Source organism: Clostridia bacterium (assembly GCA_024685775.1).
Classification (GTDB): domain Bacteria; phylum Bacillota; class Clostridia; order Christensenellales; family CAG-1252; genus CAG-1252.
In genome coordinates this window covers 115,343-169,226 of sequence record JAIKVL010000004.1, presented here as the reverse complement: position 1 = coordinate 169,226, position 53,884 = coordinate 115,343, and the positions used below count along the sequence as shown (strand labels likewise).

The following is a 53,884-nucleotide window of genomic DNA, read 5'->3' as shown; positions in this document are numbered from 1 at the left end:
TTGGTCCAAACTCGGGACTTCGGGCGATCACAGGGCTCATTTTTCGGGCGCAAGCGCCGTTACGCTCAGCTGGTTGGAAACCAAGCTCGGAAGTGATATCCTCGTTAAAGAAGGCACGCCCGTCATCGAAGTTTTGAACGGAAAGTTTGATGGGCAAGGGCACACGATCACCTACGCCGCAGGCGCAAAGATTTCCCACAGCTATATGGAGACGGGAACGAACGGCAAAGATTTCTCCGATTATTACGACGAGAAACCGAAGGATCGAAAGACTCCTTATTACGAGCATTATTACACGGGTCTGTTTGGGATAAATAACGGCGTGATTTCCAACGTCAAGATCGACTTCGGCGGTTCTATCGTGGACGAGAGAGGCGTTATATATGAAGAAACAAGCGGCGTTAAGGAATGGGATGATGATGTTGCGAGTAAGACCTTTACCTATCAGGAATTTTTCGATAATCAAGAAGCAACCAAACTCGCGCCTTCCTCTTTGGAAGCGGACAAAGCGTACGCGTACTACTTTACAGGTACGGGTTACGACGCGTCGAGGGGAAAGAGAAACCCCGGCTACGTCGACGTAAAAAGGTGCGTCGCGACGTTCTTCGTCGCGGAGTACGATTGCGGGATCCTCGTCGGTAAGAACATCGGTTCCGTCTCGAATATCCAGCTCAACGTCTCCAAATCCGGCTTCGTCAATATCGCCGCCGCCAACGTCAAATTCGGCGGGATCGTCGGCTATAACGCGGGCTCGATCTCGAACGTCAGCGCGGATATTTACGGCAAGGTTAAGATCAAAGCCAAGTATGCGGCGGATGTCGGCGGGATCGTCGGCGAAAACCATTCGTCAAATACCTTGACGAACGTTTGCGCGTACGTCGGCGGCGAATTCAACCTCGAACACATTTCCACCTGTCATAAAGCCGTCTATTACTCCTTTGAGAAGGTCTACGTCTCTCAGAACATTTATCTTGTCGATATGAAAAACGTGGTTTGCGCCAAATTCGGTTTTCCGAATCTCAAAGACGCCGTTATCGCGGAAGGACTTATGGCGAAAAAGACGGAAATGATCTTCGGAGCGTCCGTCCCCGACGATTCCGGGAAGATGACCGAGAAATACGACGGCGCGGACGTGATCTATTATACCTACGGTTGCCAGTCGGTCGGCGCGATCATCGGATATAACGCGGTCCCGGCGACCCTTTTGAACTGCGTCGGTTCAATGGCGGAAAAAGGCGAGTTTAACACCGACACGCTGAATTGCGATTCCGTTTGGAAGCAAAATATCGGCGCGATGGTCGGCAGAGGCGGCTCGGGAACTCTTGCGGACGGAAGCAGCACGGTTACCCCCATCACCTTCCAAAACGCTTGGGCGGTCATGCCGTACGTCGAGTATACGTACGGCACGATGGGAAGCGAAGGCAGACCTATCGTCGGCGATAAATCTTCCGACAGCGCAAACACGAGCGCAAGCCGCGCTTACGTCGAACAGACGATCGCGATCGGCAGGGCGATAAACGATAACGTTTCCTTTACCTTGCTTGCGAAAGAGGGCGTGACCTTCTCGGGCTGGTACAAAGTCGATTCCGCGGGCGCGGAAACGATGCAACTCGCGGGCTTGGACGGCAATTTCTTTACGCCGGAAAACCAAAACGTCAGCGGTCAGCTTTACATCGTTCGCGTCGTCCCGCTTCAACTTTTCCTCGCCGCGGACGTTATGAAGATCGCTTCTTCCTCGATCCAAGGAAGAGATTATAAAAACATTACCTTTACCCTCGGCACGAATATTACGCTCCCGAGCAACTACGTCCCGATCGGCAACCTCGAATATCCCTTCCAAGGCGCGTTCGACGGAAACGGTCTCAGCATTTCTTTGAACGGCGTCGACGGATCCAGCTCTTACGCGGGTCTGTTCGGCTGTCTGGGCGATCAGGCGTCCGTCAAGAACGTCCGCGTCAAGGTCACGTCTCAAACGGGAAGCACCAAAGTCAAGTACGCCGGCGCGGTCGCCGCGATCAATAACGGAACGATCGGGCAGGATTCCGCGTCCGTAAAGGTCTATGCGGAACTCTCGGCGACCTTAACGGGCGAGGTGATCGGCGGTATCGTCGGCGAGAATCGCAACCTCGTTCAAAACGTCGAAACGATCGTCACCGGAGAGGGCGGCTTGAACCCCGTTTCTTCCGACGCGAACAAAGAGGTCGTCGCGGGAGGAATCGCCGGCAAGAACGATCAGAGCGAAGCCTCCGTCCCGATCCTCAAAAACGCGATCGCGGACTTTAAGATCACCGCGTCCCATATGGGACTTTACTCCAATAACTCGAAGTACGTCCTCGGCGGCGTGGTCGGGATCAACGGCGCGGGCTCGGCGGTCTACTCCGTCGTCTCTTGCGTCACAAACGCGGGAACCACTTTGAACGGAAACAGCGGCAGCAAAGCTTCCCTCAATAAATTCCGCGCGTTTATCATCGGCAGAAACGAATCCACCTACGTCGACACGCTGTGGTGCTTGTTCCGCTCGCTGAATCCGAGCAAGGAAAACCTCTACGATCCCGCGTTCGGCACTCCGATCGAGATCTATCGCGAAAACGGCGAAGCCAATCCCGACACCGCGAAATCCGTCCTCGTCAACGGGACGAACTATTTGAGCGCGAACTCGATGACCCAATACGGAAAGGGAGAGATCAAAGTCTCGATCGTCAAGTACGTCGTCGGAAACGACGCGAAGGGCGGTCAGATCCGCTTCAATTCGACGAAGTACTCGACCTCGCCCGCGATGAACGCGAACGATCCCGATTTCTACGATTACGTTTCGAATTTCGAGACCGGTACCCTCGTCACCGTCCCGGAAGGAAACACGGGGACGGTCTACGCGGCTCCGATCGGATTTACGGGCAGGGATTTTTACGCTTGCTTCCAAAAGAGCGTTCTTCAAAATCAAGACGATTACAAGTACATCGCGGATAAGGTCGCGAACGATTTCAGATTGTACGTCCGTTATCAGGTCGCGAATTCTTTCGTTATCGACGCCGCCACGGCGAATAAGGCGCTCGGCGCAAGCGAGGAAAAGCCTTTCCGCGGAAGCTTGAACGGAAACGGTTGCACGATTACGCTGGATTCCGCAAGCAGTATGCACGCGCTGGTCGGCGTCCTCGGAAACAACGACGGGAATTACTATTCGCAGATCAAGAATTTGAAGATCGTCGTTCAAGCGGGAACGTACCTTACCGAATCCGGTTCGAATAAGGAACGCGGTTTCTTGACCAACGTCAACTACGGTACAATCTCGGGCGTTACGATGGACGTTCGCGGTTATCTCGCGAATAAGAACGGAACGGCGGGCGCGATCGCCGGCAAAAACGGCGGCGTCATCTCTTCCGCAAATATCACCTTCGAGTACGCAAACTACATCGGCAAGGACGGCTACGGCGCGATCCTCGGCAAGAACGTCGGCGGTGCGGTCGGTTTGAACGAAGGCGTCGTCGGAAGCGAATCTTCCAACTCCGTCATCGTTACGATCAAAGCGGGCGGCGATCTCGGCGGCGTGATTTTCGGCACGACGGCGGGTGGCATCGTCGGAACGAACGCGAATTCCGGCGTCATGATCTTCCCGATCGTGACGGTGGACGGAATGCTCGCCGGCAGTACGGTCGGCGGACTCGCGGGTAAGAACCTCGGAACGATCCGAAGCGGTTTCGTCTCGATCAACAAAAAAGCGAATTATTTCGGAAAGACCGCGTTCGGCGGTATCGCGGGCGAGAACGAAGGCGCGATCGGCGACGTAACAAGCGATCACGAATCCCTCGTAAAATCGTATATCTACGCTTCGCCGACCGTCGGTTCGAGCGTCGAAGTTTTGATTTCCGCCTTTACGACGGGGACGAGGACGACGAAGATTTTCGGCGGCGCGGTCGGCTCCAATAAAGAGAGCGGGCAGATCTTCTCCGTCCTGACCGAGATCCACGCTCCCGCGATCGCTTCGGATTCCGCGGCGGTCCTCGTTGGCGAAAACCAAGGTTCTCTCTCGTACTGCACGGCGGAAAGCGCGAACGGATGCTTCGTCACCGCTTCGAAAGCAGGCGCGGTGACCGCGGTCAACGCGGGCGAGATCGCTTCCACCCTCGTTACGATCCGCGGAGATATCGGCAGCGCGGCAAACGGGGAGAACGGCGTCGTCAAGGCGCAATACGCGGGCGGCTTTGCCGCAGTCATGACCGGTACCGTCCGGCATTCCGCTTTGACTTGTTACGGAATTTTCCGCGGAACGACGACGGGACTTGCCGCCGCGCAAGCGCACGTCGGCGCGGGATCGAACGCGTGGGTCCAGATCAGTAACTCGACCGACACGCCGACTTGCCCGACTCCGGACAGCGGCTTCAACGCGATCCGCGTTATGGAAGAGACTCTTCTCCAAGTCACGCTCGATTTCGAAAAAAATATGTTTACTTTCCGTTCTTTGATCAAAGGCGCGAAAGGCTGGTATAAAAACGTCTCGGATTGGGACGACGAAGGAAAGGGCAGAATCACCGAAAAGAGCGAAGGACTTTTGAATCAATCGACCTATTCGCCCGCCAACAACGTCGTAAATCAAAACATCCATCTGAGCTACGTCGATCTGCATATCACGAACGCGACTTCGCTCGTCGGGCTCGCGAACCTGATCAACGGACATAACTACTATAAGGGCGTTTTGTTTATCGTCGAAAACGATATCCAACTGAACAACCTGACCGTTTTGACTCCGATCGGAAACGGAGATCATCCGTTCGACGCGATCTTCGACGGCGGCTATCATAAGATCACCTTCGCTTCGGGCAGCGCGATCAGCGGTATGGAATATACCGGTCTCTTCGGCTACACGACGAAGAACGCCGTGATCCGCAACTTCATCCTCGATATTTCCGAGGACGTCACGATCGGCGGCGTCAACACCTTCGAGATCGGCGCGCTCGTCGGAAGAAACGGCGCGGAGATCCGCAACGTCTTCGTTAATCTGAGTTCGAGCTTGATCTTCAACTCCGCGAAGAGATATGCGGGCTCTTTCATCGGTTATTACGACGCGGCGCAGGAAGAAAACGACGCGATCAATTCTTGGATCAGCGTCCTGAACGGGCGCACGCCCCTCATCGGAAACGGCTCCGGCGCGGATAACTTCGGCGTAAACGAGATCGCCGTCCTCGGCTCCGGCTTGACGCAGGTCTCCTTCTTGCAAGACTACGAATTCGGAACGACCTCTCCCATTCGCGTAAAGTATTCCGTCCCCGACGGGAAGACGGGCAACAGCGCGTTCAAGAAGAGATGCGAGGAGTTCTTCAAGGAATTCGGCGGTTGGTATTCCGACATTCGTTCCGCGGAACTCGTGAATTCGCTCCCCGGCTACGAATCGATGTACGGCGCTTTGACCTATAACGCTTCCGATTCGGACAGAGACGTCTCGATCACTCCCGCCTTAAACGTTTCGAACGTTAAAATCGTGCTTTCCTTTATCAATCTTTCGATTCGAGACGAAGACGATTTCGTCCGTTTCGCGAAAAACATCAATACCTACGGCGACCAAGGCGCGAAATTCACCCTTCTCAATAATATTTCGGTCAATTTCGATTCCTGCGAATCGGCAGGAACGGCGGATCGCCCCTTCACGGGTCTCTTCGACGGAAACGGCTACACGCTGAGCGTTACGGGTCGCATGATCAAGCGCGATTATGCGGGCGTCTTCGGTTATATCGGAAACGGCGGTCTCGTCCGAAACCTCCATATCGTCGCGGCGGGAGAAAACGTCAAAGTCGGCGATACCACGACGCTCTACGCGGGTATGGCGGTCGGTTATCTCGCCGGCGAACTCAGAAACGTCGTCGTCTCTCTCCGCGCGGATACGATCGTCTATACGACCCAAGGCTTACCCTCGACGGGCGGCATCGCGGGCAGAGCGGAAGCGGGGTATACTCTCGTAAACGCTTGGCTCGTTCTCGCCGAGAATGCGACCGTTAAGAACCCCGTCGGACTTGCCGACTATTATCTTGCGAATCGCGCGACCAAAGGCGAAGGTAGGTCGATGCAGCAGGTCGGCGTCGGTTCGATGCGGATCGAGATCCAATCGGACGGTTCCAAGATCACCTTCGATTCGACCGAAGTGGACGAAGACGGTCGCGACGGTTTCTACGGCTATATCGACAACACGAACGTGACGGATGAAGTCGTTACCCCGATCCACGACGGAGCGGCGAGCGCGTCTTTGTACGTTTGGACGGTTCGCCCGAGCGACACGGTCAGCCCCGATATGCTCGCGGTCTTTATCAATAAGTACATTTCGAGCGTCGAAGACCTCGAACGCACTTCGATGAACGTCCGTTACGGTAGAAACTATCGCGGCATTACTTATGAACTTACGAAAGACATTACTTTGAACGAGATCGGGTTCAATCCGATCGGCGGCGAAGTCATCACGGGCGCGGGAACTTCTTACGTCAACTACGTCGAGCGCGATTTCATCGGCGGATTCGACGGCAAAGGTCACACGATCACGATGCCCGAAGGTCTCGTCATCGACGCGCGTTACGCCGGTCTTTTCGGCAGGGTCGGCGCGCAGGCGAGGATCAAGAATCTGACCGTAAACGCGAAATGTAAGATCGGTTACGATACCGGCGAAAACACGACCCGCACGATCTACGCGGGCGTCCTCGCGGCGTACGCTCTCGGCGGCGAATACAAGAATAACGTCGTCATTCTCGATAAGAAAGCCTCGCTTTACGGTTCGGTCGGCGTCGGCAGGACGTTCGGTTATTTGCCGAGAAACGCGGGCAACGTCGCGACCAACTGCTGGGCGATCTCCTATAACAGCAAGATGAATTACGACTTGAACGCCGAGGAATTGACGTTCAACGCGGGCTTCGTCTCCGCTTCGAATTTCACGGATAGCGGCAGTAACCAAGGCGGCGTCAATAACATTATGGTCGTCGCGGCGGGGCAGGTCGGAGTCATTCGTCAGCCCAACGACGCTACGAGGTATCACTTTACTTACAGCGGAACGTCTTATTGGTACGATCTCAATTCCTTTACGAACGATAAAGCCGCGTCCATCGGGGCGACGGGCGGATCTTACGAACCGAACGCGAATCTGAAACGCGTCGGTTATAACGTCAGCTTCCTGAACAGCGAGATCAATTCTCTCGCGGATCTCAAACAATACGCGGAGAATATCAACGAAGGCTATAATTTCTACAAACTGACCTTTACGCTGAAATCCGACGTCACGATCGGCGAGAACGACGAGTTCTTCTCGATCGGCACGGTGGAAAACGGCGTTAACGGGACCTTCGACGGAAAAGGACATTCGATCATTCTCGCGCCCGAAGCCGTGATCGGCGGGACGCACGCGGGTATCTTCGGCTACGTCGCGGAAGAAGGCACGATCAAAAATCTCCGAATCCTTCTTAAAGGGACGCTCGGTCACGACGAATATACCGCCGCGCAAGTCGAAATGGGCGCAATCAACGCTTCTTACGCAGGCGCGATCGCATATAATAACGGGCAGATCGAGAACGTCGTCGTCATATCGAACGGCGCGAACATTCGCACTCTGAAAGGCGTCAGCGGTCTCGTCGTCGGTTACGATAACACGAACCTCGTAAAGAACGTTTGGGGCTTGGTGGACGCTTCCGATCTGATCCTTTCCGTCGGCAGCGCGACGACGGGCGACACTTCGGTCAACACGATGAAGATCGTCGGTATCGGAACGGTGGACGCGTCCTTTAAGGACGTCGCGCATAACGATTATCGCGTAAAATTCACCTCGACTTCCGATATCCCCGTTTCGGGTTGGTTCAAGTCCTTCGAGAAGAGTTGGCAGATCTCCGAGGCGATGCTTGCGGGCGGCAGCCTGACGAGCGGCGCGCACGGTTATCTCGTCGCTCCGATCGACTTATCCGCCGCGGGCTACGAAGTCGCGGTCATTAAGACGACGATCGAGAGCGCGGAAGAGCTCATCGCCGTCGCGGAGGACGTCAATATCGGCGGTTATTCCTTCGACACCTTGACCTTTACTCTCGGCGCGAATATCGAGATCCCCTCGATCATGACCGGAAACTATCTCCCGATCGGAACGGAGGCGCATCCCTTTAAGGGAACCTTCTCCGGAAAACTGGATAATTCCTACTATTCGATCACGTTGCGCGAAGGGTACTCGGTCGGCGGCGTCTTCGGATATAACAAAGGCGATATCCGCGATCTCCGCGTCACGGTAAACGGGACGATCGGCGAGATTACGAGTTCTTCCGATCACGTCTACGGGACGGTCGCCGCGGTGAATGACGGATTGATCGAACGCTGCTACGTCGAGATCGCTCAAAGCGGTAAAGTCCTCGGGTACTCCGCGGGCGGTATCGCGGGCAGAAACGACGGCGAGATCAAAGACTGCCTCGTCATCGTAAAAGGTGAGATCCGCGCGGAAAGCCGCGAGGGTAACGCGATCAATGCGGGCGGCATCGCGGGAATCAACTACGGAGTGATCGAAGGTACGGGCGATTACTCGGGCTGGAAATCGCTCGGCATTTTGCCCAAAGCGACGCGCTACGTTAAGGACGGAGGAAGTTTCGTCCTTCACGAGTACGATCTCGAAGCGAACGTTTTCCTCTTTGGAAAGATCTCCGCGCTTTCGAAGAAATCGGGCGGCATCGCGAATGCGGGCGGCGCGATCGGAAACAACTATTCCGGAAGTGCGTCTTATTTGATCGTCTACGTTCAAAACGACGCGCAGGTCGAAACCAACGCGCTCACCGAAGGCGGAGCGCGCTCGGGTGCTTTCGTCGGATACACGAGAGCTTCGATCAACCATAACGTCGCGTTCCTATTCGGCGAAAGCCTGTCTTCCTCCTACGCGGGCGGTATGGCGGGTTATCTCGACGGTATTACCGTTATAAACGGCTGGCTCGTTACTTATAATCGCTCCGTACAAACCGCAGGCTACGGTGCAAAGACCATCAACAGTTTGAACGTCAAAGGAAACGGAACGGTCAAAGCCTCGATCGACACGACGGCGGAAAGCGTTATGTTTACGAATATGACGGACGATAACGGTTCTCAGCTCGACGGCTGGTATCTCGGCTCCGGGGTTCAAGTCGACGCGCAGACGGGTAACGTCGGCGAAGGGAAAAACACCTTCCTTCCGAAGGCGGCCATCCAAAACAAGAGCGTAATGGTCGTCTTTGTAAACACCGAGATCCGCTCGGCTGCGGATCTTGCGGATATGGCGGCTTCCGTCAGCAGCGGGCTGTCGGGTGAAGATATAGTCTTTACTTTGATGAACGACGTTACCGTCGAGGCGGGCGATCTCAAAGAAACGATCGGAACGATGGATTACTCGTTCAACAACGTCTTCGACGGAAAGAATTTCACCCTGACGATGAAGGGCGGTTCGATCCCCGGCGCGGAGTACGTCGGCTTGTTCGGTTTCACCGGGGTCGGAAGCTTGATCAAAAACCTCAATTACGTCCTTGACGAGGGAACGTTCGGTTCCGAAAGCGCGATCTATTCGGGCGCGCTCGTTTCCAACGCGCAGGGCGATATCAAGGATTGCACGTTTACGCTTTCCGAAAACGCGAAGTTGATCGGTAACACGGTCGGCGGACTCGTCGGTTATAATTTCGGGACGATCTCGGACGTTTCGATTTCGCTCGGCGGCGAGATCCTCGCGAAGGGAAGCGACAATACCTGCGTCGCGGGCGGCGTCGTCGGAATCAATAACGGGTACTTCCGAGACAGCGATCTTTCGATCCTGTCCTCGGCGAAGATCTCCTCTTCGGGAGCGGCGAGCGGCTATTCGGGCGGTATCGCGGGCGAAAACTATAAAGGCGTTCGCGTAATCTCGGTTTCTTTCGAAGGCGCGATCACGGTTGAAGCCTCTCTCAGCGCGTTCTCCGCGGTCGGCGTCGGCTTGAACCTCGGCTATCTCGATAACGCATATATCGAAGTTACGAACGGGACGATCACGGGCGGCATCGGCGGCGGCTTCGTCGGGAATAACGTCAACGCCGTTTCGAACAGCTTGATCAAGATCGTCGATTGCGTGCTCGGCGGAACGGACAGCGCGATCGGTTCCAACCTCGTTCGCGAGGCGGAAAAAGTCAATAACGTTTGGGTCTATACCGATCGACTCTCTTCGGTCTCTTCCTGCGACCTCGTGAACTCGATGACCTATGAAGAAGGATTGGTTTTGTCTTGTCCCTCGAAAGAGGATGTCCTCGCGGGTAAGATCGCTTTCGCGACCGAAGTCGCGGTAACGGACGCGTTCCTGACCTTTGCGGAGATCAAGAACGGCGCTTGCGCGGCGGGAACGGGCGCGCACCTCAAAAACGTAAATTATTCGGGTTCCGAACTTTCGTACACGACCTTTGATATGAACGGCAGCGAGGTGGTTTCGAGGCGCGTCGCGGGCGTCAAAGCGATGCTTTCTTCGAGAAAGACGATCGGCAGCGGCGCGGAACTCGCGGCGTTCTCCCAAGCGGTGAACGGCGGCGCGTATACCTTCGCTTCCGCGAACTTTACCCTCGTTTCCGATTTCGATCTCCCCGCGGACGCTTTCCTTCCGGGCGGTTCCTTTGACGCGATCGGCAGCGGCGCGGCGCTTTCTTCCTCCGTCACGATCGAGGGCGGACATCACGTCGTCACGGTCGGCGGAACGACCTTGACGGGCGGTCTCTTCGGTCAGACTTCCGCTACGATCCGTAACATCGGATTGCGCCTCGACAAAGAAGAGACGAACGCTTATCTCGCAGCGAATAACGGCGGTAGGATTGAAAACGCGGTCGTCTATCTCGAAAACGGCGCGGTCGTTTCGGGCGGTCTGTTTATGAAGGAAGGCTCGGGCGAGGCGATCAACCTCTGGGTCGTGACGCGCGTCGATTACGCTTTGGCGCAAGGCGCGGCAGCGTATTCGGTCGTCCGCATCAACGGCGTCGGTTCGATCGAGCAGGGCGGCGAAGGCGATATGATGCTTACCGCAGCCTCGGAAGGCGATATGATCTTCATCGGCTGGACGAAAGAAGGTGCGATCCTTTCCGCAAATCCCGAAATGAACACAGTCTCCGCGGCGGCGGGGCTTTATACCGCGGAATTCATTTCCACGGTCATCGACACGACGTATAAGTTCACCGTCCTTTCCGACGTCATCCTGCTCGGTTACGACGGCGCGGACGAGACGTTTACGCTCGGCGCGGACGTAGCCGTTCCCGCTCCGCTCGCAGGCTTTAAGTCGCGCGCCTTCAAAGGCGTTTTGGACGGCGCGGGTCATTCTCTGACTTTCCTTGCGGGCTTCGACGGAAGCGCGCTCGGACTCTTTGCGGGAACGATCAAAAATGCGCGCGTCAATCTCGCGGCGCTTTCCGCGGGCGTGTCGATCTTCGACGGTGATCAAACCGTCACGCTTGAAAAAGTCGTGTTCGTCGAAAATCGCGACGTGCTTTCCGTCGGCGCTCCCGTCCAAGCGACGAACGTCTATTTCGAAACTTCGAGCGCGTCGCTGTACGAAGCGTTCAAGTCGACTTCCGCATACAGCGATCGCTACTCGGTGATCTTCGGAAACGGACTCAGCGACGTGAAGTATGAATTCGGCGAAAGGATCGTCGCCACGGCGGCAAGCACGGACGAACAAGTCTTCGCGGGTTGGTACGGCGAGCAGGGCGAAGTCTCGGGGCAGGTCATTTCCGAGAAGCGCGTCTCGCTTGCTTCCTCCGCGGGCAACGCGTATATGTTGAACTTCGTCAATCGCGTCTTGTCTTCCGCGGACGATCTCAGCCGTCTTGCTACGGCGGTCGCGGGCGAATTCGAATTCCTCGACGAGACCTTCTTCGTCAAAGACGGAGGATTTACCGTCGATACCGAGATCCGGACGATCGGCAGCGCGGAGCGTCCGTTCAAAGGAAGCATCGTCGGCGGAGCGGACAGCGTCATCCTTTACGAGATCCAAGCGAATCCCTTTATCCACACTTTGTACGGCGAGCTGAAAGATCTCGTGTTCGAATTCGAAAGCGGCGTCAGCGTTAAAGGCGACGCTTGCCTCGTTAAGATCAACCGCGGTTTGATGAGCGCGGTCATCGTCCTTTCGCCTTTGAATACGGACGCCTTCTCGGGCGGCGCGGCGCTTTGCTTGGCGAACGGCGGCGCGATGAAGAACTGCTGGTTCGTGACCGGCGGCGCGGAAAAAGCGGTCGAGGAAGGAAGCCTTGTCGGCGTCAACGAATTGCGCGTGGATTCCGACACCGTTATCGGCGCGACCTATCAAAAGACCAATATCGGGACGAAAGTCAGCTTCGAGCTCACGCCGCTCGTCGGATCGTTCGTCTGCTTGTATGACTTCGACGGGAAAGTCGTCTTCCCCGGCGCGTATAACTATGCGACCGGATTCTACACCGCTCCCGAAAGCGCGTCCGGCGCGAAGATCTCCGTCAAGAGCATTTCTCAAATCTCTTCCGAGGACGAACTAGTCTATCTCGGTTATCTGACCGCGGAAGGCGGGCTTGCTCCCGGCAGCGTGATCACGCTTGCGTCCGATCTCGAAGTCAAGAGAAATCTCCCGTCCGTCTATTTCGACGGGATCATCCTCGACCTCGGCGGGCATTCTCTCTCGATGAAAGCCATGGGCGAAGGCTCTCTCTTTACTTCGAGATCCCAAGGCGGGGTCTTCCGCAACGGCGTCGTCTATCTCCGAAAAGGATACGTCGATCTCTCTACGGCGGGCGCGACGATGAATAACGTCGTCCTTTGCTTGTCGGACAGCGGAATGACCATCCCGTCCTATCGTTCGAGCGGCGCGATCGTTATGACCTTCGATAAGACCTACGGTAGCTCGCTTACCGCGTCGAGCGGATCGTACTCCTTCGTCTATTACGAGAAAGGAGCGGTGTTGACTCCCTCCTTTGACGGTTTGACTCCCGTCTTTACGGGATCGGATAACGAGGCGTTCTATTTCGCGTCGATCGTGACGATTTCCGAAAAGGCGAAAGAAGCGGTCTATGCGCCCGCGGTCGTCCGAAGCGAAAGCGACTTCAATAAACTCTCGCGCGCGACCGAAGTTTCTCCGACCAAGCTCGCCGATCGCTCCGTCGCCATCGCGGAATCTTTCGCCGTTAACGGCGCGACCATCCTGCCTCTCCTCGGTTTCAAAGGCGCGCTTTCCGGCTCGAACACGATCACCGTCACGGGCGGGACCTTTAACGCGGGCTTCATTACCCTCGGCGAAGGCGGAACCGCGGAAAAGATCGCGGTCGCGTTCAAGAGCGCGACGCTTTCCGGTAACGCGCTCCGCGGCGACGGATTCACCCTTTGCACGGTCGTGACGTATCAAACGAACGCTTCCGCGGTCCACGAAGAAACGATCGCTTCTTATATGAACGTTTACGGCGACGGAACGATCGAAGTGACGTTCGGCGATTCGATCGTCTACGCGGCTTCCGCGCAAGGCAACTACGCGCTTCGCGCTTGGAAAGATAAGAACGGGACGATCGTCAATAAGGACGAATCGGGCAGGGCGAAGAATGAATATTCGCTCGCGGCGCCCGTCTCCGCCGTCTTCGCGCTTCGCTATCTCGTGTCGGTGAATTACACGGGCGTCAGCGAGGAGATCCTCAAAAACGGCGCGGCGAATATGCCGGTCTTCTCGGGTCTCGGCGTCTATTTCGCGGACGAACTCGAAGGAAGCGGTTCGAAGATCACCGTCAAAGTCAGCAATATCGGAACGGGGTATATGTTCTGGGGCTTGACCTCTACGAGCGCGCACGAAACCGCGACGAGGAATTCTTCCGACGCTTGGAAGTACGAGATCACTTGGACGACGGGGCATTACAACATCGTCTTGAACGCCGAACTGACCTACGTTCCGATGGAGTGGATCTCGGCGACGTACAGCGGCGCGAATATCACCGCCTCGACCTCGGCTTTGAATTCGGTCACGACCCGCGCGCAAAACGCAGGCTATACCGTCGTCTCCAACTATTCCGCGCTGGGCGCCACGCCTCCGCTCGTCAACGATAAGCCTTTCCACGCCGGTTCGTATCTCGTCAGCTATAAGGTCTACGCCGGCTCGAAAGTCCTTTGCAACGCGACCTCCGGCTTGGAGATCACGCCCGCGATCCTGACCTTCAAGAGCTTGGTGATCAAAGATAAAGTCTACGACGGCAAGGTCGACGCGGAATTGCTCCCCGGCAGCATGCAGATCCAAGGCTTCAAGGGCGGCGACGCGGCGTACGTCTCCGTGGACGGCGTCAAATTCGCGTTTAAGGACGCGAACGCGGAGCAAGGAAAGGTCGTCGTCGTGAGCGGAAAAGCGAAACTCGTGTCGACCGATCCGAACGGCGATCATAAGTACGTCTATCTCGATTACGCATTCGACGGGAACGAGATCACCTCTACGCAGGACGGTTTGATTCGCGCGAACATTCGCCGCGCGACGCTCGAACTCGAAGTCGCTTCGATCGAAACCGATTATCTCTCGCAATTCTCTTCGCCCGTCGCGTTCGTTCCGACGGTCAAGAGCGGGCTTCTTGCGCAAGACCGCGCGAACTACGAAGCGGTCGCGTCCAAGATCCTGACCCGCGAGAATGCGGACGTCTTCGATGCGGGCGCCTATCGCATCATCGTCGGCGACAGCCTCGCTTTGAAGAACTATAACGTCGTTATGACGGGGCAGGAAGCGTACTACATCGTGCGCCCGACCGAGGTCAAGATCATCTTCGATCCGGACGAAATCGAATACGGCGACACGGATTACAAGCCGAAATACCACGTCTGCTCGGGAAGCGAGTGCGGCGGCGGTTGCTCGCATACGGGAATGAAAGAAGGCGACGAGCTCTATTTCGACGCGATCACTTATAACGAGGGCAAGATCCTTCTCCCGTCGGAGACCGTTCGCTACGATCTCGCTTGCCTGTTCTCCGATCGGAACAAGAATTATTCGGTCGCGAGTTTGGACGGATACGCCCTCGTGGACGGCGTCAGAAAAGCCGTTCTCAAAGCGGACGGAGTCTTGAAGGTCACGCCGAAGAAGATGACCGTTTCCGCCGAAGAGGAAAGAAACGTCAAGTTTATCGGAAAGAGAACGGAAACCATCTACGCGTCTTTGACGCAAGGGCAATCCTTCGTCGAAAAGACGCATACGCTCGTCGTTTCGAGAGAACCGGGCGAACGCGTCGGCAAATATCCGCTCGTCTATAAAGTTATGGACGACAAGACGGACGTGACCGCTCGCTACGATCTGACCTCGGCGAAAGAGGGCGGCAACTTCTACGAGATCAAGAAGGTCGCGATCCGCTTGAAACCGAATAAGACTTCGGTAATCTACGGAACGCCGATCTCGACGATCAAATACACGCCGATCGTCGGCGACGGAAGCATTTCGCTTGCCGATCTCTATTTCGCGATGTTCGGAAGCGAGAAGAGAAACGCGACGCTTGCGGATCTCGGCGTAAACGCGCTCGTCGGTTACGATGAAAGCACGATTTTGAACGTCGGCGAATACGACGCCGTGTTCAGCGCGGACTTCACCACGCAAGACGCTGCGGACAGCATTTCGGGCATCACGATGCAGAGCGGACAACGCATGATCATCGTTACGAAGAAATATCTAACGATCCGCATCTCCGACTTTACCAAGACCTATAACGCGGTTAGCGATTTCAGAGAAGCGCTCGTCACCTATAAGCACGAAGGTCTGCTTGAAAAGGATAAGGATAAAGTCAAGGTCGTCGCCGAGAAGTACTCGGTGCAAAACGCGGTCAGCGTCGGAAGCTATAAGATCAACGGCACTTTCTCGTTGAAGGCGACCAAAGCCGAAAACGCGCCGATCACGGAAAACTACTTCATCTCCGTGATCCCCGGGGATTTTACGATCAATCCGGCGGCGGTCACCGTCAAAGCGGAAGTCGGCTATTTCGATAGCCAAGGCGCGTTTACGCCCGCGGTCGTCGAGCGTACGGATCTCGAAGCGCAAAACACGATCTATTACGGCGATAACAAAGCCGCCTTGAAATTCTCGATCGAAAAAGGCGCGAACTTCCTGAAAATCCCCGTGGGCAGCACGGATAAAGAAGCGTCGGATTACATCGCTTCCGAGTTGAAGATCGCTTATTATAAGCTTTCCAGACTCGTTCCTTCCGCAGGTAAAAAGACGGCGGACGAACTCGGCTTGATCGCCGCGAATAATAACGTTAAAGCGACGTTTAACGCGAACGTTTCTGTCGCTCCCGTCTCGATCGTCATCAAACTCGTTCCCACGTCCAAGACGATCGGCGACCGCGATCCCAATATCGCGTACGTCCTCTCCGCGGAAGACCCCTACGACGATTACGCGGCGATCCCGAATTATTTCGAGATCGCGGACGGAACTTTCGAGATCTACGTTACTGGCGACAGAACGGAGGGCGAAAGCCTCGGCAGTTACGAGTATTCGAATATCAAGATCGATATCGTGAACGCCTACTCGGGCGAATCCCTGTTCGATAAATCCACGGCGACGGGTGCGGCGTTCGTCGGCAACGTAACCAAAGAAGGTCTTTCCGACGCGAAACTTGTCATTAACCAAAAATCCTTCTTGAAGACGACGACGGGTAAGATCCTCGTCTACGGCGGCTCGGTCCTCGTGATGGCGATCATCACGATCGTGATCCTCGTCGCTCTCCATAAGGCGAGTAAGAGAAGAGTGTTTAAGCCCAAGAAACCGAAGAAGCCGAAGAAGGAAAAAGCGCCGAAGAAAGATAAGTCTTCGAAAAAGACCGATACCGAAGGCGGAGATGCGCCTGCGGAAACGCACGAAGCCGGATCTCCCGCGGACGAAACGGAAAAGCTCGTAATCGCAAGGATGGGAATCGAACCCGTTGCGGAGGGAGAAAACCCCGCGGAAGGCTCGAAGACCGAAGGAGAAGGGACGAGCGGAGAAAGTGAAGGCGAAACCGAAGCGGAATCTGCGGAGGTTCCCGCCGATGCGGATACGGCGCCCCAAGGCGGCGAGTCGATCTCAGAAGAAGACGCCTTGGATAATCCTGCGGAAGAGGGATCTTCGGATGAACTCTCCGTAGAGGAAAAAGAAGATACGAAAGAGGAAACGCTCTCGGATAAGGAAAAGAAAAAACGCGCGAAAGAAGATAAGAAGAAATCGAAATCGGCGAATAAAACCGCGAAAAGCTTCGCTGCGACGGGTGAAAACTCGTCGGACGCGCTTTCCGAAAGCGGAGCGGATGACCTTTTGGTCGACGACGCATCCGAGATCGACGGCGAATAAAAGCGTTCATTTAACGAAACGAAAGGGCGGGTGACTTGTCATCCGCCCGAAAACATAAACAAGGAGACAAACGAGACTTATGAAAATCAAAACGAGCGACATCGCAATAGCGGCAATCTTCCTATCTTTAATCTTAATTTTCGTTCTGGTACCGATGCCCAATCCGATCGGGCTCAGTATGGCGTTCATCCCGTTGATCGCGGTGATCCTCGCGGCGGACGTAAAAGGTCTCGGAATGGGGATCTTCGCGGGAACCGCTTTCGGCTTCGCGTCTTTCGCGAACGCGTTTTTGCATCCGAGCCTTCTTGCTCCGATGTTTTATAACCCGCTCGTTTCCATTATTCCGAGGATTATTATCCCGATCACGACTTACTTTACGTTTAAGCTTTTCAAAAAACTGTTTCATAAGAGAAGCGAGGACGCGAGCACCTATATCGCCTGCGCGGCGTCTTCCGTCGTCGGCGTTTGCACCAACACGGGGCTGGTCCTCGCGATGATGGCGGCTTTCAACTTCGGAAAGACGTTCGGATCCATGACGATCAACGCGGCGTTCTTCGGCGGACTCCTCGGCGTCAACTTCCTTTTTGAGATCGCGATCTGCACGTTCGCCGCTCCGATCATAACGACGGGGCTGCGCTTGGCGCTTCGTATCGACAAGAGAGGAAAACGCGAACTTTCTCCTGCCGCTGAAACCGCGCTTCCGAAAGAGGAAATCCCCTCGTCGGAAGAAGAAAACGGCGCTTCCGATCAAGCGGAATAAAAATATTTTACGAAGAATTTTAATTATTTTTTGCAAAGGCTTGCAATTTCAAATTGCGAGTGATATGCTTTAATAGCCTAACTGTCGGCAGTGGGTATCTTTTTTGCGTGGAAATGCTCCGCAAATCAGGTAAGAACGCGCGAAAAATGCGTGGTTTGGGCAAATAATCGGGAGGGAAAAGTTTTGAAAGATCGCTATTTGGAAATCGAAAAAATATTTTTGTCGAAATACGCAACGCCTTCCGACGCAACGAGGGGAAGAGAGATCCCCGTGCCGCCTTGCCCGCTCAGGACGGAGTTTCAGCGCGACCGCGACCGCATCATTCATTCCAAGGCGTTTCGCCGCCTGAAACATAAGACGCAGGTTTTTATTTCTCCCGAAGGCGATCATTACAGGACGCGTTTGACGCATACCCTCGAAGTTTGCCAGATCGCGCGAACGATCTCGACGGGGCTTTGCCTGAACGCGGATCTGACCGAAGCCATCGCGCTCGGTCATGACGTCGGTCACACGCCCTTCGGTCACGCCGGCGAAGAAGTCTTTTCCCGCATTCTCGGAAGACCGTTTCGACATAACGAGCAAAGTCGCCGCGTCGTCGAAAAGCTCGAAAACGACGGAAAGGGCTTGAACCTGACTTGGGAAGTCCGCGACGGGATCGAAAATCATAAGCTTTCTTTGCATCCCGCGACGCTCGAAGGCAAAGTCGTCAGCTATTCGGATCGGATCGCTTATATCAATCACGATATCGACGACGCGCTCGCCGCCGGCGTCATAACCGAAGATCGCATTCCGAAAGAGTGCGTCGAAGTCCTCGGTTCGACCAAAAGCGCGAGGGTAAATACCCTCGTCCTCGATATGGTGAATTTTTCCTACGATAAGCCCGAAGTCGGTTTGTCGCCCGACGTGCAAACCGCGTTGAATCGGCTGTATGCTTTTATGAATGAGAACGTGTACGCCTATCACGCCGCGAAGGGCGAAGAGAAGAAAGCGAAGAAGCTGCTTGAAACGCTTTACTATTATTTTTACGAGAATTTCGACCAAGTCCCCGAACCGTACTGCTCCATGGCGGAGACGGACGGCAAGGAGACTTGCGTCTGCGACTACCTCGCGGGTATGACCGATCGTTACGCCGTCGCGACCTACGAACGCCTGTTTATTCCGAACGATTGGAGAAGCTGATGGAGATTCGCGGGTTTGACGGAAATTTCATCGAGGAGCTGAAAAACCGCTCCGACATCGTGGACGTCGTTTCCTCTTACGTTCCTTCCTTGACGAAAAAAGGGTCGAACTACTGGGGAAACTGTCCTTTTCATCACGAAAAAACGCCGTCGTTCTCCGTGAATCGCGAGCAGGGCTTTTTTAAGTGTTTCGGTTGCGGTAAAGGAGGCGACGTCATAACCTTCGTTATGGAAGAGGAGAGTATGACCTTTTCCGAAGCGATAAAGTTCCTCGCCGATCGGGCGCATCTCGAAGTCCCGAAGCGCGTTTCCGCTCAGGACGAAGGCTTCAAGCAGATGAAGGAAAGGCTGTTCGCGCTGACGAGGGACGCCGCGCGCGTTTATCACGCGAACCTGAAAAAGCCGTCCGCATCCGCCGCCGTGGAGTATATCCGAAAGCGAGGGATCTCGGAATCCTCCGTTCGCAAGTTCGGGCTCGGCTATTCCGACGGCTACACGAATATCATCGACGAGCTGAAAGCGCTCGGTTATTCGAGGCAGGAAATGCTGAAAGCGGGCGTCTTGCAGGAAAGAGACGGAAAAATCTTCGACGCGATGGCGAATCGCCTCGTCTTCCCGATCATCGACGCGTTCGGTCACGTGATCGCGTTCGGCGGAAGAGTCCTCGGAAAGACTGATTTCGCGAAATATAAAAATACCGACAATACCGTTCTTTTCGTCAAGAATCGGAATCTGTACGGTTTGAATCTGGTCAAAAAACTTCGCCAAAGGGAGAAAGTCACCGACCTTATTATGGTGGAAGGATATATGGATACGCTCGCGCTCGTGCAGGCGGGCGTGGAGAACGTCGTCGCGAGTATGGGGACGTCGCTGACCGAAGAGCAGGCGAAACTCGCAAGGCGTTACGTCGAGGATATTTATATCTGTTACGACGGTGATTCGGCCGGGCAGAACGCGACGCTTCGCGGTTTGGAGATCTTGAAGAATCACGGATTGAAAGTCCGCGTCATCTCTCTTCCGAACGGGGAAGACCCGGACGAAGTCATCAAACGGGCGGGCGTCGAAGAATTTTTGAAATATAAAAACGCCGCGAAAGAGCTGACGGAGTACAAGCTCGAAAGGCTCAAAGAACGTCACGATCTTTCGACCCCTTACGGGAGAGCTTCCTACGCGAAAGAAGCGGCGTCGATCCTTTCCGAACTGACGAGCGAAATGGAAAGAGACGTCTACGCGTCGTTCGTCGCGAGCAGCACGGGGATCAATAAAAACGTCGTTACGTCGGAGATCAAAACGATCGAGAAAAGCTCCGCCGCGCCCGCGCCGTCGCAAGCCGCGACTCCCGCGCTCGAAGCGAACGTCCAAGCTGCGCGCTTCGTCCTGCGTCAATGCGTGATGGGTCTTGAAAAATGGGAGAATTACCGCGAATTGATGCCGACCGAAGCGCTCGGAAAAGCCGCGGATTATCTGACGGAATGTCAGATGAAGAACGTCCCCGCCGACGTCGGAACGTTGTATCACGTCACGACCGAGGACGAGGCGGATAAGATCATAAACCTTGAAGTCAAACGGTACGAAGGAAACGAAAAAGCCGCTTTTATCGACTGCGTTACGCTCTTAAAGAAAGAGTTTTCGAGAAGCAGGATAGCGGAGCTGAACGAGAAGTATCGATTAAGTACCAACGACGAAGAAAGGGCAACATACATAAAGGCAATCGCCGCAGAAGAGGAAAAGTACAGGAGGGCTTATGGAAGCAAATAATGAAAAAGAACTGATGCTGAAAGCGCAAATCGACAAGATCATCGAGAACTTCAAATCGAAAGGCAGCGTCCCGGAAGATGAGATCGTCGTGCGTTTGCAGAAGATCGATATCAGCTCGGACGACATCGAAAGAGTCTATAACGAGATCGAAAAGGCGGGGATCAAGATCACGTCCACGGACGCGGAAGAAGCGATCAAACCCGACGCGATCAATAAGATGCTTTCGGACGTTTCGGTGGACGATGCGGTCAAACTGTATCTGAGAGATATCGGAAGCTACGCCCTTCTTTCCGTGGACGAGGAAAAAGATCTCGCCAAAGCGATGGCGGACGGGGACGAAAGAGCGAAAAAGCGCCTTGCCGAAGCCAACCTTCGCCTTGTCGTTTCCATCGCGAAACGTTACACTTCGAGGGGAATGGCGTTCCTCGATTTGATCCAAGAGGGAAACCAAGGCTTGTTGAAAGCGGTCGAGAAATTCGATTATACCAAAGGATTCAAATTCAGCACCTACGCGACTTGGTGGATCCGTCAGGCGATCACCCGCGCGATCGCGGATCAGGCGAGGACGATCCGCCTGCCCGTCCATATGGTCGAGACCATCAACAAGACGGCGCGCGTTACGCGTAACCTTACCCAGCAGCTCGGGCGCGATCCGACGGTCGAAGAGATCGCGGATGAAATGGGCTTGACGGTCGAAAGGATCCGCGAGATCCAACGCACCGCGCAGGACCCCGTTTCGCTTGAAACGCCGATCGGCGAAGAGGAGGACAGCCACCTCGGCGACTTCATCGAGGACACGACCGCCGCGCAACCCGCCGACAAAGCGGAGCAAAGCATGGTCAAAGAAGAATTGATGCGCGTCCTTTCCACCTTGACGCCGCGCGAAGAAAAAGTCATTCGCATGCGCTACGGTTTGGACGATAACCGCGCGCGTACTTTGGAAGAAGTCGGACAAGCTTTCGGCGTCACGAGAGAGCGTATCCGTCAGATCGAGGCGAAAGCCCTTCGTAAACTACGTCAACCCAAGCGCAAAGATAAATTGCGCGGTTGCGTGGACAGGTGAGGATCAAACTCGACAAACGCCTTTCGCGCTGCCTGTCGCTCATCGAGGGGGAAAGCCTTTGCGACGTCGGGACCGATCACGGGAAACTGCCCGTCGCCGCGCTTCTCGAAGGCAAGGTCAAACGGGCGATCGCAATCGACATCAGCGAAAAGAGCCTGATGAAAGCGAAAGTCCTCGCGGAAGAAACGGGCGTTACGCTCTCTTGCCGCGCGGGCGACGGCTTAAAGCCGCTCGGAAGCGAAAGGGTGGACGTTTGCGTGATCGCGGGCATGGGCGGACGGGAGATCGTCAAGATCTTATCCGAAACGCCGTCCGCCGCGAAACGCTATCTTTTGGTCCCGCATACGGACGCGCCCCTCGTTCGCGCGTTTTTGAAAGAAAAGAATATCGGGATCGTCTCGGACGAGATCGTTAAGGATTCGGGCAAGTTTTATCCCGTGATCCAAGCGGATCCCTCGCTTCCTTGGAACGAAACGCACAACCTGTATTTTCGGGCGGGCGGTCCGGACGCGGAAGAGTATCGAAGCCTGCGCCTGAAAAAGATCGAAAGCATCCTTTCGTTCAAAGACGACGCCGCTCTCGAAGAAGAAAAGGAGATATTGCAATGCCGACCGTAAACAGTCTTCTCGAACTTTTCAAAGAAGCCTACCCGTTCGAGGGCGCGCTTTCTTTCGATAACGTCGGATTGATCTGCGGAAGAAAGGATAAAGAAGTTCATAAAGTCCTCGTCACGCTGGACGTTACGTCTTCCGTGATCCAAGAGGCGAAAGAACTCGGCGCGGAGCTCATCGTGTCGCATCATCCCGTCGTCTTCCGCGAACTGAAAAGAATCACGGACGAAAGTTATACGGGGCTTTTGCTGCTTTCTTTGATCGAAAACGGGATCGCTTCGATCGCGCTCCACACGAATTTCGATTGCGCGGAAGAGGGAAACAACGCCTTGCTTGCGCGCGCGCTCGGCGCGAAAGAATTTACCGTCATCGAAGACGGTTTCGCAACCGAATTCGATCTCGACGGAGAAATGGACGCCGAAGAATTCGCGGCGCGCGTCAAAGCGGCGCTCGGCGAGACGGCGATCCGCAAAATCGGGAGCGGAAAGGTGAAGAAGGTCATCGCGTCCTGCGGGGCGGGAATCTCGGAAAGCCTGATCTTCCGAGCGAGAGAAAACGGCGCCGTGATCGTTACGGCGGACGTAAAACACAACTACGCCGAAATGGCGAAAGACCTCGGCGTTCGACTCGTCGAGCCGACGCATTACGCGAGCGAATGGGCGTTCGCTTGCGAAATCAAGAAATTTTTGGCTGAAAAAGCGGCGCGCGTCGCTTGCTTCGTAAGCCGTCATAACACGAATCCTTACGGTTGATCCGTAAGGAAAAGGAGAGGCAAAATGGAACTATCCGTCATACTGGAATATCAAGAACTCGACAAGCGTTTGATGAAGCTCGAAAACGAGCTGATGCAAAGCGAAGCGGCGAAAACGTACGCGGCGAATAAGCACACGGTCAAGACCGCGCAAGAGCAAGTCGTAAAGCAAAACCGCGACGCGGGCGAGTTCATTAAGCAGATGGAAGCGTTAATCGCGGAGTACGACGCGCTCGAAAAAGAGCTCAAAGAATCCGAGAGCGCGATTCCCGAAGTAACGGACGTAAACGGCGCGGATTTCTTCATCCGCAATATGCAAAAACTCATCAATCAACTCAAAAACCTTTCGAACGAGATCGGAAAGATGAGCGCGCGCATCGTCGAACTCAATCAGAGCCACAGCGCCTCGATGGCGGCGGGCAAGGAAGCCGCGAAAAAACTCAATCAATCCAAGGCGAGTTTCGAAGAGGAAAGGGCGAAGATCCTTCCCGAAGCGCAAAAGGTGCAGGCGGAGCTCGCGGAAGCGGAAAAGAAATGTTCTCCGAAATTCCTCGAAGTCTATAATCGTCTGCGCAAGCAAAAGAAAATCCCCGTCGTCGTTCCTTTGATGGATGACGGAAGGAGTTGCGGCGGTTGCTTTATGGAGCTTGCGGGCGACGCGATCTCCCGATTGAATACCGAAGTCTTTATCGAGTGCCCCGACTGCGGCAGAATTCTTTACAGGAAATAAGGGGGACGGTATGGAAAAAGTTTCTTGGGGTGACATCGTCGCGTTTGCTTTGTATTTCGCGCTCGTTATCTTTATCGGCGTCTATTTCTTTATCAAGACGAGAAAGGATTCGGGCGAAAAAGGATTCTTCCTCGGCGGAAGGAAAATGAACGGTCTCGTTTCCGCGCTCAGCGCGGGCGCGTCCGATATGAGCGCGTGGGTCCTGATGGGGCTTCCCGGCTCGATCTATTTATACGGGCTCGGGCAGGTTTGGATCTCGATCGGTCTTTTGGTCGGAACCGTCCTCGCTTGGATCTTCGTCGCGCCGAGACTCAGGCGTTATTCGATCCTCGCGGACGACAGCATCACGATCCCGCAATATTTGACCAACCGCTTTAAGTCGAAGAATCACGCGTTGCAGATCGTCAGTGCGATCATCTTTATGATCGTCTACTGCGTGTACGGCGCGTCTTCGATCAGCGCTTGCGGCACGCTGTTTAAGACCCTTTTCGGGCTGGACGAGCGCATCGCGATGGTGATCGCGACTTTGATCATCGTCCTCTACCTTTTCCTCGGCGGGTTCAACGCCGTCTGCTGGACGGACTTCTTCCAAGGAATGATCATGCTCGTCGCGCTTATGCTGACGCCGATCGTCGCGGTTTGCGTCCTGAAAGTCGAAGCGGGCGTCGGAACCGCGCTCCCGCAAAACTTCTACAATATGCTTGCGACGGGTAAGTTCGATTGGACGAGCGTCGCCACGATCCTGACAGGACTCGGCTGGGGGCTCGGCTATTTCGGAATGCCGCATATCATTATTCGCTATATTTCCATTAAGTCCGAAGGTGAGATGAAGCGTTCGCGCGTCATCGGTTGCATTTGGACGGCTTTGATTTTGATTATGGCGTCCGTCGTCGCGCTCGTCGCGAGGAAATACCTCGGCGATTCCCTCGTCGGAAATCAGCAGCGCGTCTTTATCACGCTTGCGAGAAAGGTCTTCCCGATCTTCCTCGGCAGCTTGATCATCACCGCGATCCTCGCCGCTTCGATGAGCACGGCGGATTCCCAGCTCCTCGCTTCTTCTTCCGCGTTCGCTTCGGATATTTATAAGAGCAAGATCCGCAAAAACGCGAGCGATAAAGAGATCGTCTGGGTCGGAAGAATCGTCGTCGTCGCGATCTCGCTTTTGGCCTTCGCGATCGCGATGCTCGGCTCGGGCGCGAAACCCATCGTTCCCGCGTTCTCCACGATCATGGGGCTCGTTTCCGCGGCTTGGGCGGCGTTCGGCGCGTCGTTCGGGCCCGTCATCTTGCTGTCGCTCTATAACAGGCGCGTAAACTATAAGGGCGCGACCGCGGGTATCATCGCGGGCTTCGTCTCCGATATTCTTTGGATGATCTTCTTCAATATGGAATATTACGGAATGAAGAGCGTGATCTATAACGTCGAACTGTACGAGATCATTCCGGGCTTCATCATCGGTCTTTTGACGACCATCCTCGTCAGCGCGTTTACCGAAAGCCCGTCCGAAGAAGTGCGCGCGCTGTTTGATCGAGTCGCGAACGCGAAGCGCGTCGAAGTTACGGACGGACAAGTCGTTATCTACACGAAAACCGACGAAACGATCGAATGCGGAAAAGCGGTCGAACCGAAGACGGAAGCGATTCCCGAAGCAGCCGAGACTGCGGAAGAAAAAGAATGATCGGTTGAAAACCAAACGAAAAAAAGCAGGATTCGAAAATCCTGCTTTTTTTATGCTTTTTGATAAAAGCGAATTATCGGTTGATCTCGTTTATGAGGTAGGGGAGCGCCTTTTCGAATTTTACGCCGTACCAATGCTCCTTTCTTTCGGGAAGCGTTTCTTTGATCGCTCGTAAGGTGAAGTCGACGGCGATCTCCGCCGCTTTCTCAATGGGGAATCCGCGGATGTATGCGCCGGTAAAGGTCGAAGCGAAGATATCGCCCGTGCCGTGGAAATTGCCTTCGATCCGTTCGCCGAAAGAATAGGAGAATTTCTTTTTCTTTCTGTTGTAGACCGCCACGCCGAGAAGTTTCGGGTCGAAGGAAACGCCCGTCAGGACGACGTCGCCGCCGCTGATCTCGGAAAGCGAGCGCAAAATAACTTCGGTAAGAAACTCGCTGAATCCGCCCTCCGCGATATAAGGCTTTCCGAGAAGGATCGCGGCTTCGCTGAGATTCGGGAGGATCACGTCCGCGCCTTTGATGAATTTCTTCATTTCGCGCGCGAAGTCTTCGTCGAATCCGGAATAAAACTTTCCGTTATCCGCCATAACGGGATCGACGATGAATTTTGCGTCCGGTTTTCTTCTGTCCTTAACGATGTCTTTGATGTAAGCAAGTTGCTTTTTACTTCCGATATACCCGGTGTAAAATGCGTCGAACGCGACGTTCTCTTTTGCCCAATGCTCTTTGATGGCGGGAAGGTCTTCGGTCAAATCGCGAAAGGTGTAACCCGAAAAACCGCCCGTGTGCGTCGATAAGACGGCGGAAGGCAGGATCGCCGTTTCCAGCCCCATTGCGGAAAGAATGGGAAGAGCAACGGTCAGCGAACACTGACCGAAGCAGGAAACGTCTTGAATCGTTAAAACTACTTTATCTGCCATAAATCTCGGAAAACTCAGGAAACGATTGTGACCGTCGGCGCGGGAAACGCTTTGATCTCTTGCGCGGAGATCGTCTTGGTCTCACTCGACAGATAGTAGCCGCCTCCGATCGCTTTGATCGTGAACGCCGAGGTCTCGTTATAAGCAAAGGATATAAAGTCGCCTTTGAGGTAGACCGCGTCGTCGCCGTACGTTACGAAATAATCCGTGACGCCTTCGATCTTCTCCCAAACGAACGTGACGGTCTCGTCATCCTTCGTCCCGCTGATTTCGGGCGCGGAAAGGGTAACGTAGGTAACGTGGCTCGTCATGACTTTGTTGCTCTCGGTAAAGAATTTATCGTTGCTCTTCGCGATCCCTTCGATAATATGGACGCCGCCTTGCGCGACCTTTTCCGTGATGTCGATTTTCAAATCGGTCATCGGCGTGACGTACTTCGCGCCGTCGATATAATACTCGTACTGTTCGGCGTACTTCACCGCGCCGATCGTCAGATAGACGACGCCTTCTTCTTCCGAAACGCTTAAAGTCGGGGAAGAAAGCTTGGTCGAGAAATTAAAGGAATAAGACGCCGCGTCGCTGTCCGTAAAGCGGGGATCGTTCGCCGCGGTCGCGACGACGGAAAGCGTTTGCTTGCCCGGAACGAGCCCTTCGAGCTTGAATTTGACGGGGCCGCCGTTCGTTTGGACGACGGGACCTTCCTTTCCGTTGATCGAGACGTTAAACGCCTTCGCGTCGATGACTTCGGAAATATAGCAGTAGAAATCGTCCCCTTCTTGCAGGACGGAGATGTTTTCGGGTTTCGCGAGCTTTTTGACGAAATAATATTCGCCCGCGTTCTTTACGCTTGAAACGTTCGAACCCTCGTAAACGTAGCAAACCGCGGCGTCCTTGATTTCATAGGCTTCCGCGCCTTTGAAGACGGAGACCGTCTTGCCGCCCACGATCGAAGTTTTTGCCGAACCGTAAACCGAAAGAGTCGTGTCTGCGGAAAGGATCAAGTCGCCTTCGGAGGAGCCGCACAGGGTCATTTCCTGCGACGAAACGTCGAATTGCCCCCAAAGGAGAGAACCCGCGCAGACGAATTCGTTCGCCGCGATCGTCGCGTTATCTGCGTAAAGATCGGAATAAAGGCGGAGCGTCTTGGATCCGACCGCTTGGAAAGCGGTGGCTTTGATCATGCCGCCTTTTCCGTATTTGCCGTTTTTCTTCGTCCCGATCGAGACGTCTTTTCCGACGGAAACGGAAAGGGTGCCATTTACGGTCAAGGTGCGTTTGCCGAGATCGAAATCGACGGGGCGATCCAAAAGGAGATCGCCTTCGATCGTCACGTCCTTTTTGAAGGCGAGGGTCGTGATCTGCTTTTTGGATAAAGCTTCGCTGAGGTCTTTCGAAGAGCGGATCATCGCGATATGATAAGTCGCGATAAAGTGACCCGCCGTCAAACCGCCCGCTACGACGATAAGCGCGATGATCGCGATGAATATCCCGAGATGCTTTTTGAAGAACGCGCCGAAGCCGCCTTTCTTTTTCGGTTTTTGATCTTCGGGAGCGTCCGCGTTTTCTTCCGCTTTCACTTCTTCATTTTCTTCTTTTTCGGGTTCTTCCGCGCTTTCCTCCGCGGGCTCGTCCGAACTTTCGCTTTCTTCCGCGACCTTTTCGCTGATGATCTCTTCGCCGTCCGTAACGAGGTCGGGCGTCAAAGCGTTCGAGGGCTCTTCTGCGGGAGCGAGCAGGCGGTCGATGAGTTTGAATGCGTATTCCTCGTAGATCCCCGTGCTTTTCGCGGTCTCTTCGTCGTAGGTCGTGACGCCGCTGTCCGTTTCCGCGTCGCTCTTATAGAGCAAATAGGGGATCGGTTCGGGCGAGTGCGTGCGCGTCGCGAGCGGAGTCGGGTGATCGGGGCAGACGAGCGCGCGGAAGGGTTCGCCGCTTTCTTTTAAATACGAGACGACGGGTCCGACGATGTCCGCGTCGATCTTTTCGATGGATTTGATCTTATCTTCGAGGTTGCCTTGGTGCCCGGATTCGTCGGGCGCTTCGACGTGAATATAGACGTAATCCACGCCGCTCTTGAACGCTTCGATCGCGGCTTTGCCTTTCGCGGCGAAATCGGTGTCGATATTTCCCGTCGCGCCTTCGACTTCGATGACTTTCATATTCGCGCCTTTGCCGATCCCTTTCAAGAGGTCGACCGCGCTGATGACCGCGCCCGAAACGCCGTTCTTTTCTTTGAAGTCGGGAAGGGCGGGCTTGGTTCCTTCGCCCCAAAGCCAAATCGAGTTCGCGGGATTCTTTCCCTGCTCGATGCGGGCGAGATTGATCGGGTGATCTTTCAAAATCTCATACGATTTTTTTTGAAGATCGAGGAAGAGTTCGCCGAGTTTGCCGGTGGGGAGATACTCCGCGACGGGCTTTCCCGTGATGTCGTGCGGCGGGGTCAATTCTTCCGCGGGCTCCGCGTGATGCACGATCAGACAATGACGATAGCTGAGACCCGCATAAAACGCGAGCGCGTCCGTTCCGAGCTCGGATTCGACGGATGCGATCAATTCGCGCGCTTCTTCGGTCGAGATTTCGCCGGCGCTGTAATCGATCATCGTCTTATCCTCGTAGGCTTCTTCTTCCGAAGACAAGGTAACGAGGTTGCAGCGGATCGCGAGATCGTCCTTTTCCATATAGATCCCCATGCTCAGAGCTTCCAAAGGAGAGCGCCCGGAGTAGCAGGTCCTCGGGTCGTAACCCAAAACGGAAAGGTTCGCCGTGTCGCTTCCGGGTTTCATTCCGTCCGGCACGGTTTTCGCCGTTCCGAGCTCGCTTTTTGCGGCGAGCGAATCGATATTCGGCTTATCCGCGACCATAAGGGGCGTTTTTCCGCCGAGCGCTTCGACGGGAGTATCCGCCATTCCATCACCTAAAAATACTACGTATTTCATAATTCACCTCGTGCTTATTATAATTCCGCGATAATTAGCTGTCAAGCCGACGCCGCCGAATGGAAAATTTTTTCGCTTTTTTTATGAAGGCGACCCGACGATCTCTCGATTATTTTCGTCGTTTCGGGAGAGAAAGCCCGCGGATTCCGTATTGACTCTTTCGCCGAAAAAGAGTATAATATACTTTATGAAAACGAAGATCTTTTTTGCTTGTTTTTTGCTTTTCCTTTGCTCGTTTGCGCTCTTCGCCTGCGGCGGCGCGAAACCCGTCGGGATCGCGATTTCCTCCGAACCGACTTCTTTGACCGTGTCGCAGGGATCGACCGTCAATTTGGCGGGCGGCGAGATCGCTGTCTCTTATGACGATGGCTCGACGAAGATCGTCCCGATGAAAGATCTTGAAATTCGCGGTTTGAATTCCGCGGAACTCGGAGAGCAAACGCTCGTCCTCGTCTATAAGGAAAAAGGGAAGTCTTTTTCCGCGACGATGAACGTAACCGTCGTCCGCGCTGCGGTGATCGGCTTAACGCTCGACTTTTCCGAGGTAAAACTCGATTATTTCGACGGGGATACCTTCGATCCGACGGGGTTGAAAGTCAAGGCGTCTTACGAAAACGGAACGCAATCCGACGTGACTGCATATGAGATCATCCCGTCCAAACTCAATACTACCGTAACGCGCGTCGGGATCCGTTATCGCGGTGTGACCGCGTATTTGGAAGTTACCGTCCGAAGCAAGCAAGCGCAACGCTTGCAGATCACTTCGCTTCCCCGAAAGATAAGTTATTTCGTGGGCGATACCTTCGAGAGCGACGGGCTGGACGGAAAGGTCGTCTATAACGACGGGACGGAAACTCCGCTTTCCGAATTGACTCCGCAATTTTTCCATGCGAACGGGGATTCTTACGTTGCTCCGCTCGACGGAACGGATAAAATCGTAACGGTCAAAGTCGAGACCGATTTCGGGACGGTGGAAAATACGATCGAACTCAGAATAACGGAAGTCATTCCGGTGGATCTGCAAGCGGACGTGAAAAAATCCCTCGTCTTTTTCGAGGGGGAGCCTTTCGCAATGTACCCGGATGAACAATCCGTCCTCTTTACGATAACCTATAATAACGGGCAGGTCCTTTCGATCTACGGAAACGATTCGGATTTCGATTTTTCGAAGGATCCTCTTTCGGTCGGGACGAAAAAAGTCCGCGTCACCTGTCACGGCACGCAGACGCCTTATGCGGAGATCCCCGTAACGGTCAATAAGGTCGTGGCGACGAACGCTTGGATATTCTCCGATCCCGTAAAGAAAACTTATTATTCGGGAGACACGATCGACCTCAGCGGTTTGGTGCTCGGCGTCGAATACAATAACGGCGAGTCGGGCTACGTCTCCTACGGCGAAACGCTCGGAATTTCGGTCGAACCGAGCGTGATCTCGGGTGATCCCGGCGAAGTAACCGTCACGATCTCTTACAAAGAGCAGACGCTCGATCTCGTCTTAATGATCGAAGAACGCCCCGTCCTTACCGTCGTCAATCTTTTCATCCAAAACGAGGATTCCGTCAAGAAAGAGTATTCGGTCGGGGAGACCTTCGATTTCTCGAACGCCGTCTTCTCTTTCCGTTTGAGCGACGGATCCGATCTCGTCGTCGCGTATGCGGACGCGACTTCCGTCGATTTCGTCGTCATCCTCGAAGACGAGGATAATACCACGACGACGGAATCCGCCGTCGCGGTCGCGGGTATGGTCGCCGTCTCGTTCCACGTCGTCGCTTCGGATTCTTCTTCGAACGAGTACGAGGGGGATATCTATTTGCCGATCACTCTTGCTTGATCGCTTGACGGGTAAGGGAAATCGCCGTATAATAGCATCGTCATAGGGAGTAGCAAGCGCGTTTCGCGCGGCAAAGCCGACAGCACTGCCGTTCATCGGCTCGGTTCGTCTTAAATTGCAAGACTTTGGCGGAATTATCCACCAAAGTCTTTTTCTTTAAGTATCGAATCCCGTTGGTTTCGGACGTAAAGGAGAGAGTATGGAAATTTTTATTGCGGTTTTATTGGTTGTCGTGGGGATCGCTCTTATCGTTAAGGGCGGCGACTTTTTCGTCGATTCCGCGTCTTGGATGGCGGAAGTTTCGGGTCTGCCTCCGGTCCTCATCGGAGCGACCGTCGTCTCCGTAGCGACGACCCTTCCCGAGCTCATCGTCTCGATCATCGCCACGACGCGCGGCAGCGTCGAGATCGCGGTCGGAAACGCGGTCGGAAGCGTGGTCGCGAATCTCGGTTTGATTATGGCGATCTCCTTGATCTGTATGCCCGGAAAGGTCAATCGTAAAGAATATCTCTTTAAGTCCGTCGTCTTGCTCGTCGCGGTCGCGGATCTTCTTTTGATCTGCTTGGGCGGTCCGATCGTCGGAAGTACGCATACCTTGAACGTTTGGTCGGCGATCGTCGTCTTCGAATTGTTTTTCGTCTTCGTCGTGGAAAACGTCCTCGAAGCGTTGAAAGCGATGAAAAATCCGCTCACGCCGGAAAGTACGGGCGCGACCGTAAAAATGAACGCGGATTCGGACGGCGCTGCCGTCGCGCTCGACGCGGAGCAAGATGGCGCAGTCGAGGTCAAAAAGGATAAAAAGACCGTTTTGATCAATATATTGAAATTTATCGGCGGCGCGGGCGGCGTCGTCGGCGGCGCGGAACTCCTCGTCATTTACGGGCAAAAGCTCGCGCTTCTCGCGGGCGTTCCCGAGGGCGTTATCGCGGTAACTTTGGTCGCGATCGGGACTTCGCTTCCCGAACTCGTTACGACGATCTCCGCCGTCATCAAAAAGAAAGCTTCCATATCGGTCGGAAACATTATCGGCGCGAATATCCTCGATATGACGATGATCCTTCCGATTTGCGCGATGGTTTCGGGCGGAAGCCTGATCGTCCCGCGCGAGGCGTTGATCCTCGATATGCCGTTCTGCTTGGGGCTTTCCGCGGTCGGGATTCTTCCGATGCTGATCACGAAAAAATTCTATCGCTGGCAGGGAATCGCGCTTCTCGTGATTTACGGAGCGTATATCGCGCTTCGCATTATTTTGACGTGATCGAGCGGACGCGTTTCGTCGCGTTTGGCGCGCGCGTCGATTGTTTATAAAATCGTTCGAATAAAATAAAAAAGGAGGAAGTATGAAAAAACCGTTACCGAAACTGCTTTCTCTTTTTTTGACCTTTTTGAAGATCGGCGCGTTTACCTTCGGCGGCGGCTACGCGATGATCTCCCTTCTCGAAAACGAATTCGTCTCGAAAAAACAATGGATCGACAAGGAAGAATTCTTGGACATCCTTGCGGTTTCCGAATCCACGCCGGGTCCGATTGCCGTCAATACGGCGACCTTTATCGGGTATAAGGTCGGCGGCGCGCTCGGTTCATTCCTCGCGACGCTTGCGGTCTGTTTGCCGTCTTTTACGATCATCTTTTTGATCTCGCTGTTTTTCGATCGTTTTCTTCAAATCAAATGGGTCGGCTACGCTTTTCGCGGAATCCAAGTCGCCGTCGTCTATCTGATTGCGTCTGCGGGCATAAAGATCCTTCGAGGACTTAAAAAGAACGTCTTCAACGTCGTCGTCGCGGTTGCGGTGTTCGCGTGCTTTATTCTTTTATCGCTTTTCGCCGTGCGGTTTTCTTCGATCTTTTATATACTGATCGCGGGCGCGCTCGGCTTGACTTTGTACTTCATCGGAGTGATTCGGAATAGGGGGAAAGAGAAATGATCTATTTGAGACTCTTTTTGACTTTCCTCGAAATCGGCGCCGTTTCCTTCGGCGGGGGCTACGGGATGATCTCCGTAATCCGCGACGCGGTTTTGTCGCGCGGGTTTTTGACCGAAGAACAACTGATGAATTTCATCGCGGTCGCGGAATCGACGCCGGGACCGATCGCAGTCAATCTCGCGACCTTTATCGGCGCGTCCCAAGGCGGGCTTCTCGGCGCGTTCCTCGCGACGCTCGGCGTCGTCCTTCCCGCGTTTTTGATCATCTTGATTGTCGCTTCGGTTTTGCGAAATTTGATGAAATATCAGGGCGTGCAAGGGTTTCTGTCGGGCGTTCGTCCCGCGGTCGCATCCCTGATCCTCGCGACGGCGATCACGATGGGGCTCAAAACGATTTTCGGCATCACGACCGTTTCGGGAGGATTTTCCTTTAACTATAAAGGGCTCATTATTCTCGCGATTTTGATCGGTTGTTCCGCGACGAGTAAATTCGCGTTTAAGAAGAAAATCTCCCCGATTCTTTTGATCTTGATCTCGGCGGGATTCGGCGTCTTGCTCTACGGCGTCTTTTGAAAACACCTCCGATCGCTTATAAAAAAGTCTCGAATCGTTCGAGACTTTTTCAGTAAACGAAATCGGATGAGGCTCGATCACACGGGAAAACGCCCGAAAGATCCGATATTTTTTGTTTCGTTTTATTTTGTTATTATAAACAAGTGGAATATTGCATAAATGCAATATGATTTCCGGCGGCTTTTCGTGAATTTGCGTTTCCGCTTGGTCCGTCAGTACGCGCGATTTTCCGAAAGTTCGTGTTTCTTCGTGTCGTCCAAGAAGGCGTAGCAAAGAGCGGCGAACGCCGCGCCGAGGAGCGGACCGACAATATAGATCCAAACTTCACGAAGCGCTTCTCCGCCCGCGAAAAAGGCGGGGATCAAGCTACGCGCGGGGTTGACCGAAGTCCCCGTCAAACCGATCCCGAGCAGATGGACGAGGGTCAAGGCGAGTCCGATCACGAATCCGATCACGCCCTTATTCTCCGTCTTGCTCGTGACGCCGAGGACGGAGAGCGTAAATGCGAAGGTCAAGACCGTCTCCGCGACGAGCGCGACGACGACCGCGCCGCCCGCCCCGTAATGCCCGGAGATTGCGGATTGGATCACGTTCGCGCCGTAGCTTTGGTTTCTTCCGAAGAAGAGAAGCAAAAGCAGGCAGGCTATCGCCGCGCCGATGAGTTGGGAACAAACGTAACCGATGAAATCCTTAAAGGAAAGCCGTTTTGCGAGAAGAAGGGAAAAGGAAACGGCGGGATTCAGGTGCGCGCCCGAAGCGTTCCCCACGCAAAAGCTCATCGCCACGATTGTCAATCCGAAGGCGAGGGCGGTCGCCACGACGTTCGCTCCCGTCCAAACCGCCACGCCGCAGCCGAACAGCACGAGGAACATCGTCCCGAGCATTTCCGCAAAGTACTTTTTTACACAATGATTTTCTTTTTCCATGTATCCTCCTTGCGCCGCGATTCGGCGGCTCTTTGCATTATCGCCCGATCTTTCGGAGAATATACGAAAAAAGGCGAAATCCTTAAAGGATCTCGCCGCCGTTTGCCGATGTTCGGACGGATCGACTATTTCTCTTTTACGCGTTTTCCCGAGAGATGCTCGATCGAAAGGGAAAGGCAGATCGTTTTCGGAAGGTAGAGACTGATCTCCCGCTCGACGTAGGCTTCGTCGCTCGTAAACTTCGCGCTGAGTTTTCTCGAAAGATCCGCGATTCGAGCGGGATCCGAAAGGATCTCGATCTTTCCGAAGGCGATTACGCTTCGCGCGGTGTACCACCAATTCCCTTCCTTTTTCTCTCCCTGCTCGGTGACGGTGAACGCGGCGCGCGGATCTGCTTGGATGCAGTCGAGCTTATAACCTTCTTTTCCGCAGTGGAAAATGATCCTATTTTCTTCTTTCTCGAAATAAAAGTTGATGGGGAAGGCGTAGGGATAGCCGTTCGTCCCGCGCAAAGAAAGAACGCCCCGCGTCTCTTTCGATAAGAGTTCGGAGCATTCTTCGTCGGTAAGCTGTTGACCGATCCTTTTCAGAGGAGGAAAGGTCGGATCCATTATCTGTAATCTTGGCTGAGCGCGTCGAAGTAATTGTCGAGAGCGATAACGAACGCGATGTAGAAAGCGGCTTTGTCTTCCATATCGGTTTCGAGCGTAAAGGAATCTTTGATCAAATTGAAGTTTCTTCTGATATGGGCGACGGCGATGCCGTTTTCCAAAATATCGTAGTTCCAGCCGATGATATCGCCTTGGATCTCAACGTTCAGATCTTCTTTGCCTTCGGCGGGGATGATCTCGAAGTTTTGCTTGAAAGAGAAGAAACTCTTTTTCTTGATCATCAAGATATTGTTTCCGTCGGCGTCTTTGATAAAGACTTTCGGGAGGAAGAAGTAAAGGAATTTGTTTTGAATGGTGTAAAGCACCTCTTTATTCATCGTGCGGAGGAATTTTTTCTTCGTAAAGGTGAAGACTTTTCCTTTGACGAAGAAAAGGTCGTTTCCGGCTTCATCGCGAACGGTGCTGCCCGCGCCGATGGACATGATCTTATTTTTGATTATGTATTTCATAGATACTCCTTTTTTGCGTTTTTTCGAAATTGCTTTTTTATTCTATCACCATTTTATCGCTAAATCAAGAGGGTATAACGGAATGATGGAAAAAACGCGAGAAAAACCGCGCGATCATCTCGCGCGGTTTTTCGGAATTATGCGGTCGTTTCGGGAAAAACGGAGGGAAAATCAGGTTTCGTCTTCCGCGAGATCGGCGTCGAGCTTGGTTCGGTGGATCGTGCCGATCGGGTGTTTGGGCGGCGCGTAGACGGAAAAGAGCAGCAGGGGGACGTTTCTTCGATTGACGACGTTATGGTACGTTCCCGCGGGAATGAAGACGGCGGAACTTCCGTCCGCTTCTCCGATGAAGGCGACTTCTTTCTTTTCTTTCCCTGCGTAGACCGATCCCACGCCGTATTCGATCACGAGGATTTGATCGAGATCTTCGTGGATTTCGAGCCCGATTTCTCCTCCGACGGGGATCCTCATGACGGTGATCTGCGCGTACGCTCCCGTCCGAATCTCCCGCCGAAAACACTCGTTCGTCAGCGTGAGCTTTCGGATCGGAAGGACGGCGGCTTCTCCGTTTCGCTTGATTTCTTCGTTCATAAAAATCTCCTTTGTTTTTTTTGCATTATATGTTTTTCGGGAGAAATTTGCGCGTAAAAATCGGCTTCTTCCGCGTAAAGCACAAATAGACGGTTGGTTTTATTAAATTATAATTAAGCATCTTGTAAACGCGCGCACGCTATGATACAATCAAAAGGTGCGAGGTGCGGTATGAAAAAGTGTAAATTATTGCTTGCGATTACGGTTTTCGTCCTTTTGATCCTTACGTTCGTCGGTTGTAAAAAATCGTCGGGTCCGTCGATCGGCGTTCCCGATGATCTTTCCGTTTCGAACGAAGTCCTGACTTGGTCGAGCGTTCAAGGCGCGATCGGTTACGAGGTCAAGGTGGACGACGAGATCTTTCCTTCCGACGAGGAGTCTTTCGAACTTACGATCTTCGATTACGAGGATCACGAGATCTCCGTTCGCGCCGTGACGACGGAAGGGCGAGGCGCGTTCTCTCCGATCTTGACTTACGCTCGCACACAATCTTCCGAACTGTTGCCGCAGCTGTCCGCGCCGTACGGCATTTCGATGACGGCGAATCGCCTTTTGTGGAATTCTGTTTTGAACAATAACGGATATAAGATCTATTACGACGGAAAATCCGTTACCGCGCCCAAGAATTCCACCTATTTCGATCTTACTTTCCGTTCGGACGGAACGTACTATATCCAAATGCAAACCCTCGGCGACGGCGTGACGTACGCTTCCAGTAAGGTCAGCGCGACCTACGCCGTCACCGTTAAAGACGGAAAAGCCCCTTTGAAAAAGCTTTCTCCCGTCGAACTTTCTTTCGATCCGAGCGACAAAACCATCGTTTGGACGAATCGTTATTCCGCTTCCGCCGTCTCCTACGAGATCTATAAGGACGCCGGCGCGCTTCCCGTCGCGACCATTCCCGCGGACGACGGAAAGACCAAAATGTCGTTCGCGCCCGAGCTGAACGGAAACAAGACGAATTATCGTATGCGCCTTATCAGCAATAACGGGCTGTACGCTCCTTCGGATTTTTCGGCGGATATGTCTTTCCCGATCGCGGACGCGGCTCCGGACGGGCTTTCGATCGCGCCGAACGAGAGCAAGACGGCGTTCGAGCTGTCTTGGAATGCGCGCGATTTGAAGAGCGCGTACGTCGTCGAAGTGGACGGGACGACTTTCGTTCGGACGGTGTACGAAACCTACGCGATCCCCGTCTCGACGGCGGTCGGAGAGCATAAGATCCGCGTTCGCACGGACGGCGACGACGTCTATTACGCCGCGTCTTCTTATTCGGGCGAACTCGTCTTTTACGTCGAAAAGACGGGCGTCGTCTATACGCCTTTATCCGCCCCCGAAGCTTTCGACGCGTCCTTTGACGAAGGGACTCTTTCCGTAAAATACGAAGCGGTCGAAAACGCGGGTTCTTATCGCATCACGATCTCTCGCGGAGATCAAGCCGTCGAATACGACGTGTCGGGCGTCGAATTTACTTTGTCCGAAACGCAAATGCTCGGCGAGGATCTTAACGAAAGCGGGAAGACGAAAGCCGCGAGCGCGCTCGCGCTCATAGAGGAGGGAGCGGCGGTATCCGTCCGCGCGCTTTCTTCGAACGCGCTGTTTGAAAGTTCGGCTTCGACGAACGAGATATTCGTTTGCTCGGATCCGCAAATCGTCGCCGTGCATTCGGTCGACGGGCTTGCGTTCGGCGCGTCCGGGTTGACTTGGACCGCGCTTCCGAACGCCGAAGGCTACGGCTTGATCCTCGACGGCGAAAAGATCGAAGTTACGCAAAACTTTTATTCCGACGCCATCCCTGCGGGCGTCCACTCCGCGCGCGTCTACGCGAAATATCAAGAAGGAATCTCGTTCCTCTCGAAAGAACTTGTCTTCCGCACCCCCAAAAGAGCAGACGCGCCTACCGCGCTGAAAATCACGTCGGGTATTTTGACCTTTGTGCCCGCCGCCAACGCATCTTTTTACGATTTGTATGCGAACGGCGCCGTCGTCACGTCCTTGGACGCGCGGGAAACTTCGGTCATGCTTTCCAATTATATCAAGACGGACGGCGTCTACACGCTCGCGTTGAAGAGCAAGACGTATTCCGAATTTTTGGTCGAATCTGCCCTCTCGGAAGAAGCCGTCTACGTTAAGACGGACGGAGACTACGGCACGGCTTTGAAACCGTACGCGCCTTCTTCGGCGGCGGAGCTCGCCTCGCTTCTCGCGGAGCATCCGGACGCGTACTTCCGTCTGTCTGCGGACGTTTACGATTTTACGGGCGTTCGGGTCGACGCGCTTTCTCTCCTCGTCTTTGCGGGAAAGATCGACGGAAACGGGGCGACTTTGAAAAACCTTCGTTTGTCCGCTCCGCTTTTTAACGTGATTCGCGGTGCGAAACTCGAAAATATGGCGATCGAGATCATCGCGAACGCGGTTTCTTTCGAACAAAACGGTTTGCTTGCAAAGGAGATCCGCGGCGCGGAATTCGAAAACGTTTCTTTCAAAATCGCGGGCAGCGGTCGCACGGCGTCGAGCGGCGCGTTCGGCGTCCTTGCGTATCAGGCGACCGATCTTGCCGTCACGGGCGGTGAGATCGCCTTCTCGGATTTCTCCGTCTCGGGAGACATCGTTCGATTCGCCTGTGCGGCGTATTCCGCAAACGCGGTTTTCGACGGCGTAAAATTCTCGGGCGTTTTGTCCGCTTCGGCGAACGTCGTTTCTTTGAGCACAGTCGCTTCGCAAGGCAAGACGCAATTAAATGATTGCGAGTTGACGCTCGGCGTTTCGATCGTCGCGGAGGAAGAAGCCTATCTCGCGGGAGGCTCGTACGACGGGGAAGTCGAAGCGAAAGACACCGTTTTCGATTCTTCTTTCGTCGTCGAGGGCGATTCCGTTTCGTACGTCGGAATTTCCGTCGGCGGAGCGAAACTCGAAGACTGTTCGATCGGAGGCGGTTTGAATGCGACCGCGACCTCCGCGGAGGTTTTCGGCTTGTCCCGAAACGGTGATTTTGCGGCAAATGGCGTTTCTCTGACCTCTCAATTCGAAGTCAGCGCGCCCGCGCGCGTCATCCTCGCGGGGGTGACCGAACGATTGAAGAACGAAAACGCTTGGAAAGATTCCGAATGCGCGGCGTCCTTAACGGTCGCTTCGAAAGACGCGACCGTCGGCGGCGTCACGATTTACGACGAAGTCGGGCTGAGCGGCTCCTTTAACGTCATGATTTCGGTCGACGGCGGAAGGACGGGAAATGCGCGCGTCGGCGGCGTGTCGACGTATGGCGCAGGCGGCGAAGTCCGTCTGTTCGGCTCGATCGAGCTTTCCTCCGTCGATTATGCGGAAGTCGGCGGCGTCAGCCTGACTGCGGACGGAAAAACGGACGTTTCCGGTTCTTTGACCGTTCGCGCTTCGGAATGCGGCGAGGTCTTGATCGGCGGCGTTCTTTGTAAAAACGACGTCACGATCGACGCGCACGATTACGTCTTTACGCTCGATCTCGACGCGCGCAAAGCGTCGGTCGGTGCTCTCGCTTGCGAAGCGGGAACGGCGAACGTCTCGATCTCCGGCGTCCGTTTGGAAGGCGCGGTAAAAGCGGAAGAAGTCATATTCGGCGGCGCGTTCGCTTCCGTCGGATCCTTAGCCAAGACGGGGAATTCCTCTTTGGCGTTGCGCGCTTCGGTCGAAGGCGAGGGCGTGGCGGCGGCGTTTGCCGCGGATATGCCGCGCGCTTCCGTTTCCGATCTCGCGCTTTCCGGAACGCTTTCCGTTAAAGGTTGCGAAACGTATGGCGTGGCTCCGTCCGTAATGGCGCTTCGCGACGTTTCTTCTTCGCTGTCCCTTTCCGTTCGCGACTCGACCAAAGTCGTCGGTTTTACGGGAAGCGCGGATTCCGTTTCCGGCATTTCTTATCACGACGCCACGATTTCCGTTTCTTCTTTGGACGCGCTCGTGGTCGGCGGCGTAGAGAATATCGCTTCCGGCACGGCGACGGGTATTCTTCGCTCCGTCGAATTCGTCTTTACTCCTTTCAGCGAAGAGGATGCCGGGTCGATCGAATTCTTCGGATTGGTCGATACCGTCCGAGATATCGAAAACGTCTCGGTCGAATCCTGTCGCGTGACCGTCGGTAAACTTTCTCATTTCGTTTGCGGCGGACTCGCTCGCTCGGTTTCCGAAAGAATCGGAAACGTTTCGATCTCCGGGTCGATCTCTTCGGAAGCGTCGGAAAATGAGATCGGCGCTGCGACTTACACCCTCGGCGGCGAGGCGAAAAATCTTTCCGTCGGATCGAAGAGCGCGCCTTTCGAGTGTATCCTTCAAGGGCGCGGATATTTCGGCGGCGTTACTTATGAATCGAAAACCTTGGCGATCGAGGACAGCGCGATTTTCGTTCGCGCGAACGTCAGTACCGCCGAATATTCGGATAGCGAGATCGGCGGTATAGCGGCTTCGGTTTTGTACGGCGAAAAACTGCTTATGAATAACAGCCCGAACGAACTCTCGCTCACCGCCACGGGCGACGGGAATTTGATCGCGGGCGGCGCGTCTGCGAAAAACGAAGGATCTATCGAAGGCGTGAGATCTGTGATCGATTTGCGCGGCGCAGCGAGCGTCAACGCAACGGTCGGAGGAATTTCCGGCGAACATAGCGGCGATATCTGTCTCAGCCGCGCGGACGGCTCGATCGTCGCGAACGGAAAGATAGGAGGTATCGTCGGGACGACGGAAAACGCTACGATCAGCGAGTCCTCTTCCCATCTTTCGATCGATTGCACGGACGGCACGGCGGGCGGGTTCTTTGCGGAAGGTGAGGGTTCAAGTGTAAGGCGGAGCTATTCGACCGTTTCTTTCGTCCATATCGGTGCGGGTCTCTTCTACTCTGCGACCAACGTCATCGTTGAAACCGTGTACTTTGCGGGCGTCGCAAACGAATATTCGATCGCGAGAACGCTCGTAAATTGTCGCGCGTTTTCCTTCGTGATCGACGCGTCGCTCGGGGATCTGCCCGCCGTTGACGCGGGCTATCTCGATCACACGATCGCCAATCTTTCTTACGGCTACGTCGGCGATGATTTTAATACGGATTTGGAAGTCGAGAACGATCGCTATCCGTATATTAAGGCCTTAGGCGCAGTCGTCGCTCCGCAACGGCAAATCGAGCGTCTTTCGAAAATCGATTTGACGGCGACCGTGGATTTGTATTCCATTCTTCCGAAATTCGTTTCGGGCATCGCGCCTTCCGTCGCTTGGGTAGACGGCGGCGACGCGCTTTCGATCACGAACGGGACGGCGGAGGTCATCGACAATGCCGACGGCGTTTTGTACGGCTATCTTTCGGGTGGCGTAAAAGCGTTCGAAGTTCCTTATTCGGCATCCGGTTTCGGAGCGTTCGAAGGAGAAGGAACGCCGGAATCTCCGTATCTCATCAAAGAATCCCGTTATTACAAAAATATGAAATCCGTTCTCGACGCCAATCCCACGGCGCATTTCAAATGGGATGCGGGAAGCGGCGAGATCTCGTCCTTTGCGTTCCCCGCGCTCTTTACTTCGAGCGCGCCTTTCCGCGGAACGATCGATTTCGACGGCGCGACCTTTGTCGCTCCCGAGATCCCCGAAAACGGCATCTTCGGATTTATCGACGGCGGAACGGTGAAGAATCTGAACCTGGTCGGCGGCGACGCTTGGAGCGGACCGATCCTCGGGAAGGTCGTTTATAATGCGACGGTGGAAAACGTGTCGATCAAGGGATCCGGGTCGGGCGAAGTCTCGATCGCGGAGAGCGCGGAAGACAGCGCGTTTACCGATCTGACGATCGAGATTTCTCTTTCGGACGAGGCGTCGTTCGCGGCGTTCAAAACGGTTTCGGGCGGCACGCTTTCGAACGTTTCCCTGCTGGTCAAGGTCTATTCTCGAAGCTCTGTTTCGGCGTATCTCGCGGGCAGGGCGGACGGCGTTACGGCGAGTAACGTTCAATTCCGCTTAAACGGCGAAAATCAAGGCGACGCGCGCTATGCGCTCGTCAACGAAGCGATTTCCTCGTCCTTCTCGAAAGTGCTTTCCGTCCTCTCTGTGGAAAAGAATTCGGCGGATTCTCTGACCGCCGCGGGATTCGCGCTTTCGTCCGACGGTTGCTCCTTGTCCGACGCGGCTTTGATCCTCGCGGTCGAAGGATATACCGTTCCCGCTTTGGCGGCGGCAGGGACCGCGACCTATACGAACGTTATGGTTTTGGACGATGCGGCGTTCTCCGTAACGATCCCCGAAGTTTCCGGCGTAACGAAGTACGGCGTCGGCGCGTTCCGTGCGGCGGTCTCTTCGATCGAAGGATTCGTCAGCGGGCTTATGTACGCGCCGGTCGATTATTCGCTGTTCCTCTCGAAAGATTCGGATTTCTCCGTTCTTTCGGCAGAGGATAACACGGCGTTGACCGCCCTTGAACTCGACGACGTCGTTTCGATCGATTTGGACGACTCCGTTTTGATCACTTCGGACGACGCGATCGCGAAGATCGTTCGCTTCGACTATGAAGGTTCGAACGCTTCCGTTTCGGGGCGCAATTTGATCTTTACCGCGGCGGGCGAAGGAACTCTCGTTATAACGAATTTGTACGACCAAGTCGTCCGTGTAGACATCTCGTTGGCGACCTTCGGAGGCTTTGATTCGGGCAGCGGGACGCGGTCGGATCCCTACGTCGTCGCGTCTTTCGCCGATCTGAAAAAGCTGGGTCGGAACGCGGGCGCGCATTACGTCTTGGATCAAGATCTCGAAGGAACGATTTCCGAGCCGTTCTCCCTGAACGGATACTTGTCGGGCAGCGGTTCCGTTACCGTTACTTTGCAAGGAACGAATTTATTCGATGTCCTTATCGGTGAGATCTCGGACGTTTCTTTCGTTTTGAACGTCGGCGAGATCACGGCGCACGGTAATTACGGTTTGTTCGCATCGAGCGCTTCGAGTTTCGATTTGATCAATTCTGAGATCACGTTCAATGCCGTAAACGTGACGTTGGACGACGAATCGACGTTCGGACTTTTATTCGGGCAAACCTTTGAGGACGCTTCGATCCAGAACGTCAGGATTAACGCGCCTTCGGTGACTATGTCGGCAAGCGCGGACGCGACGATCGGAATCGTTGCGGCGAAGTCGACGGGAACGAACCTCGACTGCATAAGCATCTTCTCGACCGTTACGATTTCGTCCTCTCGAAAAGTCGTCTTCGGTGCGATCGGATCGATCAATTCGCTTTCGGAAGGCGAATTCTGTCAATTTTTCACGGTCAATCTTGATTTGACTGCTACCGCATCCGATTTGACCGTCGGTGCCATCGCCGCGATCTCGTCTGCGGATATAAAGAATTCCACCGTAGATGCAACTATGGTTTTGAACGCCGCCGAGTTGATCGCGGGCGGCGCGGTCGGAACGAATTACGGCGAGATTGATGAGGTCTCCGTTTCGGGCGGGGGTATCACCGCGGAAGGAGATCACGTCGTCGTCGGCGGAATCATCGGCGTTTCGTACGGTAAGCTTTCCCGTTCGGATTCTTCCGCTTTGGTCAGTGCGAGTTCCCGAGGCATAGCGTATGCGGGCGGCGCGGTCGGCGAGGCGAACGGTTTGATCGAAACCACGTTCGTTTCTTCTGATTCCGTTTACGCATTTTCTTCCGCCGACGAGTCGGTTTTGGAAGAGACGATTTTCGGTACGCAAGATTTCGATTTGCTTTGCGCTTCGGGTGGGATCGTGGGCGTTTCCTTCGGAATCGTTTCCCGCGTTCGGGCGAGCGTACAAACAGTCTCGGCGGAGTGCGCGATCGATAGCAATCGGCTTTACGTCGCCTTCGGCGGCGTGGCCGGCATGGGAACGGAGATCTATGACGCGGAAGTAAGCGGAAACTGCTCGATCGAGTCGTCAGAACCTCAGTTCATAGTGGGCGGTCTTGCCGGCATCCTTACGGAAAAGGCGGAGCGCGCGGTGATCGGCGCGGTCAAACTGAAAGGAAACCTGATCGGCGGCGCGGTCGGGGCGTTCTCCTTTACGGAGTCGTCGCATATCGTCGACGTCTATTCTCTCGCCACCGTTTCGAGTGAGCAGGCGGGGCTTGTGGGCAAGATCTTCCGGACGGGCGAAGAGGGTGACGCGGATACCGGCGTCATTCGCGATTGCTATTATCTGAACGGCGTGGACGTCTTCGTTCGCGAGAATTTGGATAACGTCGGCGTAAACGCGAAACTCGCCGCCGTTTCCGATTTCTACGAAAGCGCGATCTACGACGGGTTCGATAGCGAAATATGGAATATTCAGAATGGCTCTTTGCCTTCTGTTAAAGAGGAGTAAACCAATGACAAAAGAAAAGAAAATTACCTATTTTTGCGTTTTTCTGCTCGTAACGGTGCTGTTCGTCCTCGGAGGGATTTTCGATATGAAGCTTTCCGACGCGCTCTTTCAGCCCGATAACGTGATGGCGAAGGTCTTTGAAAGCGTCGGGACGTTCCCGCCCTTCGTGATCGTCGCCGCGACGTTTGCGATGCTGTTTTTCTCGCTCGATGAGAAAAAGAGCGCGCTCTTTTTCAAGCGGCTGATTTGCGTCGGCGCGGTAACCGCGTCCTATCTCGTTTTCGGTTTTTTCGCAAGCGAGACTTATCTCGAATCCTTTGTCTATCGTTTGCTTGTCGCGATCGGAGCGGCGGTTGTCTTGACGCCGCTGACTTTTCTTGCGCTTCGCAAGGTGGGAGAGGATAAAAAGAAGCCGCTGCTTCTTTTATTGATCTTCGGATCCGTCGTCTGCGTGATCTCCACGCTTCTTGCCTCAAACGTCCTGAAATTCATTTGGAGCCGTCCGCGCTATTACGAGATGGCGTCCGCCGGTTCGTTTGCCGCATTTACTCCGTGGTACAAAATCAACGGGTTTACCTCTTCTTTGAAGAACCTCTTTACTTCCCACGGAATGCATTCCTTCCCCTCGTCGCACGTTTGCGCCGCGACCAATCTCTTTATCTTCTGCGCGATCGTCGACGTCCTTCCGGGGGATGCGGGCAGGGAAAGACGGATCGCCTTTATTTCCGCGCTGTACGTCTTTATTATGGCGTATTCCCGCATCGTGATCGGCGCGCATTTCCTTTCGGACGTTACGGGCGGATTCTTTCTCGGATTCTTGACCTACGCCGTCGCGCGGTATTTCTTCTTCCGTAAATTCGCTCCGAGCTTCGATACGAGCGCGGCGGAAGTCGTCGTTCCCGAAGAGGAGAGCAAGAATTGGGACGATTTCTCGAATGCGGACTCGCCCGAGAGGGAAGAGATAGAGATCTCTTTCGGAGAGGAGCCGAACGCCGCCGAGGAAACCGAGATCTTAACGAAACGTTTGGAAGGATCGGAAGATTCGAATTCGATCGAGATTCTTGATTCGGTGACGCTGATCCAACCGTCGGAAGAGGACGAAGAGAAAGAATAAGCAAACGGCGATACGCCGAAAAAGGACTCGATATGTCGGACGTTAACCTATCATTTTACGAATATTTTATCAGCCGCGTGCTTTCTTCGGAGCGGTGCCTTTCCTTTTACGGGCGAACGTTCGCGGGAAAGGAAGTCGCCGCGCGCGTAAACGGCGTCGCGGATGCTTTTTCGCGGCTCGGCGTCAAGAAAGGCGACGTCGTGGCGATCAATCTGCCGAACAGCCCCGAATGCGTCTTTTCGATCTATGCGCTCAATAAGATCGGCGCAACGGTTTTCGTTACGCATCCTCTGCTTCCGACGCACGCTCTGGAAAAGGAACTGAAAGAAGCGGGCGCGTCCTTCTTGATCTGCCGCGTCGGATTCGGAAAGGAGCTTCCCGTCAAGCGGATCACCTGCAATCTCGTCGGGTACTTCTCGCCCGTAAAGCGAGGGTTTCTGAAATTCTTCGCAAGAAACTTCGAAAAACCGACCTATCCTTATTCCGCCATCGGGGAAGCGCGTGTGGAAAACGCCGAATCGAGAGGCGAAGACGTCGCGTTGTATCTTCCTTCCGGCGGGACGACGGGGGAGCCGAAGATCCTTCGGATCACGAACGCCGCTTTCAATAAAAACGCGGAAGCGACCGTCTCGCTCGCGAAGATCCCGCTTGCTTCGGAAGGCGTTTTGCTCGTCTTGCCGTTTTATCACGGTTTCGGGCTGTCGTCCTCTTTGCACGGCGCGGTGTCGGGCGGCGCGGAGGGCGTCATTCTTCCGTACTTTGACGTAAAAAAGTCAGCGAAATACGTCAAAAAGGGAAAAGTTTCGATCATTCTCGGCGTCCCGAATATGTTTCGAAAACTCTTGGAAAACAAGGACTATTTAAAAGGGATCGGAAATATGGTCCTTGCGTTTTCGGGCGGCGATTCTCTTCCCGAAAAACTCAAAGCGCGCTATGACGAACGCGCGATGAGGGCGGGATCGGAAAGCCGACTGTATCAAGGCTACGGGCTCGCGGAGACGGTCTCCGTTTGCGCCGCTTGCTCCAAAGGAGAAGATAAGCTCGGATCGATCGGAAAGCCCGTCGATGCGAAGATTCGCATCGTCCGCGAGGACGGATCGGAAGCGAAAAGCGGCGAGATCGGAGAGATCGCGGTCTCGACCGATTGCATGATGGAAGGGTATCTCGGATCGAGCGATACGAGATCGGAGTTTCTTTTGACGGGAGATCTCGGCTATCGAGACGAAGAAGGCTTCTTCTTTTTTACCGGCAGAAAGAAGCGCGTGATCGTCATCGGGGGAATGAACGTCTATCCCGTGGAGATCGAACGCGCGGCGATGGACGTCGGCTTTTTGACGGACGCAGCGGCGGTCGGTTATACGGAAAACGGAAAAACGAAAATTGCTTTGTTTTGCACGGATGATTCCGAATATTCGGAAGAGATTAAAGCGCAAAAGATCCGCGAGGTCCTGTCTCAGAACGTTATCCGCTATGCGTTTCCGTCTGAAATCGTCTTTTTGAAAGAGATGCCGAAAACGGAGATCGGGAAAAAAGATTACGCCTTACTCGACAAGATCGCGTCGAAGCGCGCGCCGATCGGACGAAATTAAAAAAGTCCTATTTATCCGCATTTTGTGAGCGAAAAATTCAGTATTGACACGCGGACTCTTTCGTGATATACTATCTATATAACCAAAAGGCGGTGCTTTATGAATATAACAGATGTCAGAGTCAGACTTGCCAAAAGCGACAACGGAAAACTCAAAGCCGTCGCATCGATCACGATAGACGGCTGCTTCGCCGTGCACGACATTAAGATCATCGACGGAAATAACGGTCCGTTCATCGCGATGCCGAGCAGGAAGACGCCCGAGGGAGAATTTAAGGATATCGCGCATCCGATCAATCCGGAAGCGAGAGCGTTGATCTCCGATTCCGTTTTGCGCGCTTATCAAGAGCAGCTGGACGCCGAGTAAGTTTTTACCTTTTCGATCTTATTGAAAAATGAGTTTCGCATACTTTTTGCTTGCGAAACTTTTTTTATGCGGCGTTCGGCAGCCGTTTTTTCGTTTTTTTTTGTTTTTGACACTTTCCCGACCTTCGGCATATACAGTAGTATGCGAAATCTTTTCGAAGGTAAGAAGATCCATTTTATCGGGGTCGGCGGGATCAGTATGAGCGCGTTGATCAAGATCGCCGCAAGGCTCGGCGCGGAGACTACGGGAAGCGATCAAGTCGAGTCGGAACGCTTTCTCGAACTCAAAAAGCAAGGCTATAAAGTGTACGTCGGATCGAATCCTTCCTTTTCGGAGCGCGCGGATCTCGTCGTCTGTACGGCGGCGATCAAAACGAGCGATCCCGAGCGCGTCGCGGCGGGAGAAAAAGCGATTTCGCGCTCTCGATTTCTCTCCGAAATATGCGCGCTTTTCGAAAAAACGGTGGCAGTCGCGGGAACGCACGGAAAGACGACGGTCAGCGCGATGATCGCTTGCTGTCTTGCGGCGAGTAAAAGACCTTTCTCCGCGCATATCGGCGGCGTCGTCCGCAATTTCAACGATACCGTTTTCCTTTCCGGAAGCGAAGTCTTCGTGACCGAGGCGTGCGAGTATAAGGATTCCTTTTTGTCGCTTACGCCCGACGTGGCCGTCGTCCTAAATGCGGAACTCGATCACGGCGATTTTTTTTCCGACGAAAAAAGCGTTTATCGCTCCTTTTCGAAATTCGTCCGAAACGTAAAGCGCGGGGGAATCGCTGTCCTCGGAGAGGGCGTGTCTTCTCATATCGACGATTGCGCATATGACGAAGCGACCGCCTATAAGTACGGGGAAGATTTTTCCTTCGAGCCGCTTGAAGAAGGCGAGTTCGTTTTGAAGGTCAAAGGCGAACCCGATCGCCGTTTTATGACGCCGCTGAAAGGGCGGCATAATCTGTATAACGCCGCGATCGCCGCCTTCGTTTCCTTGAAAATCGGAGTGGAAGAGGACGCGGTTCGAATGGGACTCGCCGCTTTTCTCGGCGTAAAGCGGCGATACGAAAGAATGGGGTCGACGCTCGGCGGCGCCGCCGTGATCCACGATTACGCGCACCATCCGAGCGAGATCGAAGCGGTGATGCGGGTCGCTCGGGAAGAAGGGAAAGGGCGGCTTTTCGTCGTCTTCGAGCCGCATACCTATTCTCGGACGCGGATTCTGTTCGACGAATTCCGACGCGTTTTGTCCGGCGCGGACGTCCTGATCTTGCTTCCGACTTACGCCGCGCGCGAAACGGCGGATATGGGAGTCGGATCGAAGGATCTTTTCTGCGCGTGCAACGCCCGAGAGATGTACTGTTTTTCCCGTTACGACGACGTAAAAACGATGCTCGATCGCTCGGCGAAAGGGCAAGATACCGTGTTGATCCTCGGCGCGGGAAAGGTCGAAGAACTCGCGCTCGCTTTTTCGAAAGAATAATCTCTCGGATCGCGGATAGAATGATTTTTTTCAAACGCTCGGAAGATTCGGGCGTTTTTTCGCATTCGCCAAGCGAAACTTTTTGTGTTGCAATTTATTAAGAGAGCGTGTATAATAAATATATTATCAGGCGAAAGTATTCGGTAGGTGAGAGATGAACGATATTTCGATCAAAGTTATGGACGCGCTTTTCGACCTTTGCGAAGGCGAAGGGTATCGCATTCTGGAAGCGGAAGAGATCACTTCCCGTATTTCTTATCATACTTTTCAGCCCGATGAACTCACGGAGATCCTCGAAGTCCTCGTGGCGGACGGGCTCATCGATCTCAAATACGCGGATAACGAAGAGTATTGCGTCGCGATGCGAACGAAAGGTCGCGCTTTGATCAAGCAGTCGCGCGAGCGTCTTGCGCAGATCGTAGCCGAAGAGCCCGAGATTCTTTCCTATAAAAAAGAGCTTCAAGCCGCGGAAGAGGATCGGCAGGAGCGTATCGCGCTCGAAGAAAAGAAAGAGCGACTGCAAAAAGAAAGCGAAGAAAAAGTCCGTAAGGCGCAGGCGTCTTTTGACGAGGCGGGCGACGGCAAGGACAAAGAAAAGAAGAAAGCCGCCCTCGAAAGCGCGAAAGAGGAGAGCCGCAAACAGCAGGATCTGATCGCGGAGCTCGAAGATCGCATCGCGCTTGCGGAGAGCCGCGAAAAAGCCAGAACGACGCGTTCTTTGATCAACGCGACTCCCGAAGCTCCCGCGCCGTCGGAAGAGGAAAAGAAAAAAACTTCGATCAGTCCGAAAAAGGTGTTTTTCGCCGCGCTTTTCGGATCCGCGCTCGGCGCTGTCATCGTAAACCTGATCTTTATGATCTTGATTTTTAAGAAACTATGCTGAACAAGAAAGAGAGCGCTTTGATGCGCGTGATTTACAAGAAAACGACGAAGAACAAGGGTATGTGCTTGATCCGTCCGGTGGATATCATGATCGGTATCCCGTATTCTTTGGATTTCAAGGCGGAAGACCTCGAACCCACGATGCGCGCTTTGGTATACGACGAGTATATCGATCTCGTCGAATCGGATAAAAAAGGCGACTTTTATTATTGCGTCACCCTTCTGAAAAAGGGATTCGCGTTTCAGCGCAGCGAGGAGCAAAGGCTTCGCGCCCGCCGTTCCAGCATCGTCTGGAAGATCATTCTGACAATCCTCGGCGTCGCGCTCGCCGCCGCGCTCAAACCTCTTATTACGCTTATCGTCAACGCGATCAAATAATAATAATGGATTTCAAACTTGTCAGCCCCTTTAAGCCTTGCGGCGATCAACCGCAGGCGATCGAGAAACTCGCGGAGGGCGTGGAAGACGGTCTTACCACGCAGGTCTTGCTCGGCGTTACGGGCAGCGGAAAGACGTTTACGATGGCAAGCGTCATCGAAAAGGTCAATCGCCCCGCGCTCGTGATCGCGCATAACAAGACGCTCGCCGCGCAGCTTTGCAACGAATTCAGAGAGCTTTTTCCGCATAATCGCGTCGAATTTTTCGTCTCGTATTACGATTATTATCAGCCCGAAGCGTACGTCCCTTCGACCGATACCTATATCGAAAAGGAACTCGATATCAACGACGAGATCGATAAGCTTCGCCACTCCGCGACCGCTTCTCTTTGCGAGCGGCGCGACACGATCGTCGTCTCTTCCGTCTCCTGCATCTACGGGCTCGGCGCGCCGAAAGAATACTATTCTCACGCCGTTTCCCTTCGCGAGGGGGATGAAAAGGACCGTGACGAGGTGATCAAAAAACTCGTCGGGATCCAATACCTTCGCGCCGATCTCGATTTCCGCCGCGGAACCTTTCGCGCGAAAGGGGACGTTCTCGATATCTTCCCGATCAGCTCTTCCGAGACGGCGGTTCGCGTCGAATTCTTCGGCGATTCGATCGACCGCATCACGGAGTTCGACGTCCTGACGGGGAAAACCAAGCTTTCTTTGAAGCACGTCAATATTTTTCCCGCGAGCCATTATATGATCGGAACGGACACCGAAAAGATCCTCGCGAAAATCAACGCGGATATGCTCGTCCGCGAGAAAGAGTTTATCGAAGAAGGGAAAATGATCGAAGCGCAACGCATTCGCGAGCGCGTCTTATACGATACCGAAATGATCCGCGAGGTCGGCTATTGCAACGGCATCGAGAATTACAGCCGTTATTTCGACGGCAGAGAACCCGGGACGCCGCCTTACACGCTGACCGACTTCTTCCCGGACGATTTCATCGTCTTTATCGACGAAAGCCATATGACGCTTCCGCAGATCCGCGCGATGTATAACGGCGACCGTTCGAGAAAGCAAAACCTCGTGGATTACGGATTCCGACTTCCCGCGGCGTATGACAATCGCCCGCTGAAATTCGACGAGTTTTTGGATCGCGTCCCGCAAATGATCTGCGTCTCCGCGACGCCCGCTCCTTACGAACTCGAACGGGCGGGGCAGGTCGTGGAGCAACTCATTCGCCCGACGGGGCTTTTGGATCCCGTCGTCGAAGTCAGACCGATCGAAGGGCAGATCGACGATCTCCTCGGCGAGATCAAAAAGACGACCGCGGCGGGCTATCGCACTCTCGTTACGACCTTGACAAAGCGTATGGCGGAAAACCTAACCGATTATCTCAAAGAGCAGGGCGTAAAAGCGATCTATATGCATTCGGATATCGTGACGCTCGAACGAATCAAGACGGTGAACGCGCTTCGCTCCGGGGAGTACGACGTCCTCGTCGGCATCAACCTTTTGAGGGAGGGTCTCGATATCCCCGAAGTCGGGCTGATCGCGATTCTCGACGCGGATAAAGAAGGGTTTCTCCGAAGCGAGACCTCTCTCGTCCAGACGATCGGCAGGGCGGCGAGAAACGTGGACGGTCGCGTCGTCATGTACGCGGACGTCATGACGGACAGTATGAAAAAGGCGATCGGCGAGACCGAGCGCAGAAGAAAAGCGCAGGCGGCGCATAACGAAAAATATCATATCACGCCGCGCAGCGTCGTTAAAAAGATCGTAAACACGATCGAGATCTCCAAGCCCGTCAAGGAAACGGCGCCGAAAGAAAAACTCGCGCCGAAGGAACTGGACAGGCAGATCGAGCTCGTTACCGCTTTGATGAAGCGGGCGGCGGCGAGTCTGGATTTCGAAACGGCGATCGAACTCAGGGAGCAACTGCAAGCCTTACAGGCTGCGAGAAAAGGACGATAGAAAATGGACGAGAATTTAACGATAAAAGGGGCGCGTCAAAACAACTTAAAGAATATCGACGTTTCGATCCCGAAAAACAAACTGACCGTTTTTACCGGTCTTTCCGGAAGCGGGAAATCTTCGCTTGCGTTCGACACGATCTTTGCCGAAGGGCAAAGGCGTTACGTCGAAAGTCTCTCTTCTTACGCGCGCCAATTTATCGGCAGAGCGGATAAACCGGACGTCGACTATATCGAAGGGCTTTCGCCCGCGATCTCGATCGACCAAAAGACGACGAGTCGAAACCCGAGATCCACCGTCGGGACGACGACGGAGATCTACGATTTTATGCGTCTTTTATACGCGCGTATCGGCATTCCTCACTGCCCGAACTGCGGGAAAGAGATCAAAGAGACCTCGATCGACCAGATCACGGACAGCGTTATGGCGGCGGGAGAAGGCGCGAAAGTCCGCGTCCTCGCGCCCGTCGTTCGCGGAAGGAAAGGCGAGTACGGCAGGCAGATCGAAGGCTATAAAAAACAGGGCTTTTTGCGCTTCATTATCGACGGGACTGATTATTCGGCGGACGACGAGATCCCCGCGCTCGATAAACAACTCAAACATCATATTTCCGTCGTCGTCGACCGATTGAAGATCAAAGAAGGCGCGGAACGCCGCTTGACGGATAGCTTGGAGATCGCGCTCAAAATGACGGGCGGCATCGTCGTCGCAGAGACGGACGGCAAAGAGACGCTCTATAACACGAAGTACGCCTGCCCGGACTGCGACGTCAATATCGAAGAACTGACGCCGCGCTTTTTCAGTTTCAACTCTCCGTTCGGCGCGTGTCCGAGTTGCCACGGCATCGGTTTTCGTTACGAAGCGGACGTCGATCTGATCGTCAAAGATTGGAATAAGAGCGTGAACGGCGGAGCGATCAACAATATCGGTTGGAGTATGGAATCCAAGACCGTCGCGCAGACGATGCGCGCGCTTGCGAAGAAGTACGGCTTTTCGCTCGACACGCCGATGAAAGACCTCCCGAAAAAGATCCTCGATATCATTTTATACGGAAATCACGGCGAAGTCTTCGAAGTGGACTACGTTACGCAAGCGTTCTCGGGAAGCCATAAAACGACCTACGAAGGCATCGTCAATTTGATCAATCGCCGCTACGACGAAACGGACAGCGTCTTTATGAAATTCGA

General features: G+C 54.2%; 28 protein-coding genes (1 of these 28 only partly in view). 22 read left to right on the top strand and 6 right to left on the bottom strand.

Translation table 11 applies throughout. The features are described from left to right. Window positions 1-73: 73 nt before the first annotated feature. From K5753_01415 to K5753_01375, 9 genes are all read left to right on the top strand, one after another. Complete coding sequence (locus K5753_01415; GenBank protein MCR4725861.1) at window positions 74-17,263, top strand: hypothetical protein; 17,190 nt, start codon at window positions 74-76, stop codon at window positions 17,261-17,263. Between the two features lie 79 nt (window positions 17,264-17,342). Then, window positions 17,343-18,023 carry a hypothetical protein gene (locus K5753_01410; GenBank protein ID MCR4725860.1) on the top strand — a complete coding sequence of 227 codons (681 nt, stop codon included), beginning with the start codon at window positions 17,343-17,345 and terminating at the stop codon, window positions 18,021-18,023. A 183-nt stretch (window positions 18,024-18,206) separates the two neighbouring features. Further along, a complete protein-coding gene (locus K5753_01405; GenBank protein ID MCR4725859.1) occupies window positions 18,207-19,202 on the top strand; it encodes a deoxyguanosinetriphosphate triphosphohydrolase in 996 nt (331 codons plus the stop codon). Continuing rightward, window positions 19,202-20,959 (top strand): DNA primase, encoded by a 1,758-nt coding sequence (gene dnaG, locus K5753_01400; protein MCR4725858.1) that lies wholly within the window; start codon window positions 19,202-19,204, stop codon window positions 20,957-20,959. Before K5753_01405 ends, dnaG begins: the two co-directional genes overlap by 1 nt. Next, window positions 20,946-22,022: an RNA polymerase sigma factor RpoD gene (gene rpoD / locus K5753_01395; protein MCR4725857.1), complete on the top strand. Its 1,077-nt coding sequence runs from the start codon at window positions 20,946-20,948 to the stop codon at window positions 22,020-22,022. The genes dnaG and rpoD overlap by 14 nt, the downstream gene beginning before the upstream one ends. Further along, entirely contained in the window at window positions 22,019-22,639 is a 621-nt protein-coding gene (locus K5753_01390; protein ID MCR4725856.1) for a class I SAM-dependent methyltransferase, read from the top strand. The genes rpoD and K5753_01390 overlap by 4 nt, the downstream gene beginning before the upstream one ends. Continuing rightward, window positions 22,627-23,385, top strand: a complete 759-nt coding sequence (locus K5753_01385) for a Nif3-like dinuclear metal center hexameric protein (GenBank protein ID MCR4725855.1) — start codon at window positions 22,627-22,629, stop codon at window positions 23,383-23,385. The genes K5753_01390 and K5753_01385 overlap by 13 nt, the downstream gene beginning before the upstream one ends. Before the next feature lie 24 nt (window positions 23,386-23,409). Continuing rightward, window positions 23,410-24,114, top strand: coding sequence for a hypothetical protein (locus K5753_01380; GenBank protein ID MCR4725854.1), 705 nt, complete (start codon window positions 23,410-23,412; stop codon window positions 24,112-24,114). A gap of 10 nt (window positions 24,115-24,124) precedes the next feature. Next, window positions 24,125-25,792, top strand: a complete 1,668-nt coding sequence (locus K5753_01375) for a sodium/proline symporter (GenBank protein MCR4725853.1) — start codon at window positions 24,125-24,127, stop codon at window positions 25,790-25,792. A 73-nt stretch (window positions 25,793-25,865) separates the two neighbouring features. On the opposite strand, the gene K5753_01370 is transcribed toward K5753_01375, so the two are convergent. Together K5753_01370 and K5753_01365 are read right to left on the bottom strand one after the other, a co-directional pair. Then, on the bottom strand, window positions 25,866-26,714 hold the full coding sequence (locus K5753_01370) for a pyridoxamine kinase (protein MCR4725852.1): 849 nt from the start codon (window positions 26,712-26,714) through the stop codon (window positions 25,866-25,868). 14 nt (window positions 26,715-26,728) lie between these two features. Continuing rightward, window positions 26,729-29,650 (bottom strand): cofactor-independent phosphoglycerate mutase, encoded by a 2,922-nt coding sequence (locus tag K5753_01365; protein ID MCR4725851.1) that lies wholly within the window; start codon window positions 29,648-29,650, stop codon window positions 26,729-26,731. Window positions 29,651-29,837: 187 nt separating this feature from the next. Between K5753_01365 and K5753_01360 the strand changes: the two genes are divergently transcribed. From K5753_01360 to K5753_01345, 4 genes are all read left to right on the top strand, one after another. Continuing rightward, a complete protein-coding gene (locus K5753_01360; protein MCR4725850.1) occupies window positions 29,838-31,481 on the top strand; it encodes a bacterial Ig-like domain-containing protein in 1,644 nt (547 codons plus the stop codon). A 199-nt stretch (window positions 31,482-31,680) separates the two neighbouring features. Then, complete coding sequence (locus K5753_01355) at window positions 31,681-32,739, top strand: calcium/sodium antiporter (protein ID MCR4725849.1); 1,059 nt, start codon at window positions 31,681-31,683, stop codon at window positions 32,737-32,739. A gap of 82 nt (window positions 32,740-32,821) precedes the next feature. Next, window positions 32,822-33,406 (top strand): chromate transporter, encoded by a 585-nt coding sequence (locus K5753_01350; GenBank protein ID MCR4725848.1) that lies wholly within the window; start codon window positions 32,822-32,824, stop codon window positions 33,404-33,406. Beyond that, window positions 33,403-33,978, top strand: a complete 576-nt coding sequence (locus K5753_01345; GenBank protein MCR4725847.1) for a chromate transporter — start codon at window positions 33,403-33,405, stop codon at window positions 33,976-33,978. The genes K5753_01350 and K5753_01345 overlap by 4 nt, the downstream gene beginning before the upstream one ends. A gap of 212 nt (window positions 33,979-34,190) precedes the next feature. Here K5753_01345 and K5753_01340 read toward each other — a convergent pair whose 3' ends face one another. The 4 genes from K5753_01340 to K5753_01325 all read right to left on the bottom strand — a co-directional run bounded on the left by K5753_01340 (window position 34,191) and on the right by K5753_01325 (window position 36,615). After that, the gene (locus K5753_01340) at window positions 34,191-34,904 is read right to left on the bottom strand and encodes an aquaporin (protein ID MCR4725846.1); all 714 of its coding nucleotides are present in this window, start codon (window positions 34,902-34,904) and stop codon (window positions 34,191-34,193) included. A 125-nt stretch (window positions 34,905-35,029) separates the two neighbouring features. Then, window positions 35,030-35,515 carry a pyridoxamine 5'-phosphate oxidase family protein gene (locus K5753_01335; protein MCR4725845.1) on the bottom strand — a complete coding sequence of 162 codons (486 nt, stop codon included), beginning with the start codon at window positions 35,513-35,515 and terminating at the stop codon, window positions 35,030-35,032. Beyond that, window positions 35,515-36,024: an LURP-one-related family protein gene (locus K5753_01330; protein MCR4725844.1), complete on the bottom strand. Its 510-nt coding sequence runs from the start codon at window positions 36,022-36,024 to the stop codon at window positions 35,515-35,517. The genes K5753_01335 and K5753_01330 overlap by 1 nt, the downstream gene beginning before the upstream one ends. Window positions 36,025-36,195: 171 nt before the next feature. After that, a complete protein-coding gene (locus K5753_01325; protein ID MCR4725843.1) occupies window positions 36,196-36,615 on the bottom strand; it encodes a cupin domain-containing protein in 420 nt (139 codons plus the stop codon). A gap of 171 nt (window positions 36,616-36,786) precedes the next feature. Between K5753_01325 and K5753_01320 the strand changes: the two genes are divergently transcribed. From K5753_01320 to uvrA, 9 genes are all read left to right on the top strand, one after another. Further along, complete coding sequence (locus K5753_01320) at window positions 36,787-44,928, top strand: hypothetical protein (GenBank protein MCR4725842.1); 8,142 nt, start codon at window positions 36,787-36,789, stop codon at window positions 44,926-44,928. A gap of 4 nt (window positions 44,929-44,932) precedes the next feature. Beyond that, a complete protein-coding gene (locus tag K5753_01315; protein MCR4725841.1) occupies window positions 44,933-46,042 on the top strand; it encodes a phosphatase PAP2 family protein in 1,110 nt (369 codons plus the stop codon). A gap of 32 nt (window positions 46,043-46,074) precedes the next feature. Next, window positions 46,075-47,631: an acyl--CoA ligase gene (locus K5753_01310; GenBank protein ID MCR4725840.1), complete on the top strand. Its 1,557-nt coding sequence runs from the start codon at window positions 46,075-46,077 to the stop codon at window positions 47,629-47,631. A gap of 99 nt (window positions 47,632-47,730) precedes the next feature. Continuing rightward, complete coding sequence (gene spoVG / locus K5753_01305; GenBank protein ID MCR4725839.1) at window positions 47,731-47,997, top strand: septation regulator SpoVG; 267 nt, start codon at window positions 47,731-47,733, stop codon at window positions 47,995-47,997. A 141-nt stretch (window positions 47,998-48,138) separates the two neighbouring features. Further along, window positions 48,139-49,470 (top strand): hypothetical protein, encoded by a 1,332-nt coding sequence (locus K5753_01300; protein MCR4725838.1) that lies wholly within the window; start codon window positions 48,139-48,141, stop codon window positions 49,468-49,470. 154 nt (window positions 49,471-49,624) lie between these two features. Then, complete coding sequence (locus K5753_01295) at window positions 49,625-50,353, top strand: hypothetical protein (protein MCR4725837.1); 729 nt, start codon at window positions 49,625-49,627, stop codon at window positions 50,351-50,353. Next, window positions 50,347-50,730 carry a hypothetical protein gene (locus K5753_01290; GenBank protein ID MCR4725836.1) on the top strand — a complete coding sequence of 128 codons (384 nt, stop codon included), beginning with the start codon at window positions 50,347-50,349 and terminating at the stop codon, window positions 50,728-50,730. Before K5753_01295 ends, K5753_01290 begins: the two co-directional genes overlap by 7 nt. Continuing rightward, on the top strand, window positions 50,730-52,697 hold the full coding sequence (uvrB, locus tag K5753_01285; GenBank protein MCR4725835.1) for an excinuclease ABC subunit UvrB: 1,968 nt from the start codon (window positions 50,730-50,732) through the stop codon (window positions 52,695-52,697). The genes K5753_01290 and uvrB overlap by 1 nt, the downstream gene beginning before the upstream one ends. 3 nt (window positions 52,698-52,700) lie before the next feature. Beyond that, window positions 52,701-53,884 carry the 5' end (the start) of an excinuclease ABC subunit UvrA gene (gene uvrA / locus K5753_01280; protein MCR4725834.1) on the top strand. Its footprint extends 1,636 nt past the window's final position, so the window shows 1,184 of its 2,820 coding nt (coding positions 1-1,184); its start codon is at window positions 52,701-52,703; its stop codon lies beyond the right edge, outside the window.

What these genes read in the sequence shown, in the direction of transcription:
- K5753_01410 (MCR4725860.1), top strand. Translation starts at nt 17,343, where the DNA reads ATGAAAATCAAAACGAGCGACATCGCAATAGCGGCAATCTTCCTATCT.
- dnaG (MCR4725858.1), top strand. Translation starts at nt 19,202, where the DNA reads ATGGAGATTCGCGGGTTTGACGGAAATTTCATCGAGGAGCTGAAAAAC.
- rpoD (MCR4725857.1), top strand. Translation starts at nt 20,946, where the DNA reads ATGGAAGCAAATAATGAAAAAGAACTGATGCTGAAAGCGCAAATCGAC.
- K5753_01385 (MCR4725855.1), top strand. Translation starts at nt 22,627, where the DNA reads ATGCCGACCGTAAACAGTCTTCTCGAACTTTTCAAAGAAGCCTACCCG.
- K5753_01380 (MCR4725854.1), top strand. Translation starts at nt 23,410, where the DNA reads ATGGAACTATCCGTCATACTGGAATATCAAGAACTCGACAAGCGTTTG.
- K5753_01375 (MCR4725853.1), top strand. Translation starts at nt 24,125, where the DNA reads ATGGAAAAAGTTTCTTGGGGTGACATCGTCGCGTTTGCTTTGTATTTC.
- K5753_01370 (MCR4725852.1), bottom strand. Translation starts at nt 26,714, where the DNA reads ATGGCAGATAAAGTAGTTTTAACGATTCAAGACGTTTCCTGCTTCGGT.
- K5753_01365 (MCR4725851.1), bottom strand. Translation starts at nt 29,650, where the DNA reads ATGAAATACGTAGTATTTTTAGGTGATGGAATGGCGGATACTCCCGTC.
- K5753_01360 (MCR4725850.1), top strand. Translation starts at nt 29,838, where the DNA reads ATGAAAACGAAGATCTTTTTTGCTTGTTTTTTGCTTTTCCTTTGCTCG.
- K5753_01355 (MCR4725849.1), top strand. Translation starts at nt 31,681, where the DNA reads ATGGAAATTTTTATTGCGGTTTTATTGGTTGTCGTGGGGATCGCTCTT.
- K5753_01350 (MCR4725848.1), top strand. Translation starts at nt 32,822, where the DNA reads ATGAAAAAACCGTTACCGAAACTGCTTTCTCTTTTTTTGACCTTTTTG.
- K5753_01345 (MCR4725847.1), top strand. Translation starts at nt 33,403, where the DNA reads ATGATCTATTTGAGACTCTTTTTGACTTTCCTCGAAATCGGCGCCGTT.
- K5753_01340 (MCR4725846.1), bottom strand. Translation starts at nt 34,904, where the DNA reads ATGGAAAAAGAAAATCATTGTGTAAAAAAGTACTTTGCGGAAATGCTC.
- K5753_01335 (MCR4725845.1), bottom strand. Translation starts at nt 35,515, where the DNA reads ATGGATCCGACCTTTCCTCCTCTGAAAAGGATCGGTCAACAGCTTACC.
- K5753_01330 (MCR4725844.1), bottom strand. Translation starts at nt 36,024, where the DNA reads ATGAAATACATAATCAAAAATAAGATCATGTCCATCGGCGCGGGCAGC.
- K5753_01325 (MCR4725843.1), bottom strand. Translation starts at nt 36,615, where the DNA reads ATGAACGAAGAAATCAAGCGAAACGGAGAAGCCGCCGTCCTTCCGATC.
- K5753_01320 (MCR4725842.1), top strand. Translation starts at nt 36,787, where the DNA reads ATGAAAAAGTGTAAATTATTGCTTGCGATTACGGTTTTCGTCCTTTTG.
- K5753_01315 (MCR4725841.1), top strand. Translation starts at nt 44,933, where the DNA reads ATGACAAAAGAAAAGAAAATTACCTATTTTTGCGTTTTTCTGCTCGTA.
- K5753_01310 (MCR4725840.1), top strand. Translation starts at nt 46,075, where the DNA reads ATGTCGGACGTTAACCTATCATTTTACGAATATTTTATCAGCCGCGTG.
- spoVG (MCR4725839.1), top strand. Translation starts at nt 47,731, where the DNA reads ATGAATATAACAGATGTCAGAGTCAGACTTGCCAAAAGCGACAACGGA.
- K5753_01300 (MCR4725838.1), top strand. Translation starts at nt 48,139, where the DNA reads ATGCGAAATCTTTTCGAAGGTAAGAAGATCCATTTTATCGGGGTCGGC.
- K5753_01295 (MCR4725837.1), top strand. Translation starts at nt 49,625, where the DNA reads ATGAACGATATTTCGATCAAAGTTATGGACGCGCTTTTCGACCTTTGC.
- K5753_01290 (MCR4725836.1), top strand. Translation starts at nt 50,347, where the DNA reads ATGCTGAACAAGAAAGAGAGCGCTTTGATGCGCGTGATTTACAAGAAA.